The organism is Pirellulales bacterium (assembly GCA_019636335.1).
In the GTDB taxonomy this organism is placed as follows: Bacteria; Planctomycetota; Planctomycetia; order Pirellulales; family JAEUIK01; genus JAHBXR01.
This window is the reverse complement of the sequence record JAHBXR010000015.1, coordinates 115,343-158,570: the sequence shown is the minus strand read 5'-3', so window position 1 is coordinate 158,570 and position 43,228 is coordinate 115,343. Positions and strand designations below refer to the sequence as shown.

General features: G+C 64.2%; 41 protein-coding genes (1 of these 41 only partly in view). 24 read left to right on the top strand and 17 right to left on the bottom strand.

Annotated features, from left to right (window positions below):
• A partial coding sequence (locus KF708_15755; protein MBX3414143.1) for a hypothetical protein occupies positions 1-460 on the bottom strand: 460 nt, incomplete at its 3' end.
• A 408-nt stretch (positions 461-868) separates the two neighbouring features.
• Here KF708_15755 and KF708_15750 point away from each other — a divergent pair.
• From KF708_15750 to KF708_15740, 3 genes are all read left to right on the top strand, one after another.
• On the top strand, positions 869-1,903 hold the full coding sequence (locus KF708_15750) for a sugar nucleotide-binding protein (GenBank protein MBX3414142.1): 1,035 nt from the start codon (positions 869-871) through the stop codon (positions 1,901-1,903).
• A gap of 138 nt (positions 1,904-2,041) precedes the next feature.
• Positions 2,042-4,396: a protein kinase gene (locus KF708_15745; GenBank protein MBX3414141.1), complete on the top strand. Its 2,355-nt coding sequence runs from the start codon at positions 2,042-2,044 to the stop codon at positions 4,394-4,396.
• Between the two features lie 137 nt (positions 4,397-4,533).
• Positions 4,534-4,716: a Flp family type IVb pilin gene (locus KF708_15740; protein ID MBX3414140.1), complete on the top strand. Its 183-nt coding sequence runs from the start codon at positions 4,534-4,536 to the stop codon at positions 4,714-4,716.
• Positions 4,717-4,840: 124 nt separating this feature from the next.
• Here the strand turns inward: KF708_15740 and KF708_15735 are convergent, their stop codons facing one another.
• Positions 4,841-5,371 (bottom strand): NUDIX hydrolase, encoded by a 531-nt coding sequence (locus KF708_15735; GenBank protein ID MBX3414139.1) that lies wholly within the window; start codon positions 5,369-5,371, stop codon positions 4,841-4,843.
• Between the two features lie 174 nt (positions 5,372-5,545).
• Here KF708_15735 and KF708_15730 point away from each other — a divergent pair, with 174 nt between their 5' ends.
• Both KF708_15730 and KF708_15725 read left to right on the top strand, forming a co-directional pair.
• Positions 5,546-6,598 carry a M50 family metallopeptidase gene (locus KF708_15730; protein ID MBX3414138.1) on the top strand — a complete coding sequence of 351 codons (1,053 nt, stop codon included), beginning with the start codon at positions 5,546-5,548 and terminating at the stop codon, positions 6,596-6,598.
• A gap of 203 nt (positions 6,599-6,801) precedes the next feature.
• Positions 6,802-8,466, top strand: coding sequence for an HD domain-containing protein (locus KF708_15725; protein MBX3414137.1), 1,665 nt, complete (start codon positions 6,802-6,804; stop codon positions 8,464-8,466).
• Between the two features lie 93 nt (positions 8,467-8,559).
• Here the strand turns inward: KF708_15725 and KF708_15720 are convergent, their stop codons facing one another.
• The 3 genes from KF708_15720 to KF708_15710 all read right to left on the bottom strand — a co-directional run bounded on the left by KF708_15720 (position 8,560) and on the right by KF708_15710 (position 11,781).
• Positions 8,560-9,822 carry a metallophosphoesterase family protein gene (locus KF708_15720; protein MBX3414136.1) on the bottom strand — a complete coding sequence of 421 codons (1,263 nt, stop codon included), beginning with the start codon at positions 9,820-9,822 and terminating at the stop codon, positions 8,560-8,562.
• A gap of 155 nt (positions 9,823-9,977) precedes the next feature.
• A complete protein-coding gene (locus KF708_15715) occupies positions 9,978-10,301 on the bottom strand; it encodes a hypothetical protein (protein MBX3414135.1) in 324 nt (107 codons plus the stop codon).
• A 4-nt stretch (positions 10,302-10,305) separates the two neighbouring features.
• Positions 10,306-11,781: an aldehyde dehydrogenase family protein gene (locus tag KF708_15710; GenBank protein MBX3414134.1), complete on the bottom strand. Its 1,476-nt coding sequence runs from the start codon at positions 11,779-11,781 to the stop codon at positions 10,306-10,308.
• A gap of 163 nt (positions 11,782-11,944) precedes the next feature.
• Between KF708_15710 and KF708_15705 the strand changes: the two genes are divergently transcribed.
• The 3 genes from KF708_15705 to KF708_15695 are packed head-to-tail and all read left to right on the top strand — an operon-like array spanning position 11,945 to position 14,883.
• A complete protein-coding gene (locus KF708_15705) occupies positions 11,945-12,829 on the top strand; it encodes an SMP-30/gluconolactonase/LRE family protein (protein ID MBX3414133.1) in 885 nt (294 codons plus the stop codon).
• Between the two features lie 11 nt (positions 12,830-12,840).
• A complete protein-coding gene (locus KF708_15700) occupies positions 12,841-13,569 on the top strand; it encodes a gamma-glutamyl-gamma-aminobutyrate hydrolase family protein (GenBank protein ID MBX3414132.1) in 729 nt (242 codons plus the stop codon).
• A gap of 39 nt (positions 13,570-13,608) precedes the next feature.
• Positions 13,609-14,883, top strand: coding sequence for a PQQ-dependent sugar dehydrogenase (locus KF708_15695; protein MBX3414131.1), 1,275 nt, complete (start codon positions 13,609-13,611; stop codon positions 14,881-14,883).
• Here the strand turns inward: KF708_15695 and KF708_15690 are convergent.
• A complete protein-coding gene (locus KF708_15690; GenBank protein MBX3414130.1) occupies positions 14,880-15,221 on the bottom strand; it encodes a winged helix-turn-helix domain-containing protein in 342 nt (113 codons plus the stop codon). The two genes, KF708_15695 and KF708_15690, sit on opposite strands and share 4 nt — an antisense overlap.
• Positions 15,222-15,250: 29 nt before the next feature.
• A complete protein-coding gene (locus KF708_15685) occupies positions 15,251-15,460 on the bottom strand; it encodes a molybdopterin-binding protein (protein MBX3414129.1) in 210 nt (69 codons plus the stop codon).
• A 354-nt stretch (positions 15,461-15,814) separates the two neighbouring features.
• Between KF708_15685 and KF708_15680 the strand changes: the two genes are divergently transcribed.
• Complete coding sequence (locus tag KF708_15680; protein MBX3414128.1) at positions 15,815-17,050, top strand: PQQ-like beta-propeller repeat protein; 1,236 nt, start codon at positions 15,815-15,817, stop codon at positions 17,048-17,050.
• 114 nt (positions 17,051-17,164) lie between these two features.
• Here the strand turns inward: KF708_15680 and KF708_15675 are convergent, their stop codons facing one another.
• The 3 genes from KF708_15675 to KF708_15665 form a co-directional block, all read right to left on the bottom strand.
• On the bottom strand, positions 17,165-18,799 hold the full coding sequence (locus KF708_15675) for a hypothetical protein (protein ID MBX3414127.1): 1,635 nt from the start codon (positions 18,797-18,799) through the stop codon (positions 17,165-17,167).
• 94 nt (positions 18,800-18,893) lie between these two features.
• On the bottom strand, positions 18,894-19,865 hold the full coding sequence (kdsA, locus tag KF708_15670; GenBank protein MBX3414126.1) for a 3-deoxy-8-phosphooctulonate synthase: 972 nt from the start codon (positions 19,863-19,865) through the stop codon (positions 18,894-18,896).
• The gene (locus KF708_15665; protein MBX3414125.1) at positions 19,765-20,676 is read right to left on the bottom strand and encodes a hypothetical protein; all 912 of its coding nucleotides are present in this window, start codon (positions 20,674-20,676) and stop codon (positions 19,765-19,767) included. The genes kdsA and KF708_15665 overlap by 101 nt, the downstream gene beginning before the upstream one ends.
• A 681-nt stretch (positions 20,677-21,357) precedes the next feature.
• Here KF708_15665 and KF708_15660 point away from each other — a divergent pair.
• The 8 genes from KF708_15660 to KF708_15625 all read left to right on the top strand — a co-directional run bounded on the left by KF708_15660 (position 21,358) and on the right by KF708_15625 (position 29,280).
• Positions 21,358-21,993, top strand: a complete 636-nt coding sequence (locus KF708_15660; protein ID MBX3414124.1) for a hypothetical protein — start codon at positions 21,358-21,360, stop codon at positions 21,991-21,993.
• A 220-nt stretch (positions 21,994-22,213) separates the two neighbouring features.
• Positions 22,214-23,302 carry a redoxin domain-containing protein gene (locus KF708_15655; GenBank protein MBX3414123.1) on the top strand — a complete coding sequence of 363 codons (1,089 nt, stop codon included), beginning with the start codon at positions 22,214-22,216 and terminating at the stop codon, positions 23,300-23,302.
• 202 nt (positions 23,303-23,504) lie between these two features.
• Positions 23,505-24,539 (top strand): TIM barrel protein, encoded by a 1,035-nt coding sequence (locus KF708_15650; protein ID MBX3414122.1) that lies wholly within the window; start codon positions 23,505-23,507, stop codon positions 24,537-24,539.
• A gap of 10 nt (positions 24,540-24,549) precedes the next feature.
• Positions 24,550-25,386 carry an HAD family hydrolase gene (locus tag KF708_15645; GenBank protein MBX3414121.1) on the top strand — a complete coding sequence of 279 codons (837 nt, stop codon included), beginning with the start codon at positions 24,550-24,552 and terminating at the stop codon, positions 25,384-25,386.
• 34 nt (positions 25,387-25,420) lie between these two features.
• Positions 25,421-26,452 carry a hypothetical protein gene (locus KF708_15640; protein ID MBX3414120.1) on the top strand — a complete coding sequence of 344 codons (1,032 nt, stop codon included), beginning with the start codon at positions 25,421-25,423 and terminating at the stop codon, positions 26,450-26,452.
• A 255-nt stretch (positions 26,453-26,707) separates the two neighbouring features.
• Entirely contained in the window at positions 26,708-27,031 is a 324-nt protein-coding gene (locus tag KF708_15635; protein ID MBX3414119.1) for a hypothetical protein, read from the top strand.
• A 137-nt stretch (positions 27,032-27,168) separates the two neighbouring features.
• Positions 27,169-28,194 (top strand): TerC family protein, encoded by a 1,026-nt coding sequence (locus KF708_15630; protein MBX3414118.1) that lies wholly within the window; start codon positions 27,169-27,171, stop codon positions 28,192-28,194.
• A 90-nt stretch (positions 28,195-28,284) separates the two neighbouring features.
• A complete protein-coding gene (locus KF708_15625; GenBank protein MBX3414117.1) occupies positions 28,285-29,280 on the top strand; it encodes a GDP-mannose 4,6-dehydratase in 996 nt (331 codons plus the stop codon).
• 253 nt (positions 29,281-29,533) lie between these two features.
• Here KF708_15625 and coaD read toward each other — a convergent pair whose 3' ends face one another.
• Positions 29,534-30,052 carry a pantetheine-phosphate adenylyltransferase gene (gene coaD / locus KF708_15620; protein ID MBX3414116.1) on the bottom strand — a complete coding sequence of 173 codons (519 nt, stop codon included), beginning with the start codon at positions 30,050-30,052 and terminating at the stop codon, positions 29,534-29,536.
• Between the two features lie 139 nt (positions 30,053-30,191).
• On the bottom strand, positions 30,192-31,328 hold the full coding sequence (locus KF708_15615) for an aminotransferase class V-fold PLP-dependent enzyme (GenBank protein ID MBX3414115.1): 1,137 nt from the start codon (positions 31,326-31,328) through the stop codon (positions 30,192-30,194).
• A gap of 184 nt (positions 31,329-31,512) precedes the next feature.
• On the opposite strand from KF708_15615, the gene KF708_15610 reads away from it, so the two are divergent.
• Positions 31,513-31,695: a hypothetical protein gene (locus tag KF708_15610; GenBank protein MBX3414114.1), complete on the top strand. Its 183-nt coding sequence runs from the start codon at positions 31,513-31,515 to the stop codon at positions 31,693-31,695.
• 63 nt (positions 31,696-31,758) lie between these two features.
• On the opposite strand, the gene KF708_15605 is transcribed toward KF708_15610, so the two are convergent.
• Together KF708_15605 and cobA are read right to left on the bottom strand one after the other, a co-directional pair.
• Positions 31,759-32,598, bottom strand: a complete 840-nt coding sequence (locus tag KF708_15605; GenBank protein ID MBX3414113.1) for a hypothetical protein — start codon at positions 32,596-32,598, stop codon at positions 31,759-31,761.
• Between the two features lie 178 nt (positions 32,599-32,776).
• Positions 32,777-34,282 (bottom strand): uroporphyrinogen-III C-methyltransferase, encoded by a 1,506-nt coding sequence (cobA, locus tag KF708_15600; GenBank protein MBX3414112.1) that lies wholly within the window; start codon positions 34,280-34,282, stop codon positions 32,777-32,779.
• A gap of 96 nt (positions 34,283-34,378) precedes the next feature.
• Here cobA and KF708_15595 point away from each other — a divergent pair, with 96 nt between their 5' ends.
• Together KF708_15595 and rpsT are read left to right on the top strand one after the other, a co-directional pair.
• The gene (locus KF708_15595) at positions 34,379-35,800 is read left to right on the top strand and encodes a tetratricopeptide repeat protein (protein ID MBX3414111.1); all 1,422 of its coding nucleotides are present in this window, start codon (positions 34,379-34,381) and stop codon (positions 35,798-35,800) included.
• Between the two features lie 79 nt (positions 35,801-35,879).
• Entirely contained in the window at positions 35,880-36,155 is a 276-nt protein-coding gene (gene rpsT, locus KF708_15590) for a 30S ribosomal protein S20 (GenBank protein ID MBX3414110.1), read from the top strand.
• A gap of 18 nt (positions 36,156-36,173) precedes the next feature.
• Here the strand turns inward: rpsT and KF708_15585 are convergent, their stop codons facing one another.
• On the bottom strand, positions 36,174-36,851 hold the full coding sequence (locus tag KF708_15585) for a hypothetical protein (GenBank protein MBX3414109.1): 678 nt from the start codon (positions 36,849-36,851) through the stop codon (positions 36,174-36,176).
• Positions 36,848-38,068, bottom strand: a complete 1,221-nt coding sequence (locus tag KF708_15580; protein ID MBX3414108.1) for a CoA transferase — start codon at positions 38,066-38,068, stop codon at positions 36,848-36,850. The genes KF708_15585 and KF708_15580 overlap by 4 nt, the downstream gene beginning before the upstream one ends.
• Before the next feature lie 282 nt (positions 38,069-38,350).
• Between KF708_15580 and KF708_15575 the strand changes: the two genes are divergently transcribed.
• The 3 genes from KF708_15575 to KF708_15565 all read left to right on the top strand — a co-directional run bounded on the left by KF708_15575 (position 38,351) and on the right by KF708_15565 (position 40,077).
• The gene (locus KF708_15575) at positions 38,351-38,572 is read left to right on the top strand and encodes a hypothetical protein (protein MBX3414107.1); all 222 of its coding nucleotides are present in this window, start codon (positions 38,351-38,353) and stop codon (positions 38,570-38,572) included.
• A gap of 41 nt (positions 38,573-38,613) precedes the next feature.
• Positions 38,614-39,708: a 3-dehydroquinate synthase gene (gene aroB, locus KF708_15570; protein ID MBX3414106.1), complete on the top strand. Its 1,095-nt coding sequence runs from the start codon at positions 38,614-38,616 to the stop codon at positions 39,706-39,708.
• 93 nt (positions 39,709-39,801) lie between these two features.
• On the top strand, positions 39,802-40,077 hold the full coding sequence (locus tag KF708_15565; protein MBX3414105.1) for a hypothetical protein: 276 nt from the start codon (positions 39,802-39,804) through the stop codon (positions 40,075-40,077).
• 143 nt (positions 40,078-40,220) lie between these two features.
• Here KF708_15565 and KF708_15560 read toward each other — a convergent pair whose 3' ends face one another.
• A complete protein-coding gene (locus KF708_15560) occupies positions 40,221-41,162 on the bottom strand; it encodes a DUF1731 domain-containing protein (GenBank protein MBX3414104.1) in 942 nt (313 codons plus the stop codon).
• A gap of 236 nt (positions 41,163-41,398) precedes the next feature.
• Here KF708_15560 and KF708_15555 point away from each other — a divergent pair, with 236 nt between their 5' ends.
• Positions 41,399-43,228: the start of a hypothetical protein gene (locus KF708_15555; GenBank protein MBX3414103.1), read on the top strand. It continues 2,937 nt past the right edge of the window; only the first 1,830 of its 4,767 coding nucleotides appear in the window; the start codon lies at positions 41,399-41,401; the stop codon falls past the right edge of the window.

The window sequence follows — 43,228 nt, the reverse complement described above, 5'->3', positions numbered from 1 at the left end:
CGTATCGGAGTTTCACCAACTCGCGGACGTGGCCAGAAAGGCTGTTGACTAGCTCGTGCGCCTGCTGACGAGACTCGTCAGCGATCAGATTTGCGACGGGCAACGGCTCGCGGCGGTCGGCAAGAATGCTGACCAGTTCTTCCGGCCCGTCGTGTCTCTCGACCGTGCTGACATGCCGCCGCTTGCCGCCACGCTTGAGGCTGGACCGACTTCGCCAGTGGTCCGTGACCGCATGTCGCACAATGCCGCTCAGCCAAGCGATCATTGGATGCGAGCACGGCGTGCCATCCGAGCCGTCAAAGAAGGCCGGGTTGTAGGTATGCCGACTCTGCCACGCCTTCAGCAGGATTTCTTGGGCGAGATCGTCAACGTCTCGACTGCGAAGGCAGACTCGCAAAGCATGTTTGACCCACCATTCGTGGGCAAAAATCTCGGCCGCTGGATCGGCTTTAGCGATCATTCGTTCTCTCCAAGTTAGAGGGCCAATCGTCTCCCTCATTCCTCCCCTTAGCAGGTGAGAAAATGAGAGAAATGAGGGCGAAATGGAGAGAACTGTCGTTAAGTCCGAAGCGAATCTAAGTCGTGTTGCCGCAACGTATTTAGTTGCTATTTCACGACTTGCGTAAAATCGGCAGCCCAAGTTGAGGGCCTAGTGACCTTTATCGGTCGTGCAGGTTCAAGTCCTGTTTCCCGCACTTTCTCTTGTAGACCTGGACAATCTGTTCTGGTTGCTAGGTCGAATTCTGTCAGGTACGGAGCACCTGACCAAGGGTGGCGTGCGACGAGTGTGGTCGTTTAAGCGGTAGCCCGCTGGGCTGCGATCGCGGTAGAATCGCCTGCTCGAATTCCGCTGGCCGCTGCTAACTGAATGCTCCGCATGCACCCGCCCCTGCCTGGTAGTCCGCCGCCGTTGCCGTTGCTGATTACCGGCATCGCGGGGGTGGCGGGCTATAACGCCTGGCATTATTTCCATGCCCGTTATCCGGGGCGAGTCTTGGGCATTCGCCAGCGCGACAATTGGAAGCTGACGGGCGAAGGGATCGTGCCTTGCGATGCCGAGGATCGCGAGACGCTCTCGCGGCTCTTCGACGAGCATCGCTTTGCCGCCGTGCTCGACTGCGCGGGCAACTGCGCTTTGAAGGCGTGCGAGTTGGATCCCGAGCTGGCCTGGCGGATCAATGTCGAAGGGGTCCGCAACCTGGTTGAAGTCGCCGCGGCGCACGACGTGCGGCTGGTCCATCTGTCGATCGACCTGGTCTATTCCGGCACGCGCGGCGGGGGACACGTCGAAGCGGACTTCACCGACCCGGTGACCGTCTACGGCAAGACGATGGTCGAGGGAGAGCGCATCGTGACGGATGCCGCACCGCAGGCGGCGACGCTGCGCATCTCGCTGCCGATGGGCGTCAGCTTCAACGGGCATGCCGGCGCGATCGACTGGATTCAGTCGCGCTTCAAGAAATCGCGGCCGGCGACGCTCTACTTCGACGAGGTCCGCACGCCGACCTATACCGATTGTCTGAACGAGTTGTTCGAGACGGTGCTGGCGCGTCGCGATCTGTGGGGACTGTTTCACGCGGGTGGGCCGCGGCGGCTGAGCCTGTACGAGATCGCGCAGGTTATCAATCGCGTCGGCGGCTACGATCCCGACTTGTTGCACGGCTGCCCGCGTCTCGAGGCGGGTCCCATTCCGCCCCGCGCCGGCGATGTGACGATGGACTCGAGCCGGTTGGGCGAGGCATTGGGTTACGAGCCCTTCGATCCCTGGCCCTTCGACGACCGCTTCACGCCCACGCATCGCCAGTGGCACTACGAGCGCCCGGCGGGAGAAGGGGGCTCGCCGGCGCTGCTGGCAGAGATTCTCTACCGGAATCCGAAGCGTCGGAACCGGGCCGCGTCGTAGCGAGCTGCGCAATTTGCGAGGTTTTTTGGATCGTGCGATTCGTGGGCAGCATCGAAACGAGTCGGGCTGACCTTGTGACATTACGCCCGTTCTGATAGCACTCCGCCTGCTTGCGGCCTCATGGAGGAGACCGATCGCGTGCGCGCCGAGCCTCCCGCGGAACTAACTGCGCTATTGGAACGTCTGCACCTGGCGACCGCCGCTCAGGTGCGCGCCGAGCATGCGCGCGTTTCGAGACTTGCTCGCGACCTGCCGCTGTTCGAGTCGGTCTGGGTCGACGCCCTGGCGCAGGCGCGATTGCTCACCCCCTTTCAGGCGGCGGAGATCAACGCGGGACGTGGCGAACAACTTCTCGTCGGGCCCTATGTGCTCTACCAGCGACTCACTCCGGCGGCAGCCTGGGAGTGGTACGTTGCCCGCGAGGTCGAAACCTCGGCCGTTGTGCGATTGGCCGTCTTTCCCGTGGGGCGCCGCGACGCCAAAGAGTTGCTGCGCGCGCTCGAGAAGCTTGTCATCGCCACGGGAGAATTGGCGAGCGATCATCTCGCCCCCGCGATACGTTGCGGTATCACGGGCGAAACGGCCTGGGTCGCTTGTCGCCAGGTAGAAGGCCCCACGGCCGCGGCGTGGCTTGTCGAACATGGACGACTGCCCCCCGAGGCCGTACTCGAGATGGCGCGACAGATGGTCGCCGAGTTGGCGATCCTCGAACGCGCGGGGGTCTGCCACGCCGACGTACACGCCGGGCAACTCACGCTGGGCGCGGGGGGACGCACGGTGCTCATGCTGCCGGGCCTGCGCGCGATCCTCCGTCCCGAGGAAGGCTACGCGCACACCGACCTGGCGCCAGAGGCGTACGAAGGTCTCGCGCCCGAGCGCGTGGAACGAGGCACGCCCCCGAACAACGCCAGCGACCTCTTTGCTTGCGGCTGCGCCTGGTGGCACCTGCTGGCGGGGCGTTCGCCCCTGGCCGGAGGCAATGGCCTGGCCAAGGTAAAGGCCGCGCATGCGGCGCGGATCGACGACGTGACGCGGATTGCGCCCGACACGCCGCAACCGTTGGCCGTCGCCATCGCGGCCTGCACGCAGCGCGATCCACAACGTCGCCCCGATTCGTTCGCGGCGCTGGCGACTTCGCTGGGCCCGCCCACGCGCACCGGACGAGGCTCCGTCGCGGCTTGCATGGCACGCCACGCGGGGCATCGCGTGCGCGTGCGCACGCTGGTCGGCGCCACGCGCTGGAGCGATCACGCACCGGTCGCCGTCGCCGCGTTGGCAGGATGCCTGTTGACGGCCGCCGTGGTGACCTGGCCGCATTGGGGTAGGCCGTTGGTGACCTCGGCCAAGACGGCGGTGACGACGCCGCACGTGGCCGCAAAGAGTGGCAAGTTGCAGAAGCTCGCGCACCCCCCGGCGCTCGCCCCGCTCGATGTGCGTCCGACGACGCCATCCTCGGCGACGCTTTCGCTCGCGTCTGGTACTGCGCATGACGGCGCCGTCGTACCGGCATCGGCCACCGCGCCCGTCGCCAACGACAAGGAATTGCTGCTACCGACGGATCGACCGCTGAGAATCGCCGCGCTCGACCTGCGGCCGGGCCAAACGGTGCGCGGCGTCGATGGACGACGACCGCTCCTTTTGATTCCGGCAACGGGCGTGAGCGTGGCGGTTGAAGATGTGCGTTTTGCCGGGGTCGACTTTGTCATCGACGGCCACGCGGGAAGTGAAGCGGGGGCCGTGGCGTCGCCCCTGACGTTGCAGTGCTGGCGGACGAGCTTCGTGCAGTGCTCGTTTCAATCGCTCCGTGGCGATCATCTGGCCACGGCGATCGCCTGGCTGCCCGCCGACGCGGGCACGGATCTCGACCTGCCGACGGGCGTGTTGCGGTTCGAAGATTGCGTCTTCACGAATCTCACGGCCGCGATCGAGAAGCGATCGGCGGCATCGCTCTCGTTGGAGTTGAAGAACACGCTTTGCCTGGGCCCGGGCTCCCTGTTGCGACTTCCGGCCTGGCCCTCTGTGGAGCAGGCGGTCACGATTTCGATGAATCACTCGACGCTGCGCGAGGCAGGGGCGCTCGTCGAATGCCATACGGCGTCCGCGCCGCCGTTGCCTGGTCGATTAACGGTCCACGCTACCGACTGCGTGCTCTTTCCCTCGAAGTTGGGGGGGGTGTTTTACTTCGCGGGTCCTGAAGCGCCCGATCCGCTGATGGCGGCCATCTCGTGGACCGGTCAGGGATCGGTCCTTGGGGTGGGGGCTCAGATGCTGGCGTGGCTACGATCGGGGGCCACGCGTGCCATCCCACTTGCGGACGCCGAGCTCGACGTGGCCGGCCTGGTGCGGAACGACGCCGGGTTTGCGGGAGCGGCGTCGGCGGACCCGGGCTCGTCGCGGATCGTTCGCTGGCAGGTGCCGCTCCATTCGGCCGATCCACCAGGGGTCCGCGAGGCAGGGTTGGCGCTACCGAATCTCAGGGGCGAGCGGCGCTAGGGTGGGCTCTGCCGGCGCGATTTGACCGCCCCCCCTTTTCGACCTAGGGTTGCGTTAGAGTCTTTCCGATACGCGCCGTTCCCTCGCTTTTCTCATCTCTCAAAAGTCGGGCGTTCGAGCCTGGCGTAGGTGGTCCGATGCGATGGTTTCTAATCCGCCTCTTGCGAGGCGAAGATGCTGCCACCGCAGTTGAATATGCCGTGATGTTGGCACTGATTCTGTTGGCGATTCTGGCCTCGATTGGGGTCGTCGGCTCGCAAACCGGCGGCCTGTGGGGCGGAATTGAAGCCGACCTGAACGCACAGGGCTTCGGCTCATAGGCCGAAGAATAGCAAAGCACCAGGGCAATTCCGCTGCTTGTGACAATTCGATGCTGCTGTGAGCGTCGCGTCGTCGCCTTCGCCCCGTGCGAAGCGCCATCACGCGACGCTCATTTTTTGCGCGTCAGCGTCCCGCGCGCAGGAGCCGATCGACCTGTAACAGCCCGGCGATGCTTTTGGCATCCTGGATCTCGCCACGATCGATCATGGCGAGCGCCTCGTTCCAATCGGTGACGAGGGTCTCGATCTCTTCGGTGGCGTCGAGGTGCGTTTTGCCCGCCGTCAGGCCGCGGGCGACGTAGAGGTACATCCGTTCGTCGAGGATGCCGGGAGACATCCAGAATTCGCCGACGGCCTCGATCGAGTTGGCGCGATAGCCGGTTTCCTCCCGCAGTTCGCGGTGCGCCGTTTCGAGCGGCGGCTCCCCCGGCTCGAGCGTTCCGGCGGGCAGCTCGACGAGCGTCGTGCCGACCGAAAGCCGGAAATTGCGGATCAGGCAAATCCGACCGTCGTCGAACAGGGGCACGATCGTCACGGCGCCGGGATGCCGCACCGTTTCACGGACGTGCAATTTGCCGGTGGGGCTGATGCCAGCATGGCGTTCGACGCGAAAGCGTTGTGCTTGCAGCAGGAGTTCGGGGGGTGGTACTTGCATGGCGACTCTCCGTCGATTGCCTCGATTTTCGGGCGACGCTAGAATACAGCTTATCGGAGACTTGCTCCTACGGCCGCCTTGGAAAGCCCGCGGCGCGAGGGAACCCCTCCGGCGCGTCGTGCGGCAATCTCACCGTTGGCGGCGGTACACTCCTTCTCGCGGTCTCTTTAGGCCATGCGCGATCTGCTTGGATGGAATGTTTCGCTCGGACGCTGGGCCGGCGTGCCAGTCCGGATCCACTTCTTCTTTCTGGTCTTTGCGGTTTTAGCGCTCAATCCGCAGTTCGACTTTTCGCCCGCGTTCGGGGCGATCGTCATCGGGCTCCTGTTTGCCAGCGTGCTGCTGCACGAACTGGGGCACAGCGTGGCGGCGGTGCGCATGGGGGGGCGCGTCGAGCAGATCGTCTTGTGGCCCTTCGGCGGGCTGACGCAGGCTACCGTGCCCCACGAGCCGCGGGCCGAGTTGGTGACCTCGTTTGCCGGGCCGCTGGCCAATCTCTTTGCCTGCGTCTTGATCCTCCCCCCCCTGGTCATCTGGGGGGGCGCCGCGGTCGAGACGGGGGGCGTGCTGAGCTTCGATCCGTTGCGTCCGCCGGTGTCGGCCGACGGCGCCATCACCTGGCAACTGACGGCCGGCCTGGCCTTCTGGATCAACTGGATGTTGTTCCTGGTGAATCTGCTTTTGCCAGCCACGCCGCTCGACGGGGGGCGCGTGATGCGCTCGGCGTTGTGGCCTTTCGTGGGCTATCGCCACGCCGCCATGCAGGTCGCCTGGGCGGCTCGTATTACCGGTGTAGTGCTCTGCCTGGCTGGGTGGTTTATCAGCACGCGGCCCGAGGAATCGGGCGTCGCGTTCGAACACGCCTGGGTTCCCATGTCGCTTTTGGGGGTGTTTCTCTTTTTCAGCGCCCAGCAAGACGCCGACCGTCTGCGCGAGGGGGACCGCGAGGATGCCGCCTTCGGCTACGACTTCTCGCAGGGGTACACGAGCCTGGAACGCTCGTTCGAGCCCACGCGCAGCGGTGGCCCCAGCGCCATGAAGCAGTGGTTCGAGCGTCGCCGCATCGCCAAGCTCGAACGCCAGCGTCAGCAGGAAGAAGAAGAGGATCGCCGGGTAGACGAAGTCCTCGCGCGGCTGCACGAACTGGGGCCCAACGGCATCTCGCCGGAAGACAAGGCCCTGCTCGACCGCGTTAGTGCCCGGTATCGCAATCGCGAGACCAGCTAGGGGCTGGTTTTTGGGCTGCCAGTCCCCCCCTCGTCCGGACCGGTCGCACCTGTCGCGATCGCTACGTTCCGCACGCGAATTTCCAGCTTGCGGCTGGACGAAACTCCTGTACCGATCACGTTTTGCCCACGGATCGCTCGTAACCTAAGCTTCCATCGGAACGAAGGCATCTGGGCTACAGTCACCCCTTGGGCCGAGTGTCGATGACGAGTTTTGGCATCACGACGATCGCGAATGGCACGAGTGCCAGCGGTACCGAACGCCCGTTGCCCTCTACGCTGCGTCACGCCGCCCGGGCGCTGCGCGATGCGTTTGGAATCGGCTTCCAGCTCTTCGACGGCGAGACAGGCGAACTCGTCGTTGCGGGAGACGACCAGCCGGTGGGGGACATGGGGCTGCGTGAAGAGCTCTGTCGCGCGGTGGCGCGTCGTGGCCGCATCGAGTTTCTGCAGGAAGAACCGCCAGTCATGCTGCTGGCGATTCCGATTCCGTTCGAGGACCGGGGCACGATCGTGGCCGCGGCTGCCTTCGTGACGGGCGAACTCGACGACGTCGAGCACCAGCACGGCGTGTCGCTGCTTGGGCTCACTCCTCAGGAAACGCACGACTGGTGTACGCGCCAGCGTCCCTGGACGGCCCATGCCCTGGAGCGGACCGCGCACATGCTGCTCGCGAAGCTCGAGTCCGAGCGGCGCGTGTTGCGACTCGAACGTGAGGCGGACGAACTCTCGGTGCAGATCGCCGCGACCTACGAGGAGATCAGTCTCCTTTACCGTTTGATTCAAAACCTGAAGATCTCGGCCAAGCGCGACGTGCTGGCGCGCCTGGCGCTCGAGTGGATCGCCGAGGTCTTGCCGGCGCGTGGCCTGGCGATCGAGTTGCTGCCGTCGGGCGAAACCGAGGAAGCGGCGCTGGGAGCGAACTCGGGGCCACTGCTGCTGACCTATGGTGAATGCCCGGTCGATCTCGAGGGGATGCGGCGCCTGATCGATTATTTGAATCTCGGCGCGACGAGCGTGCCGGTGGTGGCCAATCCGCCCGTTTCGGAGAAACCCGACTGGCCCCATCCAAGCATCCGCGAGTTGGTGGTCGTGCCCCTGGCCGAAGGGGAAAAGTTGTTCGGTTGGCTGGCCGCCTTCAATCACACGTCTGGACAGCAATTCGGCACGGTCGAGGCCAACCTGCTCAACTCGGTCGGCACGATCCTCGGCATTCACAGCAGCAATATCGATCTCTATCGCCAGCAGGCCGAGCTGCTGGCGGGGGTGGTCCGGGCGTTGACCTCGGCCATCGACGCCAAGGACCCCTACACCTGCGGCCATAGCGATCGCGTGGCGAGAATCTCGGTGCGGCTGGCCCAGGAGATGGGGCTCGATCTCGACACGCTCAAGACGATTTACCTCGGCGGTCTGCTGCACGACGTGGGCAAGATCGGCATCGACGACAACGTGCTTCGCAAGCCGGGCAAGCTGACCGAGGCCGAGTTCGCGCACATCAAGACGCACGTCGAGATCGGCTACCACATTCTCATCGACCTGAAGCAATTGAGCCACGTGTTGCCGATCGTGCGCCATCACCACGAATCGTGGGACGGCCGCGGCTATCCGCACCAACTCACGGGCGAGAACATCCCCTTCCTGGCGCGCATCGTGGCTGTGGCCGATGCGTTCGACGCCATGAGCAGCGACCGCGTGTACCGCAAGGGGATGGACGAGGAGAAGCTCGACGGCATCCTGCGCGACGGCGCCGGCAAGCAATGGGATGCCGACGTCATCGCGGCCTTCTTCCGCGCCCGCGACGACGTGCGGCAGATCGCTCAGAGCGAATCGGCCCTCTCCGATCAGCGTCTGCGCGGCGATTTCTCGTAACCAGGTACGGCAGGCAAAATTCTGTCAGGTACGGAGTACCTGACCTACGCGCGCGGTCGCGCCGTTGGTGTGCGCACCGTGGGCGATTCTCGCTCAGCCCCCCAGGCGGGGGCGCTTGCGGGTCGAGCAGACATCGACCACGCGGCCCGTGTCGGTCAGGGCGACGTGGTGGCGATCTTCTCCCTCGATGCGATGCACCGAGAGGTGGTAGGCCTCGTCGGCCGCGGCCAGGTAGGGACGCGATTCGAGCGGCGCGGGACGGCGAATCTTGCCCCACGAGCCATCGCCCAGGTAGACGATGCCGTTCGGATCCTTGAGGCCATCAAGCATCGGGTGCGTGCGCTTGAAGGTGTGATCGTGGTGCTCGAACACCGCGTCGACGTTGTACCGCTCGAACAGCGGACACCAGTACTTGCGGTTGGCATAGCCCGAGTCGCCATCCTCCCCCGTTTCGTCGAACGTACGGTGCGACGGATAGGCCGGCACGTGATTGAAGACGAACACCGTCGGGCAGTCTTCGCGCTCTTTCAGCGTTTTTTCCAGCCAGTCGGTCTGGTCGCCGGCAATGGGCGAGGTGTGATTCGTGTCGAGCAGGATGAGCGACATGTAGTCGCCGAAATCGAGGCTCGCGTAGCCGGTGTCCTTGAACAGGCCATCGAACACGGAATAGAAGAAGGCCGCCTTTTCGCGCGGCTTGTTGTAGCCGCCGTCGACCTCGTGGTTGCCGAGGCAGGCCAGGAGCGGAATCAACCGCCCCTCGGCATCGCGCACGTCGCGCGAATAGTTCTTCAGAAACTGCAGGAACACGCCCGGGTTGCGCGAGTTCTCGTAGGCGAGATCCCCCCCCAGCACGACGAACATGGGGGATTGCCGCGCCGCGACCTTGTTCGTTTCGATGGCGTGCTCGCCGATGCCGCTGTCGCCCCCCGAGACGAAGTGGATCGTGTTCGTTGCCTTGGCCGGCATCGTACGGAAACGCTGCTCGGTCGAGTCGAGGCCGACGCGAAACATGTAGTCCTTGTCGGGCTGCAGGCCGGTGAGTTCGGCGCGGAAGATCCAGCGGCCGCTCTGCGGGAAGGGGCGCGCCGTGTGCTGCTGACTCTGCCAGAGGTTGTCTCCCACGGCGCGGTACCAGATCGGACGGTCTTTGCCGTCCTCTGCCGAGCCGACCCATTGGATCGTCATCGTCGTGGTCGGGTCCTGCTGCCAGGTGAGGAACAGGGCGATCGGCTCGAAGGTCGGGGGCGCCTCGAACTTCGGTTGTGCGGCGTCTTGCGCCCAGGTGGGGCGGGCGTACTGGCTCGCCAGGATCAAGGAACCGGCCTGGAGCAGCGAACGGCGACTGAGACTGAGCATGACGTACCTTCCTACGGGGCGGGCGAGCGCGGTCCCTGGGCCGCGCCGCGAGACAGGTGGGCAGTATCCTCCACAGGATAGCCGCCCGCGGCCTCGATCTCTACCGTTCCGCCACGTAGAGGGGGGGATGAAGTTTTCGTCAGCTCGTGCCGTGCTTACTCGGAAGAGCCTACGTGGCGCGCCCGGATCAGCACGTAACCCTCGCGGTCCCAACGAAGAAAGATCTCGTAAATGTGGCCGCGAAAGCGATAGCCTTCGTCTTCGAGTTGCTCGATCACCTGCCAGGGTAACGTGCGCAGGGCGCGGACACTGTATTCGCAGGCACACCAGAAGTGGCGCCCCAGGGCGGCGCCGTCGGTGTGGCGATACAGGGTCCAGGCTTCGGTCATCGTGTCGTCATCGATGTGGCCACGCAGACGCTCGCCGTCGCGTGGTCCGCCGAGGAATTCGAACACCAGGGCCTGCCGCTGCTGGAGCACGGGCTTACCCCTTGAGCTTGACCGTGACGGTTTTCAGTTCGGTGTAGTGTTCGAGCGCGGCCTCGCCATTCTCGCGGCCATTGCCCGACATCTTGAACCCGCCAAAGGGCGTGGTCGTGTCGACGACGTGGTAGCAGTTGACCCACACGGTACCGGCCTTGACGCGCTTGGCGTAGAGGTGTGCCTTGTCGATGTCCTGCGTCCAGATGGCCGCGGCGAGACCGTAAGTGGTGTTGTTCGCGCGCTCGATCACTTCCTCGACGCCGCGGAACGGCAGCACGCTGACCACGGGGCCGAAGATCTCGTCGCGCGCGATCGTCATGTCGTCCGACACGTGGTCGAAGAGGGTCGGCTCGACAAAGAAGCCCCGCTCGCCACGCCGCTGCCCACCGACGACGAGCCGAGCCCCCTGCTGCTGCCCTTGCTCGACGTAGCCTAGGATCTTGTCCAGTTGCTCCTGCGAGACCTGCGGGCCCTGTTCGGTAGCGGGGTCGAGCGGATCGCCGAGCTTGCGCTGCTTGGCCTTCGCGGCGAGACGCTCGACGAACTCGGCGTGAATCTTCTCTTCGACGAACAAGCGGCTTCCCGCCGTGCAGCACTGTCCGCCGTGGAAGTAGATGGCGTGGAACGCCCCCGCCACGGCCTCGTCGAGATCGGCATCGGCGAAGATCACATTCGGGCTCTTCCCGCCGAGTTCGCAGGTGACGCGCTTGAGCGTGTTGGCCGCCGACTTCTGGATGATCTTGGCGGTGTCGACATGCCCGGTGAAGGCGATCTTATCGACCTCCGGATGCGCGACGAGCGCCGCGCCGGCCGTCTCGCCAAAGCCGTTGACCAGGTTGACGACTCCCGCCGGGAAGCCCGCTTCGATGGCCAGTTCGCCCAGACGCAGCGCCGTGAGGGGGGTCTGCTCGGCAGGCTTCATCACGATCGTATTGCCGCAGGCGAGCGCGGGTCCCCACTTCCACGCCAGCATCAGGAGCGGGAAATTCCACGGGATGATCTGACCGACGACGCCCACGGGCTGGCGCAGCGTGTAGGACAGAAAGTTGCCACGGACCGGCACCGTGCGCCCTTCGATCTTGTCGGCCCAGCCGGCGTAGTAGCGGAGCGTGGCGGCGACGCCGGCCATGTCTCCCTTCGCATCGCTGATGGTCTTGCCCGAGTTGAGCGATTCGAGCGCCGCCAGTTCTTTGGCGTGTTGGTCGACGAGATCTGCCAGGCGAAACAAGAGTCGACCGCGATCGACGGCATCGGTGTTGCCCCACGGGCCAGACTCGAGTGCCGCGCGTGCCGCCTTCACGGCGCGATCGATGTCGGCGGCCGTTCCGGAGGCTACCTTGGCAATGGTTTCGCCCGTCGCGGGGTTGATCGCCGCGAGGCGGCCGCCGTCCGAGGCGTCGACCCATTCGTTGTTAATCAGCAGCTTCGTCTGGCGGATCGCGGGAGGCGCCGAGGCAGGCATGGTCATCATGGCCATGTGCGGTTCCTTGTGCGTGGGTGAGTCGTGGCGGCGGTGCGTGGCGAAAAAGCGGGGCGCCCTGTTGTGGCCCCCCGGCGAGATCGTTATATCTGAGCGAATATCACGTGCGAAAGCAATCGTCCCGGACGATACTTTTTTTCTCGAAAACTCGGAGTCTGCGATGAGCCGAATGCTGATCTTCCTGGCAACCCTACGTTGGCCGGCCACGGCGCTGGTCGCGTTGATATTGACCGTCCTTACCGTCATGCCTGCGGCGCGGGCCGACGAAGCGACGCTGCTCGCCTCGGGGCTCGAGAATCCGGAGTCGGCCGTGGTCGGCGGCGATGGAAGGATCTACGTGACGATCATCGGCAAGTCGAACGCCGACGGCGATGGTCGCGTGGGCGTGCTCGAAGGCAACGAGATCAAGACGTTCGCCGAGGGGCTCAACGATCCGAAGGGGATCGCCCGGCGCGGCAACGATCTGGTCGTGGCGGACAAGACCAAGGTGTGGCTCGTCGGTCCGCAGGGGGAAGTGAGCGTCTTGGCCGAGGCCGATCAATTTCCGGTCAAGCCGCGTTTCTTTAACGACATCGAAGTGGGCCCCGACGGCGAGGTGTATGTCTCGGACACGGGCGCTTTCACGTCGCAGAGCGCGGTGTTTCGCATTGCGCCGGCGGGCGAAATCACGGTCGTCGCGGATACGAAAACCTTGCCCGAACTGAAAGGGGCCAACGGCGTGCTTCTCGACGGCAAAGAGCATCTGCTGGTGGCGGACATCACCGCGGGCAAGCTCTATCGCGTGGAGTTGGCGACCGGCAAAGGCGTGGAGATCGCGTCCGATCTGGGGGGCGCCGATGGACTGGCCTGGGACGCGAAGGGGCGACTCTACATCAGCGACTGGCGCGGGGGCCGCGTGTTTCGCCGCGATACGGCCGAAGCGGAGCCCCAGCTCTTTACCGAAGGGTACAAAGCGGCCGCCGATATCGCCTTCGATCCCGCCGGCCGCCTGTTGCTGCCGGACATGCGCGCAGGTACCCTCACCGCGATTCCGATCAGCGACTGAGAAGGACCGCGATGAACCCCGTCGTCGTGATTCAGCACATCGCCTGCGAAACGGCAGGAACGATCGAAGACGTCTTGCGTGAGGCGGGATTGAATCTCACCTTCATACGGACCTTTCTCGGCGATACGATACCCGCGAGCGCGTCGGAAACGAGCGGTATCGTCGTGATGGGGGGCCCGATGAGCACGCACGAAACCGATCGCTACCCGCACCTTCGCGAGGAGTTGCATCTGCTGGCTGGCGCCTGTGTGGCCGAAGTCCCGGTACTAGGCATTTGCCTGGGCAGCCAATTGCTCGCGGCGGCAATGGGAGCGACTGTTCGCGCCAGTGGATACCAGGAGATCGGTTGGAAAAGCGTTGAGCTATTGCCCGCCAGCGTCGATGACCCCCTGTGGCACGGCATGCCGCAGCGTTTTGTTCCGCTCCATTGGCACGGAGACGTGTTCGATCTTCCCGCCGGCGCGGTGGGGTTGGCACGTTCGGAATGGACGCCATGCCAGGCGTTCCGCTGCGGCGCGACGGCGTATGGATTATTATTTCACCTGGAAGCAACACTCGAGACCTTGCGGGAAATGGTCGTGACGTTCGACGCGGAGTTGAAAGGCGCCGGCATCGCCGGCGATAGCATCCTCGATCAAGCCCCAGCAAGATTGTCCGATCTCAAACTCATTGGCCGCGAGGTGTTTCGTCGGTGGACCGAATTGGTTGTTCGGCAAAGCCGACAACGTGTACGTTGCTAACGAAACATCCACGCGGCTAACTAAACGAGGAGTTCCCAGATGAGTCGTCTGTTCGTGGTTTCGCTCTTCCTGACCGTGGGAGTGTGCAGCGCATCGGCGTTGTCCAAGGTGGCCGCGGCGGACGTCGATCAACGTCCCCTGCCGCTGGGCGTGGTGAACGCATTCCCCGAGATCGAATGGACGGGCTGGGACTTTGGCGAGGACTCGGGCGTGCCGCAGCCGATTCGGCCGATCCTGCTGACGAACGCGGGAGATGGCTCGGGACGGATCTTCGTTCCCACGCAACACGGCGTCCTACACATACTCGACCAGGGAGCGAAGACCAAGGACACGAAAGTCTTTCTGGATATGTCCTCGAAGGTCTCGTACGACGACAAGACGAACGAAGAAGGCTTTCTCGGCCTCGCGTTTCATCCCAAGTTCAAAGAGAACGGCGAGTTCTTCGTCTACTACACGAACAAGGCCAAGAAGCATCAGAACGTCATCTCGCGGTTTCGGGTGAGCAAGTCGGATCCCAACGTGGCCGATCCTGACTCGGAAGAGGTCCTGCTCGTGCTCGACAAGCCGTTCTGGAATCACGACGGCGGCACGATCGCCTTCGGTCCGGATGGCTATCTTTATGTGGCGGTCGGCGACGGCGGGCTGGCGAACGACCCGTTCAAGAACGGCCAGAAGATGAGCACGCTGCTAGGCAAGATTCTGCGAATCGATGTCGACAGCAAGTCGGGGGATCTCGCGTACGGAATTCCAGCAGATAATCCTTTCGTGGGCGAGAAAGACGCCCGCGGCGAAATCTGGGCCTACGGACTGCGCAACGTCTGGCGTATGGCGTTCGATCCGGTCACGAAGCGTCTGTGGGCCGGCGACGTCGGACAAGACACCTGGGAAGAAATCGACCTGATCGTCAAAGGGGGCAACTACGGCTGGAACATTCGCGAGGGGCTGCACCCGTTCGCCAAGCAGGGGGACAGCGCCGCGGAGAGCGAGAAGCCCGCGGGCATGATCGATCCCATCTGGGAGTATCATCATGATGTGGGCAAGTCGATCACCGGGGGGCTGGTCTACCGGGGCAAGGCGGTACCCGAGCTGGTCGGCGCTTATCTCTACGCCGACTACGTGACGGGCAAGATCTGGGCCCTGCGCATCGACGAGGAGACGGGCAAGGTCGTCTCGAATCGCGAGATCCCCTTGAACAAGCCGATCGTGATTCTTTCGTTCGGCGAGGACGAGGATGGCGAGGTCTATTTCATGACCTATGCGCCAACGCCTGAGTCCATCTACCGCTTCGAATCGGAGAGCAAGTCGGGAAGTTAGAGCGATTTCAGGAATCGCTCCGTGGTTTGGCGCACGGCGGCGTCGAGCTGGCGATAGATCTCGACGGTCGAGCGTCCGTAGGGCGTGAGCCGCGTTCCGCCACCTTTGGCGCCGCCGGTCGAGGCCTCGACGACCGGCTGCGGCGCGGCGTCGTTCATGCTTTTGACCAACAGCCAGGCCCGCCGGTATGACATGCCGACGCTGGCGGCCGCCTGGCGAATGCTGTGGTGCTCGTCGATGGCTTCGAGCAGCGCAACGCGACCGCGGCCGAGGACGACTTCGCCGTCGTTCTCGAGCCAGATGCGCATGCCACACGACCACTTGTTGCGTTTGGCCATCGGTGCTTCGAGCGTACGAGAAGTGCAGGTCAGTCGACGGCCAGCATCACGTCCGATGCCTTGATCACGGCGTACACCGGTTTGCCGACAGCCAACTCGAGGTTGTCGACCGATTCCTTGGTGATCACCGAGACGATTTGCAAACCACCGGGCAACTCGACGATGACCTTCGAGTTGACGGCGCCCGGCTCGATCGATTGAACGGTGCCCTGGAGCTGATTGCGTGCGCTGACTTTCATCTTGGTTCTCGCGTGTCGATGGGGCGATTCGGAGATCGTCCGCTCGATTCTATCCGCAGGGGCGGTGGCAAAAAACCGAGCCGGCCCCCGCTACCCGGCGAAACCACACGTGAACGACAGGGTTCACCCTGTAGGCGGGCAACGTGCGCCGCGCTTGCTTTTGCCGGGGGGCACTCCTACAGTCGAAGTAGTCCAACCCCCGATCAGGCCCCGTGTGGCGATTGCACGCGGCCTGCCCACCCTGCCTCCCACCGTCCGCCGCGCGGACACCCTCACGCCAGTTCGGGAAACATACCGATGTCACGCCGTTTTGACCGTCTCGTGGCTGCTTGCGTTGCGTCCGCTCCGCTGTTGATGTCGACGTCGTGGGCCGTCGAGCCGACAGTGGCCAACTGGCCGACCTTCCGCGGCGCCAACCGTTCGGCGGTGGCCCCCGATCGAGATCTGCTCGATGCGTGGCCCGAAGGGGGACCGAAGTTGTTGTGGCAGACCTCGGGGGCCGGACGCGGCTATTCGAGCCTGGCCGTGGCGAACGGTCGCGTCTACACACTGGGAGACAACATTCCCGGGGCCGAGGATCAGGACGAGTACCTCACTTGCTTCGACGAGGCCGACGGCAAGCTGCTTTGGAAGTTGAAGGCGGGGCCACCCTGGAACGAAGGCAAACCCACGTGGCAGGGGTCGCGCAGCACGCCGACCGTGGATGGCGATCGCGTCTACTTCCTCACGCCGCATGGCGTCCTGGTCGGCGCGGACACTGATGGGAATGAAATCTGGCGCAAAGATCTGCGCAACGACTTTGGCGGCGTGAAGGCCGACAACTGGGGCTACGGCGAATCGGTGCTCATCGATGGCGAGAAGCTGGTCTGCACGCCGGGGGGACCGACCAACACGATGGTCGCGCTCGACAAGAACAACGGCGAAACGATCTGGACGATGATCCGGCCCGAGGACCGCGGGGCGGGGCACGCCTCGATCGTCGTGGCCGAGATCGAAGGGACGCGCATCTACGTGCAAGCGACCGGCAGCGGACCGATGGGCGTGCGCGCCGACGATGGCAAGTTGCTATGGAAGTTCGACATTGAACAGACGACCGCCGTCATTCCCACGCCGATCGTGCGCGACGAACTGGTCTTCTTCGTGGCCGGCTATGGCCGGGGTGGCGCGCTGTTGAAGCAGGTGCCGGCCGACGACGGCGCGATCGACGTCGAAGTCGTCTATCCGCTCAAGACCGAGTTGGGGAACAAGCACGGTGGAGTGGTGCTGGTGGGGGACTATCTCTACGGTGATTCAGAAGATCGGGGCATTCCCTATTGCGCCGAACTATTGACGGGCGAGGTGAAGTGGAAGTCGCGCGGCGCGGGAAGAGAATCGGCCTCGGTGGCGGCGGCCGACGGCCATCTCTACATCCATTACGCCAATGGGACCATGACCCTGGTCGAGGCCTCGCCCGAGGAATTGAAAGAGACGGGCGTGTTCGAAGTGCCGGGCAGCGGCGATAACCCCGGCTGGGCGCACCCGGTCATCACCGGCGGCAAGCTTTACCTGCGCGAAGGGGACGTGATCGTCTGCTACGACGTGCGTCAGTAACGCCTCACGCGAGCGATCTCGTCATTCCGCTTGCTGCTGCGCAACACCGACCATTTTGCGATGTTCGCCGTTCGAGTGGTTCGTTCGCACCGCAAAATGATCGGTGCTAACCCACTATCGCTCGTCGGCGCTTTCGGGTGACGGTGAATCCTGTTCGCCTTCCGCCGGCGCGTCGGCAGCGGGCTGTTCGTTTTCGCTGGCGTCGGCGTCTGGCGACTCCTTCAGCCACTTGCCGCGCAGCTTGTTGCCATGCTGCTGGGGCGAGCTGTCTTGCGAATAGAGCTCGATCGCCTCGGGCAGCTTGCCAAGCTCTTCGTAGGTCCGCGCGAGGTTGTAGCGGGCGCCGTAGGTCCAGGGGCCGCTCGGCGTGGCCTCGAGGGTGCGCTTCTTCAGGTGAGCTTCGGCCTGCTCGAACATCCCGCGGTCGAACGCCACGAGCCCCAGCCAATAGCTGGCGTCCCGTTTGCCAGCGACGTATACCTCGCGAAGTTCCCCTTGCAGATTGGCGGCTTCGATTTCGTCGTCCGAGGGACGCGCCAACTGGTAATAGAAGCTCGCGCTCTCTTCGCCGTCGAAGTCGCCTTTGAAATGGTGGATGCGTCCCCGCCAGAGCGGATTCACGGCCCCCTTCGGCGTCTGCACCGGGGCGGCGAAGAAGGGCACCATGTCGCGGAGCAGTGCTTCGCGCTGGGGCGCGGTCATGGCGCCCTGCCAGTTCTGTACCTCGTAGGGATAGTTCCACAGCTTGGCGTCGGACACGTGGGGCGAGTTTTTCAGCCGCGCGATCAAATCGGTCGGATCGGTCGACAGCAGCAGGCGATTGTCCCCCGCCATCTGCGACTCGAACAAGCTCATGCGACGCGCGAGATAGAGGGGCGAGGCCTCGGCCAGCGCCACGACTCCCTGGAGCCGTGCGGCATCGATCGGGTAGCGATGCTGCTCGTCGAGATCGAGCTGGCGCAACAGCGATTCATCCGCCACAACCTGCTCGAGCGTGGCGACCCCCTGCCCCCCCGGCCCGGGAACCGGCAACCCCAGCCGCGGATCGAACAAGTAGAGTTGATTGTTTTCGAACAGCGCCGGCAGCCACGGTTCGAGTTTGCCCGAGCCATCCTTGGCGGGAAGGGCCAGCATGACGACGTCGAGTTGCTGCTGACGCGCGAGCAGGATGAACAGCCAGGCACGCTCCACGGCCGTGCCATGCCCGACGAGCAAGGTCTGGAACGGCAGCCGGCGCGGGCCCTCCTTGCCGTCGGCGTCGAGTTGTACGTTGCGCACGACCCAGTCGAATAGATGGGTCGCTTGGGCCAGCGGATCTGCCTCGTGCCCGCGGGCCACGCGCGAGATGTTGCGCAGCCAGACGACCTCTTGCAGAAAGCTCGCGTCGAGATCGCTGAACTTGACGGCAGCGAGGTCGTGGAGGGCAATGACCCTGGCAAATTCGGGGGGCAAGCCGTTGATGGCGGCGTCGGGCTGCCAGGGCTCGGCCGTGGCTTTCTTCTGCAGGTCGATCCATTGATTCAGCCGGACGATGATCGTCTTCATCATCTCCTGGCTGTCGAACTCATCGAGATGATCGAGATTGTCGATCGCAAAGGCGTGCAGGTCGCGGCTCAGCCCGGCGCCGACCGCCGCCGCGGTCGAAGACTGCTTGCCCGCGCTCGAGTTGGAGTCCTGCGAGCAGCCCGCCGCGGTAACGAGCACCAACACGCAGACCCATGCCGCGAGCCACACTTGGCGCATTGCCACGAGGTGCGCGCCGGGAGAACGATCCGTGGAAGCGGTTCGCCCGGGCCGGCAATTTGCCGTGGAATACATGGGCCTCGTACGGTTCCAGACTTCGTCAATCACGGAGTGCCTCTATCGTTTCGCGAATCTGCAACAAGCGCCGCAAGACGCCGGGGAATTGATCGAGCGGGATCATGTTCGGACCGTCGCTGGGTGATCGATCTGGATCGGGATGAGTTTCAAAGAAGAGCCCATCAACGCCCAGCGCCGTGGCGGCGCGGGCCAGCGGCTCGACCATGGCGCGATTGCCCCCGGTCGCCGTACCGAGTCCCCCCGGCTCCTGCACGCTGTGCGTGGCGTCGAAGATGACGGGCGTGCCGAGCTCACGCATCTGCGGAATGGCACGCATGTCGTTGACCAGCCGACCATAGCCGAAGAACGTGCCGCGTTCGCAGAGCAGGATGTTCTGGCAGCCGACCGATTCGAGCTTCGAGACGACGTTCTTCATGTCCCAGGGGGCGAGAAACTGGGCCTTCTTCACATTCACGGGGCGCCCGGTTTTCCCGGCGGCCACGAGCAGGTCGGTTTGCCGCGCCAGAAAGGCCGGGATCTGTAGCAGATCGCAAACCTCGGCCACCGGCGCCGCCTGGTAAGACTCGTGAATATCGGTGGTAACGGGCAGGCCCGTCGCATGCTTGACGCGAGCGAGCATCTTCAGCCCTTCGTCCATGCCGAGTCCGCGAAAGGCGCTGGCGCTGGTTCGATTGGCCTTGTCGAACGAACCTTTGAAGACGAGTTGGATCGGCAGCTCGTCGGCCAACTCGCGCAGCCGCGTCGCGATGCGCAGCGAGAGCTCGTCATTCTCGAGGACGCAGGGTCCGGCGATGACGAGCAGTCGCTGACCTGGGCCGCAGCGGTAGGGGCCAATCGAGGCGGGGTTTTGAGGCACGTTCGATTCCTCCTGAATGGATGCGCCGTCCGTCGGCTTATAAAACAGCGTTCGGCCTGGTCGAGGGGGGAACGAGCAATCGCATCCGCGCCGGAATAATTTCCAATTCCAAAGGCAAATAGCCCGCCGCGTCCCCATCGAGCTGATAAGGCACCTCGCCATCGGACTCGAGACGGACGCGTGCCGCGCGTTGCGTGCGGCAATCGGCCAGTCGCTCGTGCCGACGCAGCATCACATTGGCCAGGTACCACAGTCCGCGCGACGTCGAGCCACGAGCAAGTGTGCAGACATCGAATCGGCCATCGGTCCCATCCGCGCTAGGGGCGATCGGCAATCCACGGGCATAGCAAGGCAGGTTGAAGGCGAAGCACCACCTGGCCCGCCACGAGTCGACCGCCGCGCTTCCCGTCGTCGAGTCGCCGCAATATACCCGCAACTCGGGATACTCGTAATTACGCATGGCGGCCAGGATCGGTTGAACGTAACTCCAATGCCGAATGTTGCCTGTGCGGCGTGCGTGGACACGGCGGACGACCTCGGCATCGAAGCCGGCGCTGGCCATCAGGGCGAAGAGGCGGCCGTTGGCACTTCCCATATCGAGGTCGAGGCCGTGGCCGGCCACGATCGTCTCGACCAACTGTGCCGGGTCGCGGCGAATATGGAAGTATCTGGCCAGCAGGTTTTCAGTCCCCAGCGGTAGCACCGCCAAGGGCAGGCCGTGGGGGATTCGATTCAGGGCCGCGGTGATCGTGCCATCTCCCCCGGCCGCCACGACCCCCCGGAGTTGCCCCTGCGCGTGGAGCGCATGGGATCGCTCGGCAAGTTCTTCGAGTTCGCCGACCGGGGTGGTGGGGAAGCCTGCCCGATCGAGCAGTCGAACCGCCTCGGCAATCAGTTCAGCGGCGTGCGACGCGCCAGCCTTGCGATTGACCAGCAGCAGAACCTGCATAGGTGCTCGGGTGAAAAGTAGCCTAGCGGCATACGTAACTGGTTCGGCGGTTGTGTCTTGCGCCACGACCGCTCGGCAGATTCTCCCACCTGCCATGCTAGTCGGTCAACGGAGACCACAAGCTCAGGGCGGAAGGATGTCTCAAATCGAGATCAAAGCGGTTGACACACGAGCGCACACTACCTGGAGGTGGGGGTGCTGTTCGATGCTGACGTACGCTGTTCGATGAGGTGTAGCAAAATAATACACGTCGAAAATGGTCGCAAACAGCGGATCTGGAACCATTTAGAGCATTTATGAATAGCGATAACTCATGCTCTAGTTGGGAGATGCAGTGGTTCTTGCTGAATTGCCACATGCCACGACACGCCTACTGGCACGCGAAGTGCTTTTTCGTGGGCCGCACGACCGACAAGGTCGGCACCAAACGAATCTGGCCCGCGGGGCCTCTGGCGTATTTCGGCGGAATGGTTTCTTGCCCCTGGCCATTCAGCAGAGCCAACGTGGATGTGGCACGCCAGAGGCCCCCGACTTTTTTGCGGGTGCTGCTCGTTCTGTGGATCGTTCGAGCAGGCACCGTCGGCGACGGCATCGCGGGCCTTGAGAATGCTAGTCTTGCGCTAGGCGCAGCCGCGCCCTGACGGCGATTTCCCGCGCCTGACCGTTCCGCGCGAGATGGCGATGTCGAAGGCCCCAATCCCCGCTCCCGATGCAGGTATGGACCGCGAAGCGGCCTCAGGCCCCGGAGCGGCAACCGCGACCGTGCCACGCAGCCAGCGCTCGATCGGAGTCTTGGGAATTGTCTCCCTCGTCTTGGTGTTAACCACGCTACAATTTGCTTTGCTCGCGTATCTGCAGCAACACCGGACGGCGGCGCGTCTCGAGCCGGAATTCTCGCTGGGAACCTTTCGTTATGAAGAGGTCACGGGTGCGTCCGACCCGATCCGCGCCGCACAATTCGAGTTGCACATCGACCTTTTGCCCGAGGTCGACCGCGAGGCACGATTGAGGCTGACCGCCCGGCGGTTTAAGGTGCAGCAAGGGATCGAAGAGCTGCTGCGCCGCGCTCGCGGCAGGGAGTTCGAGGATCCGGCGCTCGCGGAATTGAAGCGAATGCTCAAAGAACAGATCAACGCATCACTCGGACTGCGGTCGATCGGCGAGATCATCATTACCGATCTGAAGTTGACGCGCGGCGCCGCGATGGCCGTGACGACGCCGCACGAGACGGAGCCCCCCTACGAGGGAGAGGAGCTTGACTCCAGCCCGACCAAAGTGGCACAACCGTCCGATTCGGACCGCACATCGTCGCTTTAGATCGTTGGCTGGCGAAACGAGCGATTTGGACCGAAACCATTGCCACTGGCGAGGGTTATTGTTCAATACTACTCGCGCACCGAGACACTCGATGCGGCATCCGAAAAACCGTGCGGACGTTCCGGGTGTTTCGACCGCGTCGGAATCGACCGTTTACGCCGGCATTTGATCGCCTCTCGGGTGGTTCGTCAGTCCGGCACCGAGAGGGGAGTCGTCTGCCATGCTCACCATCGGCGATCCTGCCATCTGGTTTGTCGCGCGTAGCACCGTCAATCCGAAGTTCCATTTCGATACGGTGGCAGGCCGTTACGTCGTCCTGACGTTTTTCGGCAGCACGCGTCTTCCCGCCTCGGCCCAGATGCTGGCCGACGTCGAAGCGGCACAAGAGGACTTCGACGGTGAGCGAGCCGTTTTCCTGGGGGTCAGTTGCGACCCGGGTGACGAAGCGCGCGTCGGCGCCGCGCTCATCTCGCCGGGCATCATTTTCTTTGCCGATTTCGACGCGCAGATCGCCCGCGCCTATGGGATCGTCGACGCCGCCGGAAACATGCAGCCGACGACGTTCGTGCTGGACGAGGGGCTCCGCGTCGTGGCGGTAGTGCCGCTGCTGGGCGATGGCCGGGGGCACGTCGCGCAGGTGCTAGAGCGCGTGGCGTCGTTCCCCGAGCTGGTCGACTCCTCGCGGTCGGCGCCGGTGCTGATCTTGGACCGTGTCTTCGAACCGGAACTGTGCCGCACGCTGATCGAGGTGTACGAACAGCAGGGGGGCACCGACTCCGGCTTCATGCGCGACATCGGCGGCAAAACGACCGGTGTGTACGACTACAGTTTCAAACGTCGCAGCGACTGCGAGATCGTCGATCAGGGGCTGGTCCGCACGATCCACCAACGTCTGTCGGCGCGCGTCGTGCCCGAGATCCGCAAGGCGTTCAATTTTGCCGTGACGCGTATCGAACGGCACATCGTGGCTTGTTACGACAGCGAGTGGGGCGGGCACTTTCGCCCCCACCGCGACAACACCTCGATCGGCACGGCCCATCGCCGTTTTGCCGTGTCGATCAATCTCAATAGCGAGGAATTCACGGGGGGCGATTTGCGATTTCCCGAGTTCGGGCTGCGCACCTATCGGCCCACGACCGGCGGGGCGGTCGTTTTCGGATGCTCGCTGCTGCACGAGGCCACCGCCGTCAAAACCGGCAAGCGTTTCGCCTTTCTACCGTTTCTCTACGACGAGGCAGCGGCGCAAATTCGCGATCAGAATCGGCAGAATATCGCCGCCGAGTCGATCGACTTGAACCGCCCCTCCTGAGAGGGTAAGCCGGTGCTCGGCTCCACACCCGCGGGCTTGCCCGGGGGCAGGGGGACATTAAACTGGGCGGTCTTGCTGGAACTTGCCGCCACCTGACGGTGGCCATCCTCACGATTTCCGACCTGCGTCCGTGGCGTATCTGCCCGCCGCGCGCGACCGATCGGAGGTCGTTCAAGTATTGTCCGACCCTCAGGAATCTCACATGGCTCGCGACCGCGCGAAGTATCGTTTTAGCTTTGGCCCCTGGAACATCTCGACCGGCGCCGATCCTTTTGGTCCGCCGGTCCGCAACGAGGTTCCCTTCGCCAAGAAGATTCGCGAGTACCGCAAGCTGGGCTTCACCCACGTCCAACTGCACGACGACGACGTCGTGCCGGCCGACTGGGACGCCACGCAAACGGCCAAGGGGGTGGCCAAGGTCAAGGCCCTCTTCGACAGCGAAGGGCTGACGGGCGAGTTCATCGCGCCGCGTTTGTGGGAAGATCCCCGCACGATCGACGGCGCCTACACGGCCAACAGCCCGGCCGCCCGCCGTTATGCCCGCGACCGAACGCGCCGCTCGATCGACATTGCCCGCATGATGGGCATCGACCTGATGGTGCTGTGGCCGGCGCGCGAGGGGACGTACATTCGCGAGGCCAAGGACGCGAGCGTCTCGATCGGCCGGCTGGTCGAGGCGATCGACGACATGCTGACCTACGATCCGACGATTCGCATCGTGGGCGAGATGAAGCCGAACGAGCCGATGGACCAGGCCTATTGCCCTTCGGTGGGGCACTTCATGGGGCTGGCCTACCGTACGAGCGATCCGTCGCGCGTGGGGGTGCTGATCGAAAGCGCGCACAGCATCCTGGCGGGACTCGACCCGGCCGACGACATGGCCTACGCCCTCTGGCACGGCAAGCTGTGGGGAGTCCACCTCAACGATCAGAACGGCTTGAAGTACGATCAAGACAAGATGTTCGGCTCGGTCGATCTGCGCCGCGCGTTCAATCAGGTCTGGGTACTGGACCGGGCCGCGTATCACGACATCGGCGTCGTGGGGCTCGACATCAAGGCCATGCGCACCACGAAGCAGGCCGATCAGACGAAGCATCTGGCCAACAGCCTGTGGATGTTCAACCGGCTGGTGGCCCTGGCCCGCTCGGTCGACGACAAGCAGGTCGAAGGCTTCCGGCAGGCGCGCGATTACGAGGGGCTCGAACGTTACATGCTCGAACATCTGCTCAAAGGTTGAAGCACGTCGCATGGCTGAATCCAGCGTTTCGCACCCCGCGATTGAAATCCTGCGTCCCGACTTTCCGCGCGGCGAATTTCGCGCCGTGTTGTTCGACTTCGACGGCACGTTGTCGCTGATCCGCCGCAACTGGCAGGCGGTGATGATCCCGATGATGGTCGAGGTGCTCGCCGAGACGGGCACCGGCGAGACGCCCGACGAGTTGCACGCGCACGTCGAAGAGTTCGTCATGCGGCTCAACGGACGGCAGACCATCTACCAGATGATCCAACTGGCCGAAGAGGTGCAGGCCCGCGGCCGCACGCCGCTCGATCCGCTGGCTTACAAGCACGAGTACCACGAGCGACTCTGGAAGCAGGTCGGCGCGCGCGTCGATGGGCTGCGCAGCGGGACGCTCTCGATCGACGAGGCCACGGTGCCCAACTCGCACGCCCTGCTGCAGGCGCTGACGGACCGGGGGCTCGAGCTGTATCTCGCCTCGGGGACCGATCTCAAGTATGTGCGCGAGGAGGCCGAGCTGCTCGACGTGGCACGCTTCTTTGGCCAGCACATCTACGGCGCGCTCGACAACTATCAGGATTTCTCGAAGCAAAAGATCATCGATCAGATCATCCACGAGGCGGGCGTGCCGGGGCACCAACTGCTCGGCTTCGGCGATGGATTCGTCGAGATCGAGGAAGTGCGTCGCGCCGGCGGGGTGGCTATCGGCGTGGCCAGCGAAGAAGAGACGCGGCAGGGGGTCAATGCCTGGAAGCGGGAACGCTTGATTCGCGCCGGGGCGGATATCATCATCGGCGACTATCGTTCGCTCGACGAACTGTTGGCCACCCTGGGACTGGCCGGCTGACGGCACGGTTTCCCTTGCCGGCGGAGAAGGACCGATGATCTCGACCGAGCGTCTCACGCAGCTTTTGGGCAAGTTCGCCGGCTTGCGCATCGGGCTGGTCGGCGACCTGTTTCTCGATCGCTACCTCGACATCGACCCCGAGTTGGCCGAGCTCTCGATCGAGACGGGGCTCGAGGCCTACCAGGTCACCCGCATTCGCAACAATCCCGGCGCGTTGGGCACGGTGATGAACAATCTCACGGCGCTCGGCGTCGGGCAGCTCGTGCCCGTGACCGTGCTGGGAGACGATGGCCAGGCCTACGATCTCTTTCAGGCCCTCGCGGCGATGCCGGTCGATCGGTCGCACATCCTGCAAGACCCGACGCGGATGACGCCGACCTACACGAAACCGATGCGGCGCAACTCGCACGGCGAATGGGTCGAGCTGAACCGCCTGGATCTCCGCAATCGCGTACCGCTGGCGCCGCATGTCGAAGACCAGCTCATGGAGCACGTGACGCAGGTCTTCGAAGCAACCGATGGACTGATCGTGCTCGACCAGGTGAACGAAGAGGGCTGGGGGGTGATCGGGCCCCGCGTACGCGAGCATCTGGCCATGCTGGCCGACCGGCAGCCCGAGAAGCTGATGTTCGTAGACAGCCGCGCGTTCATTCACAAGTTTACGCGCGGCACGCTCAAGCCGAACCTCAATGAGTGCCTGCGCGCGTTGGGACGCGCCGCCAGCGAGGATCCCCAAGTCGGTCGCGCGGCCGCCGTCGAATTGTCGCAAAAAACAGGACTGCGGATGTTTTGCACCCTGGGAGAACGCGGCATGCTCGTCGTCCGGCCCCATGCCGATCCGGTCGAAGTGCCGGCGGTCGAGGTCGCCGGCCCGATCGACATCGTCGGCGCCGGAGACAGCGCCACGAGCGGCATCGTGGCGTCGTTGCTCTCGGGGGCCGACGAGATCGAGGCGGCCACGGTGGGCAATCTGGTCGCGTCGATCACGATTCAGCAGTTGGGCACCACCGGCACCGCATCCCCCGAGCAGGTTGTCGCGCGGTGTCGAGAATCGCAGCGTTCGTAGCGGTTTTCACGGTCCGGCCGATTGACTCGTCGTGTCAAAGTCGATGGGACAGGCGAATTTGCGACCAATACTGAAGTCCCGGGGGAGTCGAACTTACCCAAATCCCCAATGCGTTGACGAGGGTGTGAGGGAGTCTTACCATCGTCTTGCAGATGAGCGGCCATGCCGGCGACGCGCGAGGGGGGGCGAAACTCCGCCCGGACGCCGGCTTCAGTTCCCGCGATTGTCAATTCCCTGCCGCGAAAGGACGTACCGATGCCGCTGTTCGAAATTGAAACCGAGTCGCACATTATCATCACCTGGGCGGACGACGAAGTGTCGGCGGGGGGCGTCGTCCACGACGCGTATCCCGGCGAGCGCGTGCTGCGTTGCACGAAGCGCCCCCGCGATACCTGGGTGATCTCGAAGACCGCCCTGGGCATCCGGGGTGCTGCCGACCCGTGCAGCACGGCGCGCGATTGCCTCGCCAAGGCTTCGGGCGACAAAGTACATGCCATTCGACTTTACATGCACGAGACGGGCACCGATCTGGAACGTGCCCGCAAGGTGATCGAATCGAACATGGTGATGGGCTGGTAGTGATACTCCGCCGCTCGGGCCCTGGCCCTTTGTCACCCCATGCCTTGCCAACGACACGGTACTGGCGACCGGAAGGTCGCGTTGTGGCCGTGTCGTTCTTTTTTTCACCCCTCGCTTAGCCCACCACGACGGAAGTCATGCTTCACGAAGTCACTACTTGGGATTGGCTCGGTTTCGGCATCTTCGTGGTTGTGGTGCTGATCCTCGATCTGTTCGTCTTTCATCGCAACTCGCGCGAGTCGACGCTGCGCGAGTCGGCCGTCTGGACGGTCATCTGGTGCTCGCTGGCGCTGGCCTTCAACGGGCTCATCTGGTACCGCTTTGGCAGCACGGCGGCCATCCAGTTTCTCACCGGCTATCTGGTCGAATGGTCGTTGTCGATGGACAACGTCTTCGTCTTTGCCGTGGTGTTCGGTTACTTCATGGTGCCGCTCAAGTATCAGTACCGGGTGCTCTTCTGGGGCATTCTGGGCGCGATCGTCATGCGACTGACGTTCATCCTGGTGGGGGCCGCGTTGATCGAGCGGCTGCACTGGATCCTATATCTCTTCGGCGTGTTCCTCATCATCACGGGCATCAAGCTGGCGATGCACAAGGAGGAGGAGGCGCCGGACCTGAACAAGAAATGGATCTTGCGAATTGCCCGGCGCTGGCTGCGCGTGACGCAGGAAAACCACGGCGAGAAGTTCTTCGTTCGCGAGCATGGCCTGCTCTGCGTGACCCCCTTGTTCCTCGTGCTGCTGGTGATCGAAACGACCGACGTCATGTTCGCCATCGACAGCGTGCCGGCGATCTTCGCTATTACGAAAGAGCCCTACATCGTCTTCACGTCGAATATTTTCGCCATCCTCGGCCTGCGGGCGCTCTACTTCCTGCTGGCTGGCGTGATCGACATGTTCCGCTACCTGAACTACGGGCTCTCGGCCGTGCTCGTCTTCGTGGGCATCAAGATGCTGCTTCCCGAGGGGTGGCACCTGCCCGACTGGTCCTCGCTAGTGATCATCGCCTCGCTGCTGGGAACCTCGATCATCGCCTCGATCATCGCGAAGAAGCTCGAAGGGCCACGGCCCCCCTCGCCCCAGGAACCGTCTGAGCCCGGCAGGCACCTGCCCCCCGCCAGCAGCGACGAGCCGGTGGCCGCCGATCGTCCCCCGGTTTCGTGATAGAATCGAGGATCGCGGCGAATTCTTGTGAGGAAGTTTAGGCGAGGTGGCACCGGCCGCCGGCCGGTGCATTCTCGGGATCGACTCTCTGTGGCCAACGTGCTCGTAACTGGCGGTGCTGGCTTTATCGGCAGTCATCTGACCGAGGCCCTTCTCGCTCGTGGCGACCGGGTGACGGTCATCGACGACGAGTCGACCGGCAATGCCGCCAATCTCGCCTCACTGGTGGGGCGCCCTGGCTTTCATTACGTCCGCGGTACCGTGGCGCAGACGTCGCTCGTCGAGCGGTCGCTCGACGGGATCGACGTGGTCTATCATCTGGCCGCGGCGGTTGGTGTGGAACTCATCGCACAGGACGCGGTCCGCACGATCGAAACGAATATCGGCCCAACGGCCAATCTCTGCGATCTGCTCCGCGCGCGGCACGCCGCGGGCGCGACCATCAAGCTGTTTCTCGCCTCGACCAGCGAGGTGTACGGCAAGAATCCCAAGCCGCGCTGGACTGAAGAGGACGACCTGGTACTGGGCGCCACGACGCGCCCCCGCTGGGCCTATGGGGCGTCGAAGGCCATCGATGAGTTTCTCGTGCTGGGGCTGCATCGGCAGATCGGTCTGCCCGTCGTCGTGGGGCGGTTTTTCAATGTTGTCGGCCCACGGCAAACGGGGCGCTACGGCATGGTCGTGCCCCGGATGGTCGACGCCGCGCTCGACGGTGGACCGGTGATCGTCCACGACGACGGCCGGCAGACACGCTGCTTTGCCCACGTCCACGATGTCGTGTCGCACGTGCTGAAGTTGATGGCGCATCCGGCCGCCGTGGGGCAAATCTTCAATATCGGCGGAGACGAGCCGATCGAGATCCTCGCCCTGGCCCAGCGCATCGTGGCGGCCGTCGATCCGAAGGTGCCGATCGCCTTTCAGACCTATGCGCAAGCGTATGGCGCCGACTTCGAGGACGTGCGTGCCCGCGTGCCCGATCTGACCAAGCTCAGCCAGTTGCTCGGCACGCGACCGAATCGGTCGATGGATGAAATCATCGCCGAAGTGGCGGCCTGGCGGCGGGCGGAGCGCTTACGAACGGGGTAGCACCGATCATTTTGCGGTGCCGGCGAGACACTGGTTTGGTAACCGTCGCAAAATGGTCGGTGTTGCGCAGCAACAAGAGGACAAGCGTTGCCTCACGTTGCGCAGTCTCCGACCTGCACCGATCCTCTGGTCGCTGCGCGACACGGACGATTTTCCGACTCCCACTCGCTCTACTCAGGCAGACAACTCTGGAAAATCGTGCTACCCGATGGCGCGAGAAAGGGACCGTTCTCGGTAAATGCATCGAAGCGAATTACGCCTTCGGTGCGTCGAGCAGCCCCATCTTGCGGCGCAGATCCTCGATGATCTCGCGCGGTACGAACCTTGCCAGTTCTTCGTCGCCGGCCAAGGGGGCGATCTCCTTGACGAGCGAGCTGGAGACGTGGACGAACTCTTCGTCCGCCACGAGGAACACGGTCTCGATGCCCGGGTCGAGTTGCCGGTTCGCCATCATCATCGTCACCTCGGCGTCGATATCAGAGAGGGGGCGGATGCCGCGGAGCATGACCCGGGCCCGGACCGATCGCACGAAGTTGACCGCCAGTCCCGAGAACTGCCGGACTTCGACGTTCCCCAGCCGGTCGGTAGTGCGGCGAATCAGCTCGGCACGCTCGTCGGGCGTGAACAGTGGCTGCTTGCCGGTGTTGATACCGATGCCGACGATCAACTTGTCGACGAGGCGACTGCCACGCTCGATGACGTTGAGGTGCCCGAGCGTGATGGGATCGAACGAGCCGGTATAGACGGCGATGCGCGGATGCGTATCAGACATGGATGCTGCGTAGTCCCTGCGATTCCCTGCGAGGCAACTGCTTCATCATGTTCGCCGCCGAAGGCAATTGCAATCGGCGGGGGAATCAGGCCGTCGCACCCCACCGCAGTGGGCACGGCGCCGGCAGTTTCGCCTCCCCTCAACGCGGGGCGACGAGTGTTTCGATCAGGCGCTCGAGATCGGCCTCGTTCGTGTAGGCGTGGGGGCTCGTCCGCACGCGGCCGCCCCGGCAGTTGAGCACGACGCCCTGCTCGAGCGCCTCGCGGCGGAGGGTCTGCGGATCTTGACCCGGCAGCGAGAAGCTGACGATACCGCTCTGGCGGCCAGGCTCGCGCGAGCTGGCGACCTCGGCGCCGATGCCCGCCAGTCGCTCGCACAGCAGGTCGGTTACGGCGACGATCCGTTCATGGATGGCGTGCGGACCGTAAGAAAGAAGCAACTCGAGGCTCGCCCCCAGCCCCAGCAGCCCGACCATATTGTGCGAGCCCCCCTCGTAGCGCGAAGCGGCCGGTTTGACGTCGTAGTCGAGCCGGGTGAAATCGCCAGCCTGGACGACGCTGTTCCAGCCCACCATCAACGGGCGGAGCTGGTCGAGTCGTTCGCGCCGCACGTAAAAGATGCCGGCCCCTTCCGGTCCCAGCAACCACTTGTGGCCGTCGGCCGCGAGGAAGTCGATCGGCGTCTCGCGCACGTCCAGCGGCGTTACGCCCAGCCCCTGAATCGCATCGACGAAAAGGAGCACACCGCGTCGCTGCGCCAGCTCGGCGAGGGCGTCGAGATCGTTCCGCCAGCCGGTGAGATAGCCCACCCAGCTCACCGCGACGAGCCGCGTGCGATGGTCGATCGCCTGCTCGAGCGTCGCCAGATCGAGCCGTTCCTGCTGACAGGAAAGAAGGCGGCACTCGACCCCGCGCGTGGCGAGATTCTTCCAGGGAAAGACGTTCGAGGGGAACTCGCTGTCGAGCGTGATGACGTTGTCCCCGTCGCGCCAGTCGAGGCCCTCGGCCACGAACCCGATCCCCTCGGTGGTGTTATGAACCAGGGCGACTTCGTCCGGGTCGGCCCCGAGCAGCCGCGCCGCCGCACGCCGCGCCCGCTCGACGGCACGATTCCAGTTTCCCCAGATCGTGGTGCCCTCTTGCACCGCCTCGCGCGACCACTGGCCGATCGCCTCGTAGGCCGGCTTCGACAGCGGGGCGACCGCCGCATGATCGAAATAGGCCCAGCGCTCGGTGATGGGCATCTGACGGCGGAAGTCTTCCCACCAGGCGGTCATAGTAGTGGTCAGTGGTCAGGGGGCAGGGGGCGTTTGATATGCTGCGGCGCGTTGGGGCGGCCCGTGACAGCGACATCGAGCGAATTATACTGGAAGGCTCGCAGCGCGGGTGTACGGGCTCGATCGAGCCTGGCATCGCCCCCGCGTCGACTCAGCAGCCACGTTTCGAGGAGCAGATCGTCGTATGCCGAAAGCCCTGACCATCTCTGGAATGGCCGTCGCGGGGCTAGTGCTGCTAGTCTTTGTGCTCGATATGGCGATCAAGATCCCGTTCGGCCGACCGAGTTGGGTGATGGATATCGGCTTTCTACTATCGGCCATCATCCTGGGCTACATGAGCTGGTCGACCTACCGCGAACTAGCCTAGCCCGCATAAAGAAGCACCACCCAGCACCCCCCTGATCCCTGACCACTAACCCCTGACCACTGACTAAGCCGCCAGTGGTCGCTCGGGATCGGCGGTGTGCAGGATCGAGCGGGAAGGTTCTCCGCGGCGCGTTTGTGCGAGTCGCGAGACCGATTCGGCCACGGAAAGAATCTCGAGCCGCTCCTGGGATCGTCGGCGCGCCGCGTGCTCCAGGATGCGATCGAGCCAGCGATGGACGCGAGGCTCGGCCGCGCAGAAGGCCCCGGCGTCGATGGCCAGATGGACGACGCCCGCTGCGTTCGTCGCGCGATCGATCGCTTGCCGTGTGCGCAGGCTCGACGTGGCCAAGGTCCAGAGGCCGGTCTTCCAGGGCAGGCAAGCCTGAGCTGGGAATTCCCACAGCCCGTAGCGGATGGCGCGAGGGCCGACGTCGCCCGCTACGCCCAAGGTTCGACGAGGCGCCGTGCTCGATACCGGCGCCTCGTCATGCACCGTCGCCGCGCCACTGACGGCCGTGATCCCCTGTCGCATCACCTGGCGCCAGCCATCCCCCAGCAGCGTGCGTCGCAGCACGAGCGTCGAAAGGGCATATCCGGCCGCGCCCCCCTGGGCGACCGCATCGGCCACGCGACGGGCGAGGGGACGCTGACTGGCCGTCTCGGCCGAGACATCCCCCAGCAGGGCGATTTCCTGATCGGGGGCTACCGCGAGCAGTCGTGCGAGACCCGGCGACTGTGCCGGATCGGCGAAACCCCAGGTCGCCGAGACGTGATGCCGCGCCATCAGCGGGGCGAGGCTCTTCACCAGGTGATCGTCGGAGATTCGACTGTCGCCGTGGTGACTTTGTCCGCTCGTCAAATCGATGGAGACGATCAGGGTCGCCCCCAGTGTCTCTTCGGCCATGACAGGTGGCCCTCGGGGATCGCTCGGATAATGCGTGCCTGCATGAACGTTCGTCGGCACGGGCCGTTGACGCCCTCCATGAAAAGAAACGGATGGGAGGGCTGGGAAAGCAGGGGCTATTTCTCGGTCGTGCCACATGCCCGGATTCTGGAAACGACACGCCGCGCAAGTCGAGAAACTACGTCGCTTCGGCCCGGAGCAGGGCCGCGATCACGCCGTCGGTCGTGTAGACGGTGGCCTCGGCCGCCGGCTCGAAACCGGCCTGCCGCAGCGTTTCGGACGTCAGCGGACTGATACTAATCAGGCGAGTTTGACGGAGATGGTCCCCCAGCAGGGCTGTCATGGAACGCGCAATCGCCGAACTCGTCGCCGTGGTCCAGTCGACGCGGCCGGCCGACAGTTCGGCCAGCACTTCGGGATCCGCCGCCTCGACATCCGTGCTGCGGTAGACGACCACCTGCTCGACCGTGGCGCCGGCTCGTTCGAGTTCCTCGCGCAACACCTCGCGACCGCGACTGGCCCGGGCCAATAGAAATCGCATTCCCTTGGCCTGCGGGGCAAGTGCGGCGACGAGCGATTCGGCCCGATACTGCTCGGGCTCGATGTCGCAGTGCAGGTGGTAGCGGCGCAGTTCGGCCGCCGTGGCAGGGCCGATGGCGGCGAGCTTCGCGCGCGCCAGGCGGCGCATGTCGCCGGTCTGCAGCAGGCGATCCAAGAACGCACGGACGCCGTTCGCACTCGAAAAGACCAGCCAATCGAACTCGCCGATGCGGGCGATGGCATCGTCGACCCGCCGCCAATCGGCCGGTTTGCCGATTTTGATGGCCGGCTGCACGAGGGTCCGCGCACCCAGCTCTTCGAGCTTCGTGCGCAGCGGCTCGATCTGATCGATCGGACGAGTGATGAGCACGGTGCGCCCGAAGAGGGGCCGCCGGGCAAACCAGCCCGTGGTCCCCTGCGCCGCCGCGACTTGGCCCACGATGGCGACCACGGGGGGACGCACCTTGTGCTCGGTGAGCATCCGCGGAAGCTCACCGAGCGTGGTGCGCAGGGTCCACTGATCGGGCCACGAGCATCGCCGCACGACGGCCACCGGCGTTGCGGGGCTCTTGCCGGCTGCGATGAGGGCGGCCGACCAGTGCGGAGCGGTCGTCACCCCCATGTAGAACACGAGCGTTCCGGGAAACTTTCCTAGTGCGGCAAGATCGAGCGGAAGGCCCTGCTTGTCGTCCCCTTCCTGACCGGTCACCAGCGCGATGGCCGAGGCCTGGTCTCGGCCGGTCAGCGGGATACCGGCGTAGCTGGCCGTGGCCATCGCTGCCGTAATGCCGGGCACGATCTCGAAGGGCACGCCCGCCGCCAAGAAGGCCCCGATCTCCTCGGCAGCTCGGGCAAAGATCGTCGGATCGCCCGACTTGAGTCGCACCACGACGCGGCCTGTCTGCGCATCGCGGATGGCTCGCTCGTTGATCTCGCTTTGCGAGAGGATGCGACCGTGCCCGTGCCGACCCAGGCAAACCAGTTCAGCACCGGGACCGACGTGCTCGAGCACGCGCGGATTCACCAGATAGTCGTAGAGCACGACATCGGCACGGCCCAGGCATTCGACACCGCGCAGCGTGATGAGCCCTGGATCGCCGGGGCCTGCGCCCACGAGATAGACCATTCCCTGCTGCGACGACATTTGGCTTTCGCGCCTGCGTGTGATAAAGTGGAACGCAGGCTAGTCTATCGACCGAACACCTATCTGCAAAACGCTTTCGGACGAGCGTTTCTCTTCATGCCCATGGCTGTCTCAGCTTCGACTCCCGACGACGATAAGCAGCGGAAGCCGATGAACCCCGCAGTACGTCGTCGACTTCAGTTGCAGTTCGAACAAGGCAGCAAGGTCGCCGCGCAGGGCAATTTCGACTATGCCACCGACATGTTCCTGGCCTGCGTGAAGGGGGACCCGGGCAACAGCATCTACGTGCAGAACTATCTCGGCAACTTGCGCCGCAAATACAACAACAACAAAAAGGGAGACAAGTTTGCCGCCGTCAAGATGACAGGCACCAAGGGGGCCTTGAAGAAAGCGAGCATGCAGAAGAACTACGCCGCGATGATCGAGAACGGCGTCGAGCTTTTGCAGTTGAATCCTTGGGATACGAGTACACTGAAGACCCTCGCCGAGGCCTGCGAGCAGCTCGAACTCGATAAGGCGCAGCTCGATTATCTGAACGCGGCACTCGAAGTCGACATCAGCGATGCCGAAATCAATCGGCTGGCTGGCCGCGCCAAGGCTCGCCAGGGGATGTTCCAAGACGCAACCGTCTGCTTTACGCGCGTCCTCAAATCGTTGCCGGCCGACATCGAAGCGAAGAAGGCACTCGCAGATTTAGCCGTCTTGTCCACGATTGAACGAGGACGCTACGAAACCGCTGAGTCGTCGCAAGACGTGCGCGTCGATGCCCAGGACGCCGAAGCGACCGGCCCGACGGTAACGCCAGAAAAACAGTTCGAAAAGGCGATCGCCAAAAACCCGGCCGACACGAGCAATTACCTCAAACTGGCCGAGCATTACGCCGGACAGAACCGCCTGGAAGAGGCGGAGCAGACGTTGGCCCGCGCGCTCGAGGCCTCGGGCGGAGAGGTGAACATCCGCGAGCGGCTCGAGGACATGCAGCTTCGCCGCTTGCGCGAAAACGTCGGCGTGGCCGAAAAACGCTTCCGCAGCGAGAAGACCGAGGAAGCGAAGACCCTCTACGGCAAGTTCCGGGGAGAACTGCTCCAGCGCGAGCTCGAGATCTATGCCGCCCGGGCCGAACGTTACCCCACGAACCTGGGCTTCAAGTACGAGGTGGGGACGCGGTTGAAGAAGGTGGGCAAGCCGCGTGAGGCGATCCCCTATCTGCAGGACGTCCAGAAGGACTCTCGCCGCAAGGGGGAGGTGCTGCTCCTGCTGGGCGAGTGCTTCCAATCCCTCAAGCCCCCCCAGGCCAAGCTGGCCATGAACAATTACGTGGCGGCGGTCGATACGATTTCAGACATGGACGCCGATCTCAAGAAGCTGGCCCTCTACCGCACCGGGGCCCTGGCCCTGGCCCTCAAGGACCTGGACCGAGCGGAGTCGTATTTGACGACCCTGGCGGGGATGGATTTCGCCTATAAGGACGTTTCAACCCTACTGGACAAAATCGCCGAGTTACGCGACAATCCCTGATTCGCGACAGGCCGGACTGCGGTCTGGCACGGTCGTAAGTCATTGGCCCGAAACATAAAAAGTATCTGCCCGAACCACCATGCCCAATATCAAGAGTGCCAAGAAGCGTCTTCGTCAGAACGTCGTGCGCCGCGCGCGTAATCGTGCCGCCAAGTCGTCGCTGAGGGCACAGATCAAGAAGCTGTCGGCCGCGATCGCCGCCAAGGACGTGGCCACCGCCGAGACCCTCTTCGTGGCCACCCAGAAGAAGCTCGACCAGACGGCCGCCAAGAAGATCATTCACAAGAATGCCGCGGCGCGGGTCAAGTCGCGCCTGAGCGCCAAGATCAAAGCCCTCAAGGGCAAGGCTGCCTGACACACCCCCCAGGCCCCTCTACGGTACGGACGATTCTGCCGCGGCCGATGGTTCTCCATCGGCCGCTGGCGTTTCCGGCGCAGGCTGGTCCCCCGAAACCTGCTCTTCGAGGAACGCGCGCAGTCCATCTGCCACGGGGAGTACGCTCGCACTACGGTTATCTCCCTTCTCGGGAAGAAGGGGCTCGCTCAATTCGATGACGTCGCACGCGGCCGAAAAGAGGACCACCGTCTGTGGCGACCACGGGTCCGCACTTCGATAAACCAGAGCATAGCGCCAATCGATCGGCTCCTCGGGTCGGGGGGCGTCCCAATCAAAGCTGCCTGTCAGGATCAGGCTGCGACGTACGTGGGTGAAGCCGGGAGCTTGGCTGACGTCGCGCTGCTCGCGCACGCGCCAGGTGCGCCCAGCCGACTTGTACGTTTCGCCATCGGCCACGGGAGTCGCGCCGACCGGCTCGAGCAGTAGCAATTCGACCTGAGGGGCCGAGAGCAATTGCTGAGCGATCTCCGTCCCCCAAAACTCGAGTGGCCGCTGCTGCAAATAGTACTGGTAATACAAAGCGGCGCTCGCCAGACCAACGGCGAGTACGGTGATCGTCACGATGGCGTATTTGCCCGAGGCGACCGGGCCGCGGGCACTGCTGGCGGTCGTGGCGTCGTGTTCGGCAGGTAGCATGGGATGGTCGTGTGTCATGCGATGGCTCCCGCTGCGCGGAGCGTTTGGATCTCTTCTCGCGAGCGCCCCAGCCACTCGGCAAGCACTTCGTCAGTGTGTGCGCCGAGCGCGGGGGGAGCCTTTACCTCGCGGGTGGGTTCGTCGCGCCAATGCACTGGTGTGGAGAGTAGTTTGTAATTGCGGCCCGCCGTGTCGACCACGTCGACGATCATCTCGCGCGCGGCGTACTGCGGATCGGCGAGAGTCTGATCGAGCGACAGCACCGGGGCATGCGGGACGTCAGCCCCGGTGAGCAGCCGTTCCCACTGGCGCGTCGTGCGGCGCGCCAATTCTTCGGCCACGAGGGGAATCAACGCCTCGCGCGCGGCGACTCGGGCAGGGTTCGTCGCAAAACGCTCGTCACCCGCCAGATCGGCCCGCCCGGCGGCTTGGCAGAATCGCTGCCACTGCCGGTCGTTGCCCACGGCCAAAACGAGATGACCATCGGCGGTGGCGAAGGCCTCGTACGGCACGATGTTGGGATGAGCGTTCCCGTAGCGCACCGGGCGTTTGCCCGTGACGAGCGCGCTTTGCGCCACGTTGACGAGGCTGGCCAGCGTGCAATCGGCCAGCGCCAGGTCGAAGGCCATCCCGTCGCGGGCCGGATCGCCCGGTCTCTCGCGCGCGTGCAGCCCGGCCAGGATGCTCACCGCGGCGTAGAGTCCCGTGATGACGTCGGTGATGGCGACGCCGACCTTCATGGGCATGCCGTCCGGCTCGCCGGTGATCGACATGAGCCCGGAGCGGGCCTGGATCACGAGGTCATAGCCCGGCACGTCCGCCAGGGGTCCCGTGCGGCCAAAGCCCGAGATCGAGCAGGAGACGAGGCCTGGGTTGAGCTCGCGGAGACGCTCGGGGCGCAGGCCGAGCTTGTCGAGCGTGTCGGGTAGAAAGTTTTCGAGGAGCACATCGGCCTGGCGGATGAGATCGGCCAGAAGCGGTCTGCTGTCGGCGTGCGAGAGGTCGAGCGCCAGCGAGCGCTTGTTCCGATTGCAGGAGAGGTAATAAGCGCTGGGCCCCTCGGCGCCGAGAAACGGCGGCCCCCACTGGCGCGTGTCGTCTCCCAACCCCGGCCGTTCGACCTTGACCACGTCGGCCCCCAGATCGGCCAGCAACTGCGTACAGACCGGTCCGGCCAGGATCCGCGACAGATCCAGCACCTTCAGACCCGCCAGGGGCAAGCGTGGTTCGGGCATCGCGTCTCTCGTGTCAACTAAAACTAAACGGTGGAGAACGAGGGAGAGAAATGGACCGTCGCCCCTCATCCGCTTGTCGCTGCGCGACACGGACGGTTTTCCGACTTGGCGACCACACCCTGGCAACACGAATCCGGTAAACCATCCGTGCTACCCCACTGCTTTGACCGCCACACAAAGAGTACGGCGCAGGGCGGCACTTTTCACTCGTAGGCCGCGCAGTATACTGGCAGCGGGCCGCCTTCGGCGAGCGGCCGCAGTTGCCGAACCACGAGAGTTACGATGGCCAACGAGTTCGATCCCTACCGCGAAGCCCTCGTCATCGAGACCGAGACCATCTGGCCCGACGAGCTCGACGACGTGGATGCGGCCACCAAGGCGAAGGTCGAGTCTCGCCTGCACTCCGAGCCGCAGCAGGCGGCCCAGCTCGAATACGCCCGGCTGCACACCGGCTTTGCCCGCAAGATCACGGTCACATCGGCCGACGTCGAGCGGACCAGCTAGGCCCCCCTCGGTGTGTCCGCTCATTTTCGGGAGCCCAGCGCGTGTCCCACTCTGACCAGGTCGTCCGCGTCGAGCTGGCCGAGCGTGGATACGATATCTGCCTGGGCTCGGGCAATCTGGCGCAACTCGGCGAGCGGCTGACAGCGCTGCGTCCGGTTTCGCACGCAGTGATTGTCACCGACGAGCACGTCGAGGATCCTTTCGCGCTCGACGTGGCCGAAACTCTTTCGCAGCGGGGCATCGCCGTCGATGTACTCGTCGTGGAGCCGGGCGAAGAGACCAAATCGCTCGACAGCGTCTGCGAGCTGTGGCAAAAGCTGCTGGAACTGAAGGCCGATCGCAAGACGGTCGTCGTGGCTGTCGGCGGCGGGGTGATCGGTGATCTGGCCGGTTTCGCCGCGGCCGGCTTTGCCCGCGGACTGGGGTTCGTGCAGGTTCCGACGACGCTGCTGGCGCAGGTCGATAGCTCGGTCGGCGGCAAGACGGGCGTGAATCTGCCCGGGGCCAAGAACATCGTCGGCGCGTTCTGGCAACCGATGCTAGTGCTGATCGACACCGAGGTGCTCGCTTCGCTTCCCGAGCGAGAGTATCTCGCCGGGCTGGCCGAAGTGGTGAAGTACGGTGTGATTCTCGATGCCGATTTCTTTGCTTATCTCGAAGCAAACGTGCGCGGCATCCTCGCGCGCGATCCAGCGGTGCTGCGGCACATCATCGCGCGGAGCTGCGAGTTGAAGGCCGACGTCGTGCGCCAGGACGAGCGCGAGGAGACGGGACTCCGCGCCGTGCTCAATTACGGGCACACGTTCTGTCACGCCTTCGAGGCGGTGACTGGCTATGGGCAATACCTGCACGGTGAGGCGGTCTCGATCGGCATGGTGTGCGCTTCGCGTCTGGCGGAGCGGCTGGGACGCATTCCCGCCGATATGACGAGCCGGCAGATGAAACTGCTCACCGCGCTCGGCTTGCCCATCGAAGTGCCCGAGGTGGACGTCGACGAGCTGCTGGCCTCCATGTCGCACGACAAGAAGGTCGAGCACGGCCGTCTCCGCTTCGTGCTCCCCACACGCATGGGGCACGTGGAACTGGTGGGAAACGTCAGCCGCGACGACGTGCGCTTGGTGCTCGAGACAGGGTAGTTGCCCAGAGGACTGCAAGGGCAGTGGCCCGGTGGCCCGATTGTTGCCGTTTTCATTGTCTCGCGGCCACGTTTCGTGCTAGTGTGACACACTATGCATCATGAACTTTCACCACAATCTGAGCAGTACCTGGACCAGATCGTTGCCGGCGGTCTGTATCCGTCCAAGGAAGCGGCTCTGGAGGCTGCCGTCGAGGCCCTGCCCGAAAAGACCGAACCGAGCCATTTTGTACCAGACGATCACCTGGAGACAGTAGAGCGTGGGATTGAATCGGCGCACGCGGGTCGGCTGAAGCCCGTCACACCGGAATTCTGGGACGCATTGCGGCAAATGGCTCGCGAGACTGCCGCCGAGAATGATTCTCGCTGACGGCGTTCGCATCGTGGCTGTGATTCATGGTGCCCGCGATCAAGAACGACACGTCTAACATGCTGGGAGTCAAGTTCTGACTCGGTTCCCCCCGCCGGTCCATTCCGCATTCTGTACTGCCGACGTATTCGAAGTCATCCCGGCTACCGAGAGCGTTCGAGCAGGTCGGCCAGCGCTGCTTTTAGATCGGGGAATCGAAAGGCAAAGCCTTCCTCTGGCAAACGTGTCGAGACGACGTATCGGCCGTAGAGTGCCAGCTCCGGATCGGTGCGCATGAACAACGGCGCACCCAGTCTCACCATCCACGCATAAGCAGGCAATCCAAGCGGCATGCCGACTGCGCGACGCAATGCGCGCATGAAGTCTCTTTGCGAGACCGGATGCGGCGACGACGCGATGTAGGGTCCCCGCATGCTGCGATCGGTCAGGGCACGTTCGAATAAGCGGTTCAAGTCGGTCTCGTGGATCCAACTCATTCCTTGCGTGCCCGATCCGACCTTGCCCCCCAGGCCGCAACGGACCAGCGTCAGCAGGCGAGATAAGGCACCGCCGCCGGCTCCTCGATCGCGACCGATCACGAAACTCGTACGCAGAATCACAGCACGCTGGGTGGGCAGCACGCTTTCGGCAAACGTGGTCTCCCAGGCTTGCCCGATCGTGGGGGCAAAGCCATAGCCGAACGGCGAATCCTCGCTACACGTCATCTGTGGCGGATCGCCGTAAAGGTGCGCCGTGCTCATCTGGACCCAAACCGGTGGAGCGTTTTCGATTGCGCGGACGGCACGTCCGAGCACGTGGGTCGCCTCGACACGTGAGCGGAGAATCTCATCCTGGTGATCGGGGGTCTTGATGCAATCGACACTTCGGCCGACGAGATTCACCAGACCGCTTGCGCCCTCCAGTTGCTGCACCCAATCGCCCAGGTGGCGGGCGTCCCAGCTTACATGTCGCCACGGTCCGGTGATGTTCGGCCGATGACGCGAGAGTACGACGACCGACCAGCCGAGATCGGCCAGGTGCTTCGCCAGCGAGACGCCGAGAAAGCCGCTGCCTCCGGCGACCACGACACGACCGGGGCTCTTCATCGCGAATCTCCGGGTACCGTTCAGGTGGACTTCGGCAAATCCCTCTCTTTGATTACCGCAATGCTGCTGGCAAGATTAACTCGAGAGCTAGAAAGAGCCTGAAACCAGGGGCTTTTCGTACCACTTCGCGCTGGCATGGGGCGTGCCCGGCGACTACCATGAGGGGTGGTACCCCTGGTGGTGCCCGTACTCGCTACGCCCGCCTGCCGACATCCCACCCCCTGGGAGCCTGGATCGTGTCATGCCTTGCCTTCCCGTTTCGCACGGGATCTCTGATCGCGCTGCTGGGTTTGCTGCTCTGTCTGCTCGTCGCTGGCAACCCGGTCGTGCTGCGCGCGCAGGAGCCCTCGACACCAGCGGCCACTGAGCCCACGCCCCCTACGGCGCCTGCGCCGGCAGCCACTCCGGCAGCGCCGGCCCCCACGGCCGAAGGTCCCAGCTACGTGGCACTGATCGACCCCGCGATTGCGCAGCAACTCGGCCTGAGTGAGGCGCAGTCGACCAAGATTCGCAAGCTCGTGGCCGAACGTGCCGAATCGCTGCGCGACGCGCCGGAGTCGAAGCGTCCCGAGATTATCGCGGCCGTCGAAACTCAACTGGCCGCCGTCCTGACCGAGGACCAGCGGGCCGCCTGGCAGCGCATGATCGCGGCGGGCAAATTGCGCCCCGCTGTCGAAGCGCCGACAGAAAAGAAGCTGCGCTTCAGCTTCCGCTTTCAGCCCTGGACCGACGTGCTGAGCTGGTTTGCCGATCAGGCGGGGCTATCGCTGGTGCTCGATGCGCCTCCCCCCGGTTCGTTCAACTACACCGACTCGCGCGAGTACACGGTGGCCGACGCCATCGACCTGCTCAACGGCGTGCTGCTGACCAAGGGGTACACGCTCATTCGCCGCGACAACATGCTCATGTTGCTCAACGTGACCGAGGGGGTGCCGGGCGATCTCGTGCCGCGAGTCACGCTCGAAGAACTGACCGACCGTGGCAAGTTCGAGATCGTGAGCGTGCTGTTTCCGGTCGAGACGCGCGATCCCGCGCAGGTGACGGCCGAAATCACGCCGCTGCTGGGGCCGCAAGGCAAAGCGACCCCATTAACGGCAACGCGGCAGATCCTGGTGACCGATACGGCCGGCAAGATGCGCTCGATCGCGGCGGTGATTGAATCGATGCCTCTCCCCTCGAGTGCGGTGCCTTCGGCCAAGCCAGGCGAGCCCGAGAAGTCGGTGCTCGTGGCATATCCGCTCGACGCGATCGACGCCGCCGTGGCGCTCGAGATGATCAAGGCGCTCATGCCCGACGCCAAGGCCGCCCTCGACCAGCGACTGGGACAGATCGCCGTGTTTGCCACGCCCACGCAGCACGCGGGCATTCAACTGGCGATGGACGAGATGCGCAAGGAGGCCCCGGCCGACAAGAAGCCGGAGCTCAAGGTCTATCCGCTGCGGGCGGGCAATGCGCGCAGCATCCTCGATTTTCTCATGCAGGTCACGCCGAGTGCGCGCCTGGCGATCGATCCGAAGACGGGAAGCCTGGCCGCGTGGGCCACGCCGGGAGATCAGGAGTTGATCGCGGGCGCCGTGAGCCAGTTGGATACGGACTCGGCCGACCGCGACCGCACGCTCGAGGTGTACACCCTGCACAAGGCCGAACCGGCGACGATGGTGGCGGCGCTCGCGGCGCTCGTGCCCGAGGCGCGCATTTCGGCTGGTGGCAGTGCGGGGCGCGTGGTGGCCTTTGCGACGCCCACCGATCACGAGCGGATCAAAGAGCTGATCGCCCGGCTCGACGTCGATGTGCCGGCCGAGCAGGTGCCGCAGTTGCAGGTCTATCAACTGACGTTCGACGACGTGGCCGAGCTAACGACGTTGCTGGCGAAAGTAGTCCCGAAAGCGCAAGCCACGTTCGATCAGAAGGCCAAGCGTCTGAGCGTGATCGCCACGCCCGCCGATCAGGAAACGGTCCGCGCGACCGTCGAGCAGGTCGAAAAGGCCACGCCGAAAGAGACCGAGGATGAACTGCAGACTCACAAGGTGTCGCTGGCGAATCACCGCAAGGTGACGACGGCCCTG

Coding starts and splice junctions, on each gene's coding strand:
- KF708_15650 (MBX3414122.1), top strand. CDS start 23,505: ATGGCTCGCGACCGCGCGAAGTATCGTTTTAGCTTTGGCCCCTGGAAC.
- KF708_15735 (MBX3414139.1), bottom strand. CDS start 5,371: ATGCAAGTACCACCCCCCGAACTCCTGCTGCAAGCACAACGCTTTCGC.
- KF708_15655 (MBX3414123.1), top strand. CDS start 22,214: ATGCTCACCATCGGCGATCCTGCCATCTGGTTTGTCGCGCGTAGCACC.
- kdsA (MBX3414126.1), bottom strand. CDS start 19,865: ATGGGGACGCGGCGGGCTATTTGCCTTTGGAATTGGAAATTATTCCGG.
- rpsT (MBX3414110.1), top strand. CDS start 35,880: ATGCCCAATATCAAGAGTGCCAAGAAGCGTCTTCGTCAGAACGTCGTG.
- KF708_15595 (MBX3414111.1), top strand. CDS start 34,379: ATGCCCATGGCTGTCTCAGCTTCGACTCCCGACGACGATAAGCAGCGG.
- KF708_15660 (MBX3414124.1), top strand. CDS start 21,358: ATGTCGAAGGCCCCAATCCCCGCTCCCGATGCAGGTATGGACCGCGAA.
- KF708_15730 (MBX3414138.1), top strand. CDS start 5,546: ATGCGCGATCTGCTTGGATGGAATGTTTCGCTCGGACGCTGGGCCGGC.
- KF708_15740 (MBX3414140.1), top strand. CDS start 4,534: ATGCGATGGTTTCTAATCCGCCTCTTGCGAGGCGAAGATGCTGCCACC.
- KF708_15725 (MBX3414137.1), top strand. CDS start 6,802: ATGACGAGTTTTGGCATCACGACGATCGCGAATGGCACGAGTGCCAGC.
- KF708_15635 (MBX3414119.1), top strand. CDS start 26,708: ATGCCGCTGTTCGAAATTGAAACCGAGTCGCACATTATCATCACCTGG.
- KF708_15665 (MBX3414125.1), bottom strand. CDS start 20,676: ATGCAGGTTCTGCTGCTGGTCAATCGCAAGGCTGGCGCGTCGCACGCC.
- KF708_15705 (MBX3414133.1), top strand. CDS start 11,945: ATGAGCCGAATGCTGATCTTCCTGGCAACCCTACGTTGGCCGGCCACG.
- KF708_15710 (MBX3414134.1), bottom strand. CDS start 11,781: ATGGCCATGATGACCATGCCTGCCTCGGCGCCTCCCGCGATCCGCCAG.
- KF708_15645 (MBX3414121.1), top strand. CDS start 24,550: ATGGCTGAATCCAGCGTTTCGCACCCCGCGATTGAAATCCTGCGTCCC.
- KF708_15750 (MBX3414142.1), top strand. CDS start 869: ATGCTCCGCATGCACCCGCCCCTGCCTGGTAGTCCGCCGCCGTTGCCG.
- cobA (MBX3414112.1), bottom strand. CDS start 34,282: ATGTCGTCGCAGCAGGGAATGGTCTATCTCGTGGGCGCAGGCCCCGGC.
- KF708_15695 (MBX3414131.1), top strand. CDS start 13,609: ATGAGTCGTCTGTTCGTGGTTTCGCTCTTCCTGACCGTGGGAGTGTGC.
- KF708_15585 (MBX3414109.1), bottom strand. CDS start 36,851: ATGACACACGACCATCCCATGCTACCTGCCGAACACGACGCCACGACC.
- KF708_15560 (MBX3414104.1), bottom strand. CDS start 41,162: ATGAAGAGCCCCGGTCGTGTCGTGGTCGCCGGAGGCAGCGGCTTTCTC.
- KF708_15615 (MBX3414115.1), bottom strand. CDS start 31,328: ATGACCGCCTGGTGGGAAGACTTCCGCCGTCAGATGCCCATCACCGAG.
- KF708_15605 (MBX3414113.1), bottom strand. CDS start 32,598: ATGGCCGAAGAGACACTGGGGGCGACCCTGATCGTCTCCATCGATTTG.
- KF708_15610 (MBX3414114.1), top strand. CDS start 31,513: ATGCCGAAAGCCCTGACCATCTCTGGAATGGCCGTCGCGGGGCTAGTG.
- KF708_15700 (MBX3414132.1), top strand. CDS start 12,841: ATGAACCCCGTCGTCGTGATTCAGCACATCGCCTGCGAAACGGCAGGA.
- KF708_15640 (MBX3414120.1), top strand. CDS start 25,421: ATGATCTCGACCGAGCGTCTCACGCAGCTTTTGGGCAAGTTCGCCGGC.
- KF708_15680 (MBX3414128.1), top strand. CDS start 15,815: ATGTCGACGTCGTGGGCCGTCGAGCCGACAGTGGCCAACTGGCCGACC.
- KF708_15685 (MBX3414129.1), bottom strand. CDS start 15,460: ATGAAAGTCAGCGCACGCAATCAGCTCCAGGGCACCGTTCAATCGATC.
- KF708_15580 (MBX3414108.1), bottom strand. CDS start 38,068: ATGCCCGAACCACGCTTGCCCCTGGCGGGTCTGAAGGTGCTGGATCTG.
- KF708_15630 (MBX3414118.1), top strand. CDS start 27,169: ATGCTTCACGAAGTCACTACTTGGGATTGGCTCGGTTTCGGCATCTTC.
- KF708_15720 (MBX3414136.1), bottom strand. CDS start 9,822: ATGCTCAGTCTCAGTCGCCGTTCGCTGCTCCAGGCCGGTTCCTTGATC.
- coaD (MBX3414116.1), bottom strand. CDS start 30,052: ATGTCTGATACGCATCCGCGCATCGCCGTCTATACCGGCTCGTTCGAT.
- KF708_15690 (MBX3414130.1), bottom strand. CDS start 15,221: ATGGCCAAACGCAACAAGTGGTCGTGTGGCATGCGCATCTGGCTCGAG.
- KF708_15575 (MBX3414107.1), top strand. CDS start 38,351: ATGGCCAACGAGTTCGATCCCTACCGCGAAGCCCTCGTCATCGAGACC.
- KF708_15565 (MBX3414105.1), top strand. CDS start 39,802: ATGCATCATGAACTTTCACCACAATCTGAGCAGTACCTGGACCAGATC.